55 protein-coding genes and 1 pseudogene are annotated in these 55,105 nt (G+C 37.1%); 24 read left to right on the forward strand and 32 right to left on the reverse strand.

Annotation, left to right across the window (positions count from 1 at the left end; all coding sequences use genetic code 11):
* Positions 1-223 (forward strand): hypothetical protein (locus LUD75_RS18590; RefSeq protein ID WP_232705939.1); only part of this gene is annotated, 223 nt, incomplete at its 5' end.
* A gap of 406 nt (positions 224-629) precedes the next feature.
* On the forward strand, positions 630-1,223 hold the full coding sequence (locus LUD75_RS18595) for a Crp/Fnr family transcriptional regulator (RefSeq protein WP_232707307.1): 594 nt from the start codon (positions 630-632) through the stop codon (positions 1,221-1,223).
* Positions 1,224-1,307: 84 nt separating this feature from the next.
* Here LUD75_RS18595 and LUD75_RS18600 read toward each other — a convergent pair whose 3' ends face one another.
* The 8 genes and pseudogenes from LUD75_RS18600 to LUD75_RS18635 form a co-directional block, all read right to left on the reverse strand.
* Positions 1,308-1,904 carry a Crp/Fnr family transcriptional regulator gene (locus tag LUD75_RS18600; protein ID WP_232707308.1) on the reverse strand — a complete coding sequence of 199 codons (597 nt, stop codon included), beginning with the start codon at positions 1,902-1,904 and terminating at the stop codon, positions 1,308-1,310.
* 648 nt (positions 1,905-2,552) lie between these two features.
* Complete coding sequence (locus tag LUD75_RS18605; protein WP_232707309.1) at positions 2,553-3,200, reverse strand: MarR family transcriptional regulator; 648 nt, start codon at positions 3,198-3,200, stop codon at positions 2,553-2,555.
* Positions 3,201-3,244: 44 nt separating this feature from the next.
* Positions 3,245-3,943, reverse strand: coding sequence for an SDR family oxidoreductase (locus LUD75_RS18610; protein ID WP_232707310.1), 699 nt, complete (start codon positions 3,941-3,943; stop codon positions 3,245-3,247).
* Positions 3,944-3,955: 12 nt separating this feature from the next.
* Positions 3,956-4,233, reverse strand: a pseudogene (locus tag LUD75_RS18615) (TIGR03643 family protein).
* Positions 4,234-4,235: 2 nt separating this feature from the next.
* Entirely contained in the window at positions 4,236-5,711 is a 1,476-nt protein-coding gene (locus LUD75_RS18620) for a cryptochrome/photolyase family protein (RefSeq protein ID WP_232707311.1), read from the reverse strand.
* An 18-nt stretch (positions 5,712-5,729) separates the two neighbouring features.
* The gene (locus LUD75_RS18625; RefSeq protein ID WP_232707312.1) at positions 5,730-5,873 is read right to left on the reverse strand and encodes a DUF2256 domain-containing protein; all 144 of its coding nucleotides are present in this window, start codon (positions 5,871-5,873) and stop codon (positions 5,730-5,732) included.
* A 1-nt stretch (position 5,874) separates the two neighbouring features.
* Positions 5,875-7,197: an AarF/UbiB family protein gene (locus tag LUD75_RS18630; RefSeq protein ID WP_232707313.1), complete on the reverse strand. Its 1,323-nt coding sequence runs from the start codon at positions 7,195-7,197 to the stop codon at positions 5,875-5,877.
* Positions 7,198-7,857: a TetR/AcrR family transcriptional regulator gene (locus LUD75_RS18635; protein ID WP_232707314.1), complete on the reverse strand. Its 660-nt coding sequence runs from the start codon at positions 7,855-7,857 to the stop codon at positions 7,198-7,200. It abuts the gene before it with no gap.
* An 804-nt stretch (positions 7,858-8,661) separates the two neighbouring features.
* Here LUD75_RS18635 and LUD75_RS18640 point away from each other — a divergent pair.
* A complete protein-coding gene (locus LUD75_RS18640) occupies positions 8,662-9,978 on the forward strand; it encodes an MFS transporter (RefSeq protein WP_232707315.1) in 1,317 nt (438 codons plus the stop codon).
* Positions 9,979-10,282: 304 nt separating this feature from the next.
* Positions 10,283-10,699 carry a pyridoxamine 5'-phosphate oxidase family protein gene (locus LUD75_RS18645; RefSeq protein WP_232707316.1) on the forward strand — a complete coding sequence of 139 codons (417 nt, stop codon included), beginning with the start codon at positions 10,283-10,285 and terminating at the stop codon, positions 10,697-10,699.
* Between the two features lie 164 nt (positions 10,700-10,863).
* On the opposite strand, the gene LUD75_RS18650 is transcribed toward LUD75_RS18645, so the two are convergent.
* A complete protein-coding gene (locus tag LUD75_RS18650) occupies positions 10,864-12,888 on the reverse strand; it encodes an ATP-binding protein (RefSeq protein ID WP_232707317.1) in 2,025 nt (674 codons plus the stop codon).
* Between the two features lie 468 nt (positions 12,889-13,356).
* Here LUD75_RS18650 and LUD75_RS18655 point away from each other — a divergent pair, with 468 nt between their 5' ends.
* The 5 genes from LUD75_RS18655 to LUD75_RS18675 all read left to right on the forward strand — a co-directional run bounded on the left by LUD75_RS18655 (position 13,357) and on the right by LUD75_RS18675 (position 19,086).
* Complete coding sequence (locus LUD75_RS18655; RefSeq protein WP_232707318.1) at positions 13,357-13,719, forward strand: response regulator; 363 nt, start codon at positions 13,357-13,359, stop codon at positions 13,717-13,719.
* A gap of 204 nt (positions 13,720-13,923) precedes the next feature.
* Positions 13,924-15,168 (forward strand): cation:proton antiporter, encoded by a 1,245-nt coding sequence (locus tag LUD75_RS18660; protein WP_232707319.1) that lies wholly within the window; start codon positions 13,924-13,926, stop codon positions 15,166-15,168.
* 265 nt (positions 15,169-15,433) lie between these two features.
* A complete protein-coding gene (fdhD, locus tag LUD75_RS18665) occupies positions 15,434-16,309 on the forward strand; it encodes a formate dehydrogenase accessory sulfurtransferase FdhD (RefSeq protein ID WP_232707320.1) in 876 nt (291 codons plus the stop codon).
* Complete coding sequence (locus tag LUD75_RS18670; RefSeq protein WP_232707321.1) at positions 16,306-16,656, forward strand: hypothetical protein; 351 nt, start codon at positions 16,306-16,308, stop codon at positions 16,654-16,656. Before fdhD ends, LUD75_RS18670 begins: the two co-directional genes overlap by 4 nt.
* A gap of 27 nt (positions 16,657-16,683) precedes the next feature.
* Positions 16,684-19,086 carry an FdhF/YdeP family oxidoreductase gene (locus tag LUD75_RS18675; RefSeq protein ID WP_232707322.1) on the forward strand — a complete coding sequence of 801 codons (2,403 nt, stop codon included), beginning with the start codon at positions 16,684-16,686 and terminating at the stop codon, positions 19,084-19,086.
* An 87-nt stretch (positions 19,087-19,173) separates the two neighbouring features.
* Here the strand turns inward: LUD75_RS18675 and LUD75_RS18680 are convergent, their stop codons facing one another.
* The 7 genes from LUD75_RS18680 to LUD75_RS18710 form a co-directional block, all read right to left on the reverse strand.
* Positions 19,174-19,767, reverse strand: coding sequence for an NTP transferase domain-containing protein (locus LUD75_RS18680; protein ID WP_232707323.1), 594 nt, complete (start codon positions 19,765-19,767; stop codon positions 19,174-19,176).
* Between the two features lie 213 nt (positions 19,768-19,980).
* On the reverse strand, positions 19,981-20,289 hold the full coding sequence (locus LUD75_RS18685; RefSeq protein ID WP_232707324.1) for a DUF4385 family protein: 309 nt from the start codon (positions 20,287-20,289) through the stop codon (positions 19,981-19,983).
* 466 nt (positions 20,290-20,755) lie between these two features.
* Positions 20,756-21,205, reverse strand: a complete 450-nt coding sequence (locus LUD75_RS18690; RefSeq protein WP_232707325.1) for a PA2169 family four-helix-bundle protein — start codon at positions 21,203-21,205, stop codon at positions 20,756-20,758.
* Positions 21,206-21,600: 395 nt separating this feature from the next.
* Positions 21,601-21,939, reverse strand: a complete 339-nt coding sequence (locus LUD75_RS18695; RefSeq protein ID WP_232707326.1) for a nuclear transport factor 2 family protein — start codon at positions 21,937-21,939, stop codon at positions 21,601-21,603.
* 187 nt (positions 21,940-22,126) lie between these two features.
* Positions 22,127-23,119 carry a hypothetical protein gene (locus LUD75_RS18700; protein ID WP_232707327.1) on the reverse strand — a complete coding sequence of 331 codons (993 nt, stop codon included), beginning with the start codon at positions 23,117-23,119 and terminating at the stop codon, positions 22,127-22,129.
* 144 nt (positions 23,120-23,263) lie between these two features.
* A complete protein-coding gene (locus LUD75_RS18705) occupies positions 23,264-23,776 on the reverse strand; it encodes an O-acetyl-ADP-ribose deacetylase (protein WP_232707328.1) in 513 nt (170 codons plus the stop codon).
* Between the two features lie 526 nt (positions 23,777-24,302).
* Complete coding sequence (locus LUD75_RS18710) at positions 24,303-25,355, reverse strand: hypothetical protein (protein ID WP_232707329.1); 1,053 nt, start codon at positions 25,353-25,355, stop codon at positions 24,303-24,305.
* A gap of 118 nt (positions 25,356-25,473) precedes the next feature.
* On the opposite strand from LUD75_RS18710, the gene LUD75_RS18715 reads away from it, so the two are divergent.
* Positions 25,474-26,862: a DASH family cryptochrome gene (locus LUD75_RS18715; protein ID WP_232707330.1), complete on the forward strand. Its 1,389-nt coding sequence runs from the start codon at positions 25,474-25,476 to the stop codon at positions 26,860-26,862.
* Between the two features lie 73 nt (positions 26,863-26,935).
* On the opposite strand, the gene LUD75_RS18720 is transcribed toward LUD75_RS18715, so the two are convergent.
* From LUD75_RS18720 to LUD75_RS18740, 5 genes are all read right to left on the reverse strand, one after another.
* Positions 26,936-27,160: a hypothetical protein gene (locus tag LUD75_RS18720; RefSeq protein ID WP_232707331.1), complete on the reverse strand. Its 225-nt coding sequence runs from the start codon at positions 27,158-27,160 to the stop codon at positions 26,936-26,938.
* 69 nt (positions 27,161-27,229) lie between these two features.
* Entirely contained in the window at positions 27,230-27,391 is a 162-nt protein-coding gene (locus LUD75_RS18725; protein WP_232707332.1) for a hypothetical protein, read from the reverse strand.
* Positions 27,392-27,574: 183 nt separating this feature from the next.
* Positions 27,575-28,654, reverse strand: coding sequence for a serine hydrolase (locus LUD75_RS18730; protein ID WP_232707333.1), 1,080 nt, complete (start codon positions 28,652-28,654; stop codon positions 27,575-27,577).
* Between the two features lie 485 nt (positions 28,655-29,139).
* The gene (locus LUD75_RS18735) at positions 29,140-29,715 is read right to left on the reverse strand and encodes an SDR family NAD(P)-dependent oxidoreductase (RefSeq protein WP_232707334.1); all 576 of its coding nucleotides are present in this window, start codon (positions 29,713-29,715) and stop codon (positions 29,140-29,142) included.
* Between the two features lie 29 nt (positions 29,716-29,744).
* Complete coding sequence (locus LUD75_RS18740; protein WP_232707335.1) at positions 29,745-30,752, reverse strand: DUF2268 domain-containing putative Zn-dependent protease; 1,008 nt, start codon at positions 30,750-30,752, stop codon at positions 29,745-29,747.
* 744 nt (positions 30,753-31,496) lie between these two features.
* Between LUD75_RS18740 and LUD75_RS18745 the strand changes: the two genes are divergently transcribed.
* On the forward strand, positions 31,497-31,862 hold the full coding sequence (locus tag LUD75_RS18745) for a JAB domain-containing protein (protein ID WP_232707336.1): 366 nt from the start codon (positions 31,497-31,499) through the stop codon (positions 31,860-31,862).
* Between the two features lie 67 nt (positions 31,863-31,929).
* On the opposite strand, the gene LUD75_RS18750 is transcribed toward LUD75_RS18745, so the two are convergent.
* Positions 31,930-32,310, reverse strand: a complete 381-nt coding sequence (locus LUD75_RS18750; protein WP_232707337.1) for a hypothetical protein — start codon at positions 32,308-32,310, stop codon at positions 31,930-31,932.
* Positions 32,311-32,575: 265 nt separating this feature from the next.
* Here LUD75_RS18750 and LUD75_RS18755 point away from each other — a divergent pair, with 265 nt between their 5' ends.
* The 10 genes from LUD75_RS18755 (at position 32,576) to LUD75_RS18800 (ending at position 43,362) form a co-directional block, all read left to right on the forward strand.
* Complete coding sequence (locus tag LUD75_RS18755; protein WP_232707338.1) at positions 32,576-33,193, forward strand: TetR/AcrR family transcriptional regulator; 618 nt, start codon at positions 32,576-32,578, stop codon at positions 33,191-33,193.
* Positions 33,194-33,250: 57 nt separating this feature from the next.
* Positions 33,251-34,585: a TolC family protein gene (locus LUD75_RS18760; RefSeq protein ID WP_232707339.1), complete on the forward strand. Its 1,335-nt coding sequence runs from the start codon at positions 33,251-33,253 to the stop codon at positions 34,583-34,585.
* Between the two features lie 13 nt (positions 34,586-34,598).
* Complete coding sequence (locus LUD75_RS18765) at positions 34,599-35,642, forward strand: efflux RND transporter periplasmic adaptor subunit (protein ID WP_232707340.1); 1,044 nt, start codon at positions 34,599-34,601, stop codon at positions 35,640-35,642.
* Between the two features lie 6 nt (positions 35,643-35,648).
* A complete protein-coding gene (locus LUD75_RS18770) occupies positions 35,649-38,711 on the forward strand; it encodes an efflux RND transporter permease subunit (RefSeq protein WP_232707341.1) in 3,063 nt (1,020 codons plus the stop codon).
* 53 nt (positions 38,712-38,764) lie between these two features.
* Positions 38,765-39,661, forward strand: a complete 897-nt coding sequence (locus LUD75_RS18775; RefSeq protein WP_232707342.1) for a 3-hydroxyacyl-CoA dehydrogenase — start codon at positions 38,765-38,767, stop codon at positions 39,659-39,661.
* A 65-nt stretch (positions 39,662-39,726) separates the two neighbouring features.
* A complete protein-coding gene (locus LUD75_RS18780; RefSeq protein WP_232707343.1) occupies positions 39,727-40,503 on the forward strand; it encodes an SDR family oxidoreductase in 777 nt (258 codons plus the stop codon).
* A gap of 163 nt (positions 40,504-40,666) precedes the next feature.
* Positions 40,667-41,455 (forward strand): AraC family transcriptional regulator, encoded by a 789-nt coding sequence (locus LUD75_RS18785; protein WP_232707344.1) that lies wholly within the window; start codon positions 40,667-40,669, stop codon positions 41,453-41,455.
* Complete coding sequence (locus tag LUD75_RS18790) at positions 41,388-41,573, forward strand: DUF2798 domain-containing protein (protein WP_232707345.1); 186 nt, start codon at positions 41,388-41,390, stop codon at positions 41,571-41,573. Before LUD75_RS18785 ends, LUD75_RS18790 begins: the two co-directional genes overlap by 68 nt.
* Positions 41,574-41,893: 320 nt before the next feature.
* On the forward strand, positions 41,894-42,391 hold the full coding sequence (locus LUD75_RS18795; RefSeq protein ID WP_232707346.1) for a nuclear transport factor 2 family protein: 498 nt from the start codon (positions 41,894-41,896) through the stop codon (positions 42,389-42,391).
* A gap of 611 nt (positions 42,392-43,002) precedes the next feature.
* On the forward strand, positions 43,003-43,362 hold the full coding sequence (locus LUD75_RS18800; protein ID WP_232707347.1) for a response regulator transcription factor: 360 nt from the start codon (positions 43,003-43,005) through the stop codon (positions 43,360-43,362).
* Positions 43,363-43,413: 51 nt separating this feature from the next.
* Here LUD75_RS18800 and dnaE read toward each other — a convergent pair whose 3' ends face one another.
* Positions 43,414-46,491, reverse strand: coding sequence for a DNA polymerase III subunit alpha (dnaE, locus tag LUD75_RS18805; RefSeq protein ID WP_232707348.1), 3,078 nt, complete (start codon positions 46,489-46,491; stop codon positions 43,414-43,416).
* 11 nt (positions 46,492-46,502) lie between these two features.
* Positions 46,503-47,645, reverse strand: a complete 1,143-nt coding sequence (gene dinB / locus LUD75_RS18810; protein WP_232707349.1) for a DNA polymerase IV — start codon at positions 47,643-47,645, stop codon at positions 46,503-46,505.
* A 61-nt stretch (positions 47,646-47,706) separates the two neighbouring features.
* On the opposite strand from dinB, the gene LUD75_RS18815 reads away from it, so the two are divergent.
* From LUD75_RS18815 to LUD75_RS18825, 3 genes are all read left to right on the forward strand, one after another.
* Positions 47,707-48,483, forward strand: a complete 777-nt coding sequence (locus LUD75_RS18815) for a LexA family transcriptional regulator (protein ID WP_232707350.1) — start codon at positions 47,707-47,709, stop codon at positions 48,481-48,483.
* Positions 48,484-48,598: 115 nt separating this feature from the next.
* On the forward strand, positions 48,599-49,210 hold the full coding sequence (locus tag LUD75_RS18820) for an alpha-ketoglutarate-dependent dioxygenase AlkB (protein WP_232707351.1): 612 nt from the start codon (positions 48,599-48,601) through the stop codon (positions 49,208-49,210).
* An 82-nt stretch (positions 49,211-49,292) separates the two neighbouring features.
* Positions 49,293-49,523, forward strand: coding sequence for a hypothetical protein (locus LUD75_RS18825; protein WP_232707352.1), 231 nt, complete (start codon positions 49,293-49,295; stop codon positions 49,521-49,523).
* Here the strand turns inward: LUD75_RS18825 and LUD75_RS18830 are convergent.
* The 8 genes from LUD75_RS18830 to LUD75_RS18865 all read right to left on the reverse strand — a co-directional run.
* The gene (locus LUD75_RS18830) at positions 49,520-49,801 is read right to left on the reverse strand and encodes a DUF421 domain-containing protein (RefSeq protein ID WP_232707353.1); all 282 of its coding nucleotides are present in this window, start codon (positions 49,799-49,801) and stop codon (positions 49,520-49,522) included. The two genes, LUD75_RS18825 and LUD75_RS18830, sit on opposite strands and share 4 nt — an antisense overlap.
* Complete coding sequence (locus LUD75_RS18835; protein ID WP_232707354.1) at positions 49,774-50,205, reverse strand: hypothetical protein; 432 nt, start codon at positions 50,203-50,205, stop codon at positions 49,774-49,776. The genes LUD75_RS18830 and LUD75_RS18835 overlap by 28 nt, the downstream gene beginning before the upstream one ends.
* 267 nt (positions 50,206-50,472) lie before the next feature.
* On the reverse strand, positions 50,473-51,270 hold the full coding sequence (locus LUD75_RS18840) for a hypothetical protein (RefSeq protein ID WP_232707355.1): 798 nt from the start codon (positions 51,268-51,270) through the stop codon (positions 50,473-50,475).
* A gap of 195 nt (positions 51,271-51,465) precedes the next feature.
* Positions 51,466-52,140, reverse strand: coding sequence for a family 16 glycoside hydrolase (locus LUD75_RS18845; protein WP_232707356.1), 675 nt, complete (start codon positions 52,138-52,140; stop codon positions 51,466-51,468).
* Positions 52,141-52,178: 38 nt separating this feature from the next.
* Entirely contained in the window at positions 52,179-52,709 is a 531-nt protein-coding gene (locus tag LUD75_RS18850) for a hypothetical protein (RefSeq protein ID WP_232707357.1), read from the reverse strand.
* Positions 52,710-52,942: 233 nt separating this feature from the next.
* Positions 52,943-53,230 carry a hypothetical protein gene (locus LUD75_RS18855; RefSeq protein ID WP_232707358.1) on the reverse strand — a complete coding sequence of 96 codons (288 nt, stop codon included), beginning with the start codon at positions 53,228-53,230 and terminating at the stop codon, positions 52,943-52,945.
* 68 nt (positions 53,231-53,298) lie between these two features.
* Complete coding sequence (locus LUD75_RS18860) at positions 53,299-54,168, reverse strand: helix-turn-helix transcriptional regulator (RefSeq protein WP_232707359.1); 870 nt, start codon at positions 54,166-54,168, stop codon at positions 53,299-53,301.
* Positions 54,169-54,288: 120 nt separating this feature from the next.
* Positions 54,289-55,105 (reverse strand): serine hydrolase domain-containing protein (locus LUD75_RS18865; RefSeq protein WP_232707360.1); only part of this gene is annotated, 817 nt, incomplete at its 5' end.

Here is a 55,105-nt window from a genome sequence, read left to right on the forward strand (position 1 = left end):
CGGTACAATTCTTTTTGTGAATGAAGCTTACAAACATTGTAAAGCCATCTATTTCGGAAATGAAACAGATGAGATCTTAAAGGCAAGTAACGTGAGCAAGAAAAATCACGAAGATCCCGCCATTGTCACTTCGCAAAACCAAAATTCTGATGACGCCTTTATAAAAGCCGTTGCGAACCACAGAGTCTGGGAATTGGAAACGCAAAGAAACAATCCAGCTTAACGTCTATTTACCTCGACAAATTATGAATCGTGAAAGTACAAGATATGAGAAAAGTAATTTTGGATATCTGAGCCAGTAATTAAATCTAATTAAAGAAGCATTTTTCTACCGATGAGTGGATATTATACCAAAAATTATTTAATTTTAGTAATCGATTAAATTTTCACCTTTACTTTATGTAAATACAAAACCCACCTTACAGTGGGTTTTGTATTTAATTACTTTATAAATGTCCCATGACAGTAGGAAATTTTAACTGTTTTTTTTATTCCCATCAACCAATATAATTGTTAAATGGTCTGAAATTAGTGTTTTCCTAAGTGTGTCTCACTTGTCCAATCAAGCAGCACTCATTCTTTACAAGATGTTGAATTACAATAAAATTTATATCTAATATATTGGGGAGATGATTAAAGAGCTACTAACAAAATCAGATCTTTCTGAAACAATAAAATATTCCAGTGGTGATATTATTTTTTCTGCTGGGGAAAGACCTTCCTATTTTTTTTACATCTTCAAGGGCAAAGCTAAAGTTATAAGCAGGGATGGTGACTCCAGAGAACTAATCCAAGAGGTTAGCACCGCCGAGGAAGGTCTTGCAGAATTTTCAGCATTTGCGAATGAACCTTACCCGGTGACAGCTGTCGCCCTTACTGACTGTTCAATCCTAAGAATACGCATTGATGACTTTTTAACTTTAGTCAGTACTAGTGAAGAGTTAAAACTCTATCTGTTAAATAAGATCTCCGATTCTCTTTATAATAAACTTATTCAAGCAGATATTCACTTCAAGCGGAGTGGATCTGAAAAAATAATTATGCTTTTAAATTATCTGAAGAGAAAACATGATGATAAAACTCCTTTTTCATTTAAAGTGTTATTAAGTCGTAAGAATATTGCAGATTTGACAGGATTAAGGATTGAGACGGTTATCAGGAACGTTAAGAAATTAGAAAAAGAAAAAGTACTAAGGATCATTAATCACAAAATATATTACTAATCTTTATACAGTCGTAAAACATTTCTTCCTATCATAATCACAATCCTGCTATGAAGCTATCTCCGTTTACATCAAAAAAGCAGCCTAGAAGTAAATTTTTCCGCTGATAATTTTCAATATCCCTTCTTTCTCAAACTTTTTAATATTTCTGATTACGGTTTCAGTTCGTAATCCAGTCATGGCAGCAATCTGATTACGTGTTAAAGGTACAGCGAATGAAAATGGACTTTGATCTGGGCTAAAGCTTTTGTGATAATCTAGGACACCCTTGATTCTAATGTTTGCGTATTTTGATGAATTATTCTCTAGCATAATATATTTTTGGTAGAGACGCTCTGCTAAAAATTTATTAACATTTCTTGAAATATCTACATTATCATCCAGCATTTGCAAAAAATTCATTTTGGATAATCGCAATACGCTTACCTTACCACAAGCAACTGCATTTACAGGATATGAATAATCGATAAATAGCAGCATTTCACAAACACTAAGTCCTTCATCCAATATTGCAAAAATGAGTTCTTTACCTTCTTCATTGTAATGGTTCAATTTTATTTTGCCTTTGATAATTTGGTAATAATATTTTGGAGTGTCATTTTCATTAAAAATAACGTCGCCTTGTTTATAATTTTTTATGGTAGCGCCGTATTTTCTAAGCAGTTCTTCTGGTATCAGCATATTTATTTAATCATAGTTCGTTCAATTATAGGCTGAAGTTGACTCCAATAATAATTACAGATGCTGTACAACTCTACTACCAGCAGAGGCCACATCATTATTTACGAGATGATATTAAATTTCTTTTGAATAAGAATTACATATTCATATTGTAGTACAAGAGTAATCTACAACTCAATCATAATTCAGCTTTACAAAATTCATAAATAATGTTTAAGAGTTTTATGATTCAAGTCATCTGACCGATTAAAGATTAAAATATAATCATAGTAATTTATATTGAGCAGATGGTATATTTGAGTTAATGTAGATTTAATATTTCTAAGATGATTATTTGCTAGAATAATTGTTAATTGATCATTTAAGTTATAAATAATAATGCTTTACAAAAACGCAGGATATAAGGTTAGTAACTCCTTAAATGCAGAAAATAGATATGAAGTTTTATCTAACATTATTGATTTAGCACTTGAGATTAAATCTTAGCTGTCTGATCAAAATTTTTCTCATAAAAAACATATCATAATATTTTTGTCTCCTTTAATGACCTATTCGAAATTAAATTTGCTCGTTCAAGATTTATCTTATCTTATTGTAAATAGAAAAAAAATGATTTATTTGACCAAGTGAATTATTAAAGTTTTAAATTTATCCAAAAGCCTTTACAATCTTCTCAATATCTGTGCTTTTGTAATCGGTATACATATGAAAATGAAATTCATTAAGTTTTTTTAAAATCCTTAAAAGTTCATTCTTCTCATCTTTGGTAAGTCTTCTGGATAAAAGTTTTGATGTTTGGTTGACTTTTGCTACAGATCGATGAAATGTTTCCTCACCTTTTTTCGTCAAATTGAGTCTTTTGCTGCGCTTATCGTCTAAGTCATTTTTCTCTTCTAGAAATCCTGCTTCCAAAAGTCTTTTGATGATTTGAGTTCCTGTCTGTTTTTCATGGCCGTTTCTTTCAATTAACTGAATTTTTGTCAAAAAAGGTTCATCTTTCAATCTGTACAGATAAGTGAATTCTTCATTAGCTAAATCAGGAAATTCTCCCAAACCTTTTCTGATGAGGAGTCTTGAATAGCGTCCAAGCAAGATAACCTGCTTGCAGATTTCATTTTCTGTGTAGGAAACCTGATGATTTTCGTTCTTAAAAAGCTTTGTAGGGCTTTCATCAGCATATTTTTTATCATTCATCCAAACACGAAAGTCTTCAATACCAGAATTCGGTTTGAAGGCATTAGAATTTTCAAATTCTTTTACGTGATGAAGCAAATCAATGATAAAATCGGTTTTCATAGCTTTAAGTATGTGACAAAGATAAATATTTAGTCTGTTTTAAGTCACAGTTTCATACTGCCCATTCCACCGTCGATCCCGATGATTTGTCCGGTAATCCACGATGCGCTATCAGATAATAAAAATTCTGTCATTCTTGCCATCTCTTCCGCATTTCCTACTCTTAGCAAAGGATGTCTGTTTCCGGAAGCTTCCCGTTTTTCTGGCGTTGATAAAAGTTGTGAAGCCAAATTTGTATCTGTCAGAGATGGCGCAATGCAATTTACTCTTATTTTCTGAGTAGAAAGTTCTGCCGCCAGACTCTTGGTTAATCCTTCCACTGCACTTTTGCTTGCAGAAATCGAAGCGTGAAAAGGCATTCCCAATTTTGCAGCCACCGAACTAAACAATACAACAGAAGCACTTTCCGACTTCTTCAAATTAGGCAATAGATTCTGAATTGTTTTTACTGCACCTAAAACATTGGTTTCAAAATCATTCTTAAAATCATCAACAGAAAACCGGTTAAATGGTTTTAAATTAATACTTCCCGGCGCATAAACCAACCCGTCAATCACATCAGGAAAAGTGATCTCGTCTAGATTTCCGGAAATAATATCCATTGGATGAAATTCAATATTTAAATTTTCAACTTCATTATTTTGAGTTCTCGAAATACCAATGACGGAGTTGTTTTCCGACAATATTTTTGCAGCAGCAAATCCAATTCCCTGTCCGCACCCGATGATGACTATGTTTTTCATTTTATTCTGTTGTTATCGTTTTGAAATTTTATTATGACTGATTGTCCGCTGGAACACTTAAATCGTTCAATTTCGGGATTTCTTTTCTTCAGATGCTTTTGGCTTACTCCGGAATTCACTCTCTTTCTCCAATTCCGAAAACTTGATGGTTTTAATTCTCTTCTCATTACGTCAATCACTTCAGATTCGGTAATTCCAAACTGAAATTCTATTGCTTCAAACGGCGTTCTATCTTCCCAAGCCATTTCAATGATACGATCAGTATGTATTAAATTAAATTCTTTCAACATTATTATAAATTTTTAATTGTCAGTTTTGCAATTTTAAAATGTTCAGTTTTTACCTCGTCCGTCATTTTATCCAAAGTCCGCAACATCATTCCCAATCTCGGATTTGCATTGAAAAATTCTCTATTATCATTCAAAAAATTCCACAAAAGGGCATCCCATTTTTCCGTCCAGTCGCCGCGCGAGTAATCGCTCATTTTTTTGATATAATTGCTCCCGCTGATGTATGGTTTTGTACTCATTTTTCCGCCATCCGAAAAGCTGCTCATCCCGTAAACATTCGGAACCATTACCCAGTCGTAAGAATCAATGAACATCTCCATAAACCATTGGAAAACGTCATCCGGATTGAATTTCAGAAGATTCATAAAGTTGGCGAAAATCATTAACCGTTCAATATGATGCGCATAACCGGTTCCTAAAAGTTTCAAAATAGTACTGTCAATTGGTTTAATTCCTGTTTCTCCGATATAAAAAGATTCGGTTAGCGGATTTTGGTGTTTCCAATAATTTTTATTTCGCTGATAAGTTCCCTGATACAAATAAATGCCTCTCACAAATTCTCTCCAACCTAAAATCTGACGCACAAATCCTTCCAAAGAATTGATGGGAATGTTATATTCATTCGCATATTCAATAGCTTCTTTCAAAACGTTTTCCGCAGTTAAAAGTCCAATATTTAACAATGGCGAAAGCACGCTGTGATGAAGAAAATGCTCACGCTCAACAATGCTGTCTTCATAAATTCCAAAATCCGCAAATCGCATTTCCAGAAACTGATTAAACCAATTCTCAGCTTCTTCAAAAGTAGTAGGATAGAGCTGGTACGAAGTCAGTTTTCCGTAGTTTTTACTGAAATTTTTCTCAACATATTTTTTCGCTTCCTCATAATATGTATTATTCTCCGGATAATAAATTGACGGTGCTTTTTTATTTTTCGGATATTTTTTACGGTTTTCTGTATCAAAAGTCCATTTTCCACCCATCGGCTTTCCGGCTTTCATCAGGATGTTTCGGGAAATTCTCTGTTGCTTGTAAAAATCGGTTTGATGATAAGATTTTTTATCTTGAAAATATTCTTTTAAATCTTCTCGGGTATTGATGAATAAAGGACTTTCAAGAATTTCCAATTCCAATGTGGTTTCTCTGATTCTCTTTTCCAGCCAATTGTCGCAAACATCGGTAATTAGTATTTTTTCAAACTTTTCTTTCGTTAAATGTTTAATTAAAGTCCGAATGCCAGAAAGTGGGGAAGTGCTTTCAATATATTTAACGGTAAATTTTGCTTTACTTAAGTAATCCTCATAAAACTTCATACTAGCTCTGTGAAGCGCAATTTTTTGTTTATGAAATTTGTATTGTTTGAAAAGCAGAAATTCTTCCACCAAAAAAACCGGCTGGCTTTTATCAAGATAATCCGTGTCTTTAAAAAGCTGATGCGGAAATATTAATTGTGCTGTGACTGATTTTTTCGATGACATATTTTTCAAATTTTTGAATTAATCTGAAGATTTCGCATTTTTATTTCTTCTGCATTTGTCGCTGCAATATTTTACGTCGTCCCAATTTTTCTGCCACTTTTTTCGCCAGTTGAAAGGTAAATCGCAAACTTCGCAAATCTTTGATGGCAAATTCGCAGGCATGTTAGTGAATGAAATTTTTATATTGATTAATGATAATATTTTTTGCTTTCAGATCGTGCATCATGTTATACAACCCGAAAAAAGTACGGTTCAGATAGATGAAATGTTTCGAACCTCGATTGGTATTCATTCCTTTCATATCGCTGAGTTTCGCGTATCGCTGCCCGAGATCTGCAATTTCTTGAAAGAAGGTTTCATCAGAAAAATCAAAGATTTCAGCGTTAAAAGGTCTTGTGAATAATTCCAAAAGTTCATAAAATAATTTGGTAAAAAATTCTTTTTCCTTTTTAGAATCATCGTGACGCAAAATCTCAAGCTCATACAGTTTTCCGTTAAAGATCTGAGGATTATTCAGATTTTCTCTTTTTGCCAATTCAAAATAAGGCTTGTAAAAATCGCTTGGAATTTCTTTGATACATCCAAAATCTATCACGAGTAATTTTTTATCGTCAGAAACCAGGAAATTTCCCGGATGAGGATCTGCGTGAACCTGTTTCAGAACGTGCATTTGGTACATGTAAAAATCCCAAAGTGTTTGCCCGATTTTATTCAAATCCCCCTGAGAATTGTCATGTTTTGTAAATTCTGAAAAATGTTTACCCGTCATCCAGTCCATTGTGATGATTCGTTCGCACGAGAATTCTGGATAATATTTTGGAAAATTAAGATTCGGAAGATGGCTACATTTTGCAGAAATTTCCTGGCTTCTTTTTAGCTCGAGATCATAATCTGTTTCTTCAAACAATTTATTTTCCACTTCCTGAAAATAAGATTCCGAACCTTCTTTTTTGATCTTGAACATCTTCATCGCGATCGGTTTTACCATTTTCAAGTCGCTGGAAATACTTTCTCTAACTCCCGGATACTGGATTTTTACTGCAAAGTTCTGGTCACCTTTTTTCGCTTTATGAACCTGTCCAATGCTTGCAGCGTTCACAGATTCGGTTGTGAACTCGTCGAAAATCTCTTCCGGATTTTTCCCAAAATATTTTCTGAAAGTCTTCTTCACCAAAGCTCCGGAAAGTGGTGGAACCGAAAATTGTGACAAAGAAAATTTCTCAACATAAGCTTGTGGAAGAATATTTTTCTCCATACTTAGCATTTGTGCAACTTTCAAAGCAGAACCTTTCAGTTTTTTCAAAGAATCGTAGATGTCAGAAGCATTATCTTCATTTAAAGTCTTTCGCGCTTCATCTTCATTTTTGTCTTGTGTGATTTTGTTTCCGTAATATTTGATATAATTAACGCCGACTTTTGCACCGGCTTTCAGCAAACTGCCTGTTCTTTCTAATTTTCCCGTCGGTATCGTATTGAGTGTTTTCATTTAATTTTTTTTAAATTTTTCTTTGAATAAAAACTTTCCTAGATCTAAAACTTTTCGCAATGGCTCATTATCCATCAGTTCAAATCCAGTGTCGATTGTTTTTTCGATGAATATGTCTGTCTTTTCAAATGCTGGCGAAGTATCTTTTTTCCAAAATTCAACAGCAGAAACCAAATGCAGCCAAAGCGCTTCTTCTCTTGCTTTTTCGTGAAAATTTTTAACATCATCTTTCGATTTTTCAATCATTTCCCAATCGTTGAAATCCAATGTTTTGATGAAATTCCTGTGCGTTTCTTTGAGTTTACTTGAGATTTTCGCAGAATGCAATTTGTTATTTCCTAAAATCATCAAAACCAATGATCTGTTCATTGTCATATTTTCAAAAAAGATGAAATAAACATTCAGCAATTTTTCCTTCGAAGTTACTTCGTCCGAGTTATTGACTTCCAAAGCTAACTCTACAGACTTATCAAAAAGGTTGACCAGCATTGATTTTTCAATCTGTTCAAAGCTTGAAAAGTAATCGTAAAAGTCTTTTTCTTCGAACGCATTGTCTTTTGCGAAGCGGTAAATATTCTTTGGTCTTTCGCCGTGATTCAAAATGTAATCACCGTATAATTCAAATATTTTGTCTTCCGTAATTATATTTTTTGCTTCCATTATTGATTTTATTTATTAGCAAATTTAGTACATTATTTTACTATTTATTTAAAAGAAGTATAAATTTATACTATCATATTAATTCAAAATATAACTAATGCTTATAATAAAGGCTCAATCTACTCTGCCTACTGATTTTGGAATATCTGCCATCAAGCAGTTTTTGACTGTACGTTTTTATTCGGAGTGCATTATGGGAGAAGTTATTCATTCGAGGGAATGTAAATACGGGTAACAATTGGATACCGCAATAAAATTTTGTCGGATGACGGTGGAATGACTATTTATCTCAGATTAGATGGCAGGAATTTTAGAATTATCCAAAAATTTAAGTCTTATGTTGATCAGAGAGAATGTTTTGATGCGTAGATACTAAGTTGTAAACATGGAAAGCTGCTCAATAAAGATTTCTCTGGAAATTAAATCAAATCCTGTCAATGCGTCATATATTTTCGACAGAGAGAAATTATTTCGGTCATATTTTAGAAAGGATTTAAATATAGATTTAAATTTATAGAAAAACTTTTTGCTGTGGCGGTTATTTCACAACGCTTGAAGTATAGCAGCTGGTAAGGACGACGCCCATCTTTTCGAGCAGTTGTACAAATCCTTTTATTGTAGTCAATGGTTTTTAAGCTCGTGGCTAGCGATAGAGAGGAACATCCTTACGTCTGTTAATTTCTTTTTTATATTGCTATTGTACAATATTATTAACAAATAATCATTTTATGAAATAGTTTCAAACCACCAATTTTTGCTTTATATAAATTCAGTAGCTTTAACATCTTTGTAATAAAATAATTTATGATTTTTCCTGCGCTGAACGAAAGCCGCAGCGTGCGGTATTTTACATTCTTCTATCTTTATGTAATGCAGGGAATCCCTGCTGGATTTGCCACTACTGCCATCTGCAATTTTCTTGCATCAAAGGGCTTAGAACTGCAGTTGATAGGTACATTTGCTGCTATTATCGGAATCCCCTGGATTTTACAGGTTTTGTGGGGACCTATTATAGACAGGTACCAATATTCGGTAATAGGTCACAGAAAGCATTGGCTGGTCTTTACGCAAGTCATAGCTTGTATTGCATCCTTGCTGTTACTTTTTATTAGTGATCCTGTTAGTGAATTGAATCTATTAACGCTTGTTTTTTTTGTGCATAGTGTTTTTGCTTCTGTACAGGACGCCAGTGCCGATGCAATCGCAATAGAAGTTTCTCCCAAAGATCAGCGGGGCAAGGTCAATGCATTTATGCGTGGTGGATTTCTCGTAGGTTATGCAGTTGGCGCAGCGCTTTTATCCTGGGTAATGCATCAATATGGGTTTCGGGCGGCTGTGATTCTTCAGACCTTTATACTTTTTGTTTTTACCATCATCACATTTCTACTGAAATTTGATAGGAAAGATCCGATTCTACCGCATTTTGGAAAATCCCATTCCTCAGTAAGTGCCTATAATTTTAACCAAGCTTCAAATCCTACATTGCAATTCTTATTTAGTGAATTGTACAAGAGTATGACAGCGCGTAAAAATTTAGTTATATTCAGTATTATTTTGAGCGTTTACTTTATCATCAGCTTTTTTATTAGTGGCTACACTTATTACATCATTCATTTTTTAAATTGGCCGGACAAAGATGTCTCGATTTTACAAGGCACTTGGGGTAGTGTTCTTACATTGTCTGTTATTTTACTTGGCGGAGTGCTTTCCGATCGGATTGGTTCGTTGAAACTGATGAGTATCGTCATGGCAGGAATCGGAATTTACCTGGTAGTGATCTGCAGTGCACCCAACTATTGGACGATAAAAAGTGTCACTAAGTCAGGACTTATTTTATGGAACTTTGTGGATCCTCTATTTAGCGTTGCCGCGTTTCCATTATTAATGAATATGTGCAGGGACAGGATACAAGGATCCCAGTTCACAGCCTATATGGCTCTTATTAATTTTAGCGGCATTTTAGGGACATATACTGTAGGATGGGCGCAAATACTTGCAGAAATTTACTGGTTTGGTTTAATTTGTGGGGTACTCATTACTTTAGCTGCCATATATATGAGGTTGACATATAAAAATTCTGGCACAAAGAACGTTGCTATTAATGATAACTTAAATCGTTAGTACGGGCAATTGATTTTTTACAATTGTATATAACTCCGACATGCACATATACAAACTAAATGATGAGCTATTTTGTATTCTTAGTTCACAATACTAATTAAATATTTTTTTTTGAATATTTGATTTATAGTTAGATAACAACAAGTCAAATTTTTAAATCATATACCGTTTTTTTATTTGCAATATGTAAATCTGTGATTATCGGTACATATTTTGGTTTCTTCTCCCTATAAAATCAATTAAATGATTAGTTAATAAACTATATCTGATTTAAAAAATCAATCCAAAAATAAAATAAAACAGTATGAAAAAGGCATCATTAAAAACCATCGCAGAAAAAATGAAAAATCTGGATTTCTGCATGATGGTCACTCAGGACGGCAGGCAGATCTCACATTCTAGGCCTATGAGTAATAATGGAAAAGTTGACTATGACGGAGACTCTTGGTTCTTCACTTACGAAGACAGCGATAAAGTTAATCAGATCAAGAAAAATTCCAATATAAATCTGATTTACCAGACTGACGATATGTTGTTCATCGAATGTACAGGTAAGGGCGAAATTGTGAAAGACAAGGATATCCTGAGGGATAAGTGGATGGATGATTTAGATCAATGGTTTCCTGAAGGAATCGATACACCAGGGATTTGTTTAATTAAAGTAACTGCTGACAATGTCAAGTTTTGGCATAAGGAAGTAGAAGGTGAATACAAAGCCTAATTTGGCAAAAAGATCATCCAAGTTATCTTAACGTACTTTTAATTGTAATTATAAAAAAAGTCCAGCTACTTTAAAATGCCCTCAAAAAGTTAGATACTTTTTAAGGGCATTTTTATTTTATGGGAGATTCAAAATAAACATACATCTTCATTTGAGGCAAACAATTAATTCTGAAATATAGGCAAGGAAAACCAAAATTCACTTCCTTGACCCTCACTGCTTTCCACTCCAATTTCGCCTTGATGTCTTTCGATAATCTCTTTACATATGTATAAGCCTATTCCAAAGCCTTTTTTACCTCTCATAGCTTCACTTTCCACTCTGAAAAAGCGTTCAAATATATAAGGCTGATCAGCCATTGGAATACCCATCCCTTGATCTTTAACACAAACTTTAGCCATTCCGTTCACAGTAATGCAACTCACCTCTATAGTTGTTCCCGATGGCGAATATTTGACTGCATTATTGATAAAATTGATCAATACCTGCTCGATCTTCTCCTTGTCTGCATCCAGTAAAGTAATGTCTGTTGGTGAAAATAGCACTTTATGGCTATTGATAATAACTGCTGAATTTTCCTCTGCGATCTTAAAAAGAGATGCTATGTCAAACCGGGCTATATTTAGTTGTATTTTTCCTTCGCCCAGACGCGCTACGTCTAGAAAGCCATTGATCATTCCTTCCATTCTTTTAACTTGTGTATATACTTTGCCCATAGTGTTGACCAACATCTTGTCGTCATTTTTTTCAGCAATTCTCTGATGTAGATTTGTATAGGCCTTTATAGCTGTCAATGGAGTTCGCAGCTCATGACTTACCATTCCGATGAAATCACTTCTACGCTGTTCTTCCAGTTTCCTTTCGGTAATGTCTGCAGTAGTTCCTGCAAAAAAATAAATCTTTGGATTTTCAGGATCTTTGTAAGCATAGAAGGTAGCACAAAACCACCGCAGCTTTTTATCATGGTATCTTACGATAGGATATTCAAGTTCCGAAGATTCGTTTTGTAAAAGGGAAGCTTCTGCTACAGCGATCACTTTATCGCGATGGGATTCGGCAATTTGGCCCAGTACGTCCTCATAAGAAATTTGTTCATCTTCGTAGAAGCCAAATAATTCTTTCATTCTTGCAGAAGCGAAAAATTCCTTTGTTTGTAAGTCCATACGCCAAGTTCCAAGATCTGCAGAGGAAATGGCTGCACGCAGGCTCATTTCTCTCTCTTTCAGTTTCTCCTGAAGAAAATAACTTTCCGTGATGTCAGCAAAGCTTCCGATAGCCCCTGTGATATTTTCCTGAGAATCTTTAATAGGTACAGCATTCATTCGCAAATAAATTGAATTCAGGTACTGGTCACTAACTAATAATTCATTATTGATCGTGGTTGCACCCTTATTCAGGGCCATTGTGACAGGATGTTCTTCCGGAGGAAGCGGAGAGCCGTCAAGCCTGCGGTTATTAAATTCCGGAGAAACATTGGTCAGTGTCAGCATCTTTTTTTCATCTATCTTGAAAATTTCTCGATTACGCCTATTGGTATAGGTGATGTTTCCTTCCCCATCTGTAATGACTATCCCTTCAACAACTAGATCCAAAATGGTCTGAAGCCTTTCCTTACTTTCTGTAAGCGCCGTGTTGACCTTTTTAAGACTTTCTTCGGCTTCTCTTAACTTACTGTTGGTTTCTGTAAGCTGTTGATTGATTGTATATAACTCCCTGTTATTTCTTCTTAGTGATAATTTATCAATGACCTGGTGTGCAAGTGTGCGCAGAGCTTTCTGTTGAATCTGTGTCAGAACCCTTGGCTTTTGATCAATTACACAAAGCGATCCCAAAGCGTAACCATCTTTATCCAAAAGTGGCATTCCTGCATAAAATCGAATATCAGGACTACCGGTGACAAGTGGATTGTCTTGAAAACGCTGATCAAATTGAGCATCTTCGACCTGCATTAATTTTTCCGGATCTTGTATGGCATGCGAACAGAATGAATGACATCGGTCTGTTTGGTGGACATCAAGTCCATAATGAGACTTGAACCATTGCCGATCTTTATCGACGAAGCTGATCAGGGCGATAGGTGAATCACAAATAGCAGCAGCTATCTCTGTGAGGTCATCGTAATCTGCTTCTTCATCTGTATCTAAAATACTATATGAACGAAGTGCTTCCAGCCTTTTCTGTTCATTCAAAAAATTCATTTGTGCCATAAAAAGGGGTGATCTAATAAGTAATAATTATAAGGGTTGCAAATGTAACAATTTCATCGGTCTCTATTTCTTCATATATATTCAATACAATCAAAATGATTTTAATTCGTGAAAAAATTCAACTTAATGTTATTTTCTAGTTTTTTTTGAATTACAAATATTTAACATAAAAATATGTTGTTTTATATATGCTGACTTTGAAAATAGTGATTTGTAATGTTAAATAAAATGTGCCAAAACACCTAACAAAAACTACACCAGCATTGTATTGATCAACCGGGATGTAAATGTGGTGCTACTTGTTGTAAAAGTTTTTAATTGTTTAAAATGGCAGTCGATCTGATTATTAACCTGAGATCAGAAATTTTTATATGTTCGATAATAATACAAATTATTCTAAAAATGATGAACTTCTTCAAAGTATTGGTTTTAAATTTGAAGGGATGAGGAATGAGAAAATTTTTTTTAGTCGAAGATGATCAGGCAATCAGAGAGGTAGTTGAACTTGTACTATCCTCCGAAAATTATGAAGTTGAATCATTTTCAACGGTCAGTGACTTTACAAAAAGGGATTTCAATACAAATCCCGATCTTTATATTTTCGATGTCATGTTACCTGACGGATCTGGAATAGACCTTTGTAAGGAGATAAAAAGTGATATGCAGAATAAAGATATTCCTATCATCATTATGAGTGCTCACGCTACGCTAGACCAGCTATGGATCAATTGTCAGCCTGACGATTTTATTCCAAAACCTTTTGATATTGACACCATGCTTTTAAAAGTAAAAGAGATCATTGAAAGCAAATAGAAGATTTCCATTATATTTACTTCATTGTAATGGAAAAAATATCAAGGTGTTATCTTCTCATTGATTCAGAAGACTAACAACGTTTTTGCAGCTGTGGCGGGATATTTGATAAGTTGTGAGGCATCGTATTATGGTAAACTTTGACTTACTTAATGGAATCCTATTTCCATAATCCGTAATCACTAAATAAAAATTTTATCTCAAATGGATCAATACTTGATAATATTGGTGATCCTTGGGATCGCCATTTTCAGTGTCGCTTGGATGCCTGGAATCACAAAAAAAACAGGAGTTTCTTATTCAATTTTTTATGTGGTAGTAGGAGTTTTAATATATACTGCACTGCCTGACTTTTTACCTAATCCAATGCCTGAAAAGAATCCAGACTGGATTTTGCATCTCACGGAGCTGATCGTTATTATTTCACTAATGGGTACAGGAATAAAGATCGACCGAAAGTTTTCTTTCAAAAGATGGTCCTCACCATTAAAACTGGTAAGCTTAACCATGTTTTTGTGCATCATTGCAGCATCAGCACTTGGCTATTACTTTTTAGGTTTGAGTCTTGCATCTGCGGTGCTTCTCGGTGCTGTTCTTGCGCCGACCGATCCTGTTCTGGCCTCTGATGTTCAGGTTGGACCTCCTAATGACGATATGAAATCAGAGGCCAAATTTTCGCTTACCGCTGAAGCTGGATTGAATGATGGCGTCGCATTTCCTTTTACTTGGCTCGCCATTTTGATAGGACTTGTTCTCGGTGGAAAGCAAGGGAGTTTTTTTGAATGGTTTGCAATTGACGTCATATACAAAATAACAGCTGGAATCATTTTAGGATTTCTTTGTGGAAAGGGTCTAGGGATATTACTATTCAAAGTTTCTAAAAAATATGAGGCTTTAAATACCAGAGACGGTCTGGTGGCTTTGGCGGCGACCCTATTTGTTTATGGTATTACGGAGATAATTCATGCTTATGGATTTATTGCTGTTTTTATTTGTGCAATTACTCTACGTCATTTTGAAAAAGATAGTCGATACCATGATAAACTTCACTCTTTTACAGATCAGATAGAACGTTTATTGTTATGTTTGCTGCTGCTAATGTTTGGAGGCGCAATAGCTCTAGGTATATTGGATCCCATCACCTGGGAAATGGTTGCATTTACATTTATTTTCCTTTTTATGGTCAGGCCCCTATCTGGATGGCTGGCACTTTCTTCATCTAAAATGAAAACCAAAGAAAAAATTGCCGTAGGATTTTTCGGGATCCGGGGGATGGGTTCCATTTATTACCTCGCATTTGCTTTTGGCGAGTTCAATTTTCCTTATCAGGAAAAGCTCTGGGCAATCGTTTCGCTAACTATTCTGTTTTCAATAGTTATTCATGGTCTTACCGCAACCTCCTTTATGAAACATCTCACAGAAGATGTATCGGGGTTGGATAAAAAATAGTGATTGAAATATATAAGTTACAAAAGATGTTTTTAAAAAAATCACGCTGTAAATTAAAGTTGATCAATAAACGCCGGCTGGATGTCTTAAAAAAAAAAGTTTGCCATTGCATATGAGCCTATCATATTTTATATAGGAAATATCTTTTGTATCACTGCCGAAAAAATATTTTGGGTATCGGAATCAAAGAATGCTTGTAATATACAATACTGCAAGACCATCATTTTAAGGTAATATTTTATATCTTTACTGTAATCAATAATATATGAGTACCCAACCGTTAGCTAACAAAGCATCAAGGCAGATAGATATCTTCAAGGTCAGCGGAAATATCAGTAATCCTCATTCAGATGATGTATCGGTTGAAGAACCTTTGGAGATAAAGGTTCTATATCGGGATGGTGAAACAGAGGTCATTAAGAATATCTCGGTCACTATGAGAACGCCCGGAAATGATGCAGAACTTGCTTTGGGCTTCTTGTTTACCGAAGGTATCATTTCCAGTCAGGATCAAATTAAAAACATAGAAAATCGGCTTTCAAACTGTGCAACCTCTTCTCAAAATGTGATCACTGTTGAGTTTGAAGATCATTTTACACCTAACTTAATGAATGCCGACCGAAACTTTTATACCACCTCTAGTTGTGGCGTCTGCGGAAAGGGTTCTATTGAAGCAATCAGAACAGTGAGCGTTTTTGAACAGATTAAAAAGGAATGTACAAAAATCGAACTAGGTGTGCTTTATCAGCTGTCTGACAGACTAAGATCTTTTCAGAACAATTTTACGGCTACAGGTGGCATTCATGCATCTGGAATGTTTGATACGGCTGGCAATCTTCTTGCTATTCGTGAGGACGTTGGAAGGCATAATGCATTAGATAAATTGATTGGCTATGCACTTTCCGCAAACCTTTTACCCCTCAAGAATAATATTTTGCTTCTAAGCGGGAGAGCAAGTTTTGAGCTGATTCAGAAAGCTGCGATGGCTGGAATAACAGCTGTTGCAGCAATTGGCGCGCCATCAAGCCTGGCCGTTGATCTGGCAAAAGAATTTGATATGACCCTCATTGGTTTTCTTCGGGATAATCGGTTTAATATCTACCATTTGGGAACTCATTTTAAAATAGAGAATCTATCATGAAAATTAGAATTAAAGATAATTCAGTGCGATTTCGCCTTACCCGGTCAGAAGTAGATCTGCTGGGAAGAACAGGTTCAGTTTCCTGCACCACAGAATTTATAGGGTATCATTTGGTGTACACCATCGAAAGTTCTGCGGATACTGAACTTTATGTATCATTTATCGAGAACAAAATAGTTTTAAAAATGCCTGAGGAAATGGTGATGGAATTGGTCACTACAGATAGAGTGGGATTCGATGGGCAATCAGGTTTGGTAAAGGTGTTGGTAGAAAAAGATTTTGTATGCATCGATAATTCAATCGAGGATCAGAGCGATAATTATCCCAACCCCAATCTGGAATGTTGATTTAATTCTTTATCAAAAAATTAGAATATGAAAGACAAGCCATCATCTGACCAAAATAAATTGGAAATTCATAAATTACCTTCACCTCATTCACCATATGCTCTTGGGGACTTAAAACTTAAAGATCCTAAAAACTGGGCTGCGGGTGCACCGGCAGTAATCCACTCAATGGAGCAGCTGGTAAGGAACGCATCCGTTGCGCGTGGTGGGAGAGCACTTTTCAGTATGAATCAGTTTGACGGGTTTGACTGTCCGAGTTGCGCTTGGCCCGATCCGGATGATGACCGGTCGAGCCTCGGAGAATATTGTGAAAGCGGAGCCAAGGCATTGGCCGAAGAGGCTACTTCCAAAAAAATAGGGGCTACTTTTTTCAGGGAAAATTCGGTCTTCGATCTGGCAAAACTTACGGATTTTGAGATCAGTCAGTTAGGCAGGATATCTAGGCCTATGTATCTTCCGGAAGGTGCCTCTCATTATCAGCCGATAAGCTTCGACGATGCTTTTACAAAGATTGCAGAAAAACTGAATGCACTTGACTCGCCGGATGAAGCTATTTTTTACACTTCCGGGCGAACTTCCAACGAGGCAACCTGGGTTTACCAGCTGTTTGGCCGTGAGTTTGGAACCAACAACTTTCCAGACTGTTCCAACATGTGCCACGAAACCTCAGGATATGCGCTTTCGAGGAGCATTGGCTTCGGGAAAGGCACTGTAAAGCTAGAAGATTTTTATAATACTGATCTGATTGTGATCATCGGACAAAATCCGGGTACGAATTCGCCGCGAATGCTATCGGCATTGACCAAGGGAAAGAAAAACGGTGCAAAGATCATTGCCATCAACCCGCTTCCCGAAGCTGGACTGAAGGGATTTAAGGATCCTCAGAATGTACGTGCTATACTGGATAAGCCCTTCGAATTATCTGATCTCTATCTTCCTGTAAAGATCAATGGTGATATGGCACTTCTGAAAGCACTGCAGATCTTATTACTGGAGGAAGAAGAGAAAAATCCGGGCAAAGTGCTCGATCACGATTTTATCGCAAATAAAACTGGTGGATTTGATGAACTTGCCAGAGAACTAAAATTATATGACCTCTCATTTTTATCGGAGGAGTGTGGCATTTCGTTGGAAGATCTAAGAGAAGCTGCAACGATGATCGCTGTCAAGAAGAGAATGATCGTTTGTTGGGGAATGGGAATCACACAACAGAAAAATGGGGTGGAAATGATCTACAATATTGTAAATATTCTTCTGATGAAGGGCAGTATCGGAATTCCTGGTGGAGGTGCATGTCCTGTTCGCGGTCACAGCAATGTCCAGGGAAACAGAACATTGCTGATCAATCATCATCCGACGACAGAGCAACTGGACAAGCTGGAGAATTATTATGGTTTCAAAGTTCCGAGAAAAGGCGGCTATGATGTGGTGAATGCGCTCAAAGCAATGCACGAGGGAAAAGTAAAATTTATGTTCTGCATGGGTGGCAATTTTCTTTCTGCTGCACCGGACACCACATTTACCGCTGAAGCTATGCGAAAACTGGAAATGTCTGTAATGGTTTCCGTTAAGCTAAACAGAAATCACCTGATCCACGGCAAAGAAGCGCTGATATTGCCTGTGATCTCACGAAGTGAAAAAGACATTGTCAACGGTCAGTTGCAGCACGTCAGTACAGAAAATTCCATGGGTGTTGTAGAATGGTCGAGAGGTGTATTGGAGCCAATTTCCGAACATCTGATCAATGAAACGCACGTAGCTTGCAGGATGGCAAAAGCGGTGCTTGGCTCGCGCTCAGTGATCGATTGGGATCGATTTATCAGTAGCTATGATGAGGTTCGGAATGATATCGAACAGTGTATTCCCGGATTTGAGAACTACAATGAAAGAGTGGTCCAGAAAGGCGGTTTTTATCTTCCGAATGATCCTAGGGATGGTAAGTTTACAAGTGAAAAGTATAGGGGAAAGGCGTCGTTTAATGTGACGGATGTTCCCGATAATTCGTTGGCAGATGACGAATATCTTATGGGAACTACCAGAACGCACGATCAGTTCAATACAGTGGTGTACGGACTGGACGATCGTTATCGAGGTATTTTTAATGAGAGGCGGGTAATCATGATGAATGAAAATGATATCAGGGAAGCCGGCCTTAATGAAGGAGACAAGGTCGACCTGTTCAATTATGATGATAATATTGAAAGGATAGCACCCCTCTTTGTGGTTGTAAAATACCCCATTCCAAAGAAAAGTACAATGACCTACTTTCCGGAAACTAACGTATTGGTATCAATTAACAACGTGGTAAATGGTGCCAATATGCCGGCATCCAAATATGTGCGTATCAAAATTCGCAGGCATAATCCTAATGTTTTTAACAGAATAGAGGATCATATTATCCCAGCAACAGGTACAAACAGTCGATTATGAACTGAGATGGAAGTTTATTGATTATTAAATGAATAAAAAAATAAGCCTATCTACAAAATACAGCCAACTACATATTTAAAGCTCAGATTATTGTCTTTTAAGGATCTCTGATACTTTCAACAGTTCTTCGGGCGTGTTGACATTCAAAAGCGTATCAGGTTTTAAAGGGTGGATAATCATAATGTCGTTGTTAATTAAAGTCTTGCGAAGCGACGTATTTCCAGTTACGAGACAGCCATTAAGAATAGGGTAGCTTTTAGGCTCCCAAATGGTGATCAACGGTTCAGGCAAATGGTCAGAAGGATTGCGATAAGCTGTTGCGATTTTACCAGTATTTCTGGATTTTATAAGATATTCAAGCGAATCATTGTCAAGAAGTGGAAGGTCACAGGCAACCACGATCCATGCTGCATCTGGATTGGTTTTAAAAGCAGAAAGCAGTCCGGCCAATGGACCGATATCGGAAAAAGTATCGCTTAAAAACAGGTAGTCCGGATCCAGATCTGACGAGTGATCCTGTCTGCAGGAAATATAAACTTCATCACAAAAAGGAGCTAATAGATCGGCCACGTAATAACGCTGCTCTTTTCCGTGCCAGTTGATCTTCTCTTTTGGCTTTCCCATTCTGATACTTTTTCCTCCTGCCAGCACCAGACCATTGAGGACGGGAAGTTTATTCACTTTTGAGATCATCTTTAGATTTGCTGATTCTTATGGCAAATATAAATAACTATTAAATCACCCCAATTTTTTTTTTACTGGTTTTTAAGCATGTATACTTTTGATTTGCTTCCGCCATTTTCCATTGTTAAGAAGATATTTAATGCCAAAGCTTTCTCAGGTCACGTACGCCTCTTTCCAAAAGTTTATATTCTCTTTTGGAATCGTATTTTTTTAACCTTTGTAAATAAAATACCGACTTGCTCGTAAAGCCCATCTGAAGATATTTCCTTGCCATATCTGCACCGACAACATTATCTTGGTCGAGGTAATTGATAAAAGGTTCGAAATTTTCGCCGAGCTTTCCGCATTCTTAAAAAGCCAGTATCTCCCAATCTCGGATTTGTATGGCTCGCAGATCAATACACCGTGTTCACCTTTGCCAACCTTGTACTTTTGGGGGTGCTTGCGGTAATCTATGTCGGGCTTCCAGAAACAATATTCCGCTTTGAAATTTAGGTAGCTTGGTTTGTTATTGCTCATCATAAGCAGTCTGGCAAACAAAGTGCCTTAGCTGTATTTATTTTCAGAAAAAAGACCAGTTGTCATTAGTTCTTAATTCTTTAATCAACCTGATTTAGAATGGTATAGCTGTTTGTTAGAGAAAAATTAACCTTATTTAATTTACTATCGCGAACAGTATTTGCATATAGAGTATGTTTTGAAAGGCAATCTGTCAAGTGGAAAATCACCACGAATGATAGACTGACGATTATTATGATCGGCTCATAGAATATCTTTGCTGACCTATATGAAAGAATAGGGGTAAATTTACTGTTTTCAGAAAGCGTAAAATAAATGGTCATCAGAAGTTTTAAGAGGTACGATAATTTTTTTTTCTCTCAATATTAAAATAAATCTGGTGAAAAATAACTACAAAAACAAAAAGAAGCTTACAGAAAAAATTCTGGTAAGCTTCTTTTAATGTTAAGATAGTGGAATGTAATTGTTATTTTAACTTTTCCAAGATGTTAAATTTTGCATATGATGCCTTAAGTTGGAGAAGTTGGCTTGTTACCAGAACCGTACTTTCAACACAAAGATCACCACTGTCAATTGCATTTTGATACGCATCGATTGCAGCTTTCTCCCCGAATATTACATTTTCTAGTGTTGATTCGTCTTTATCGTTTGCAAACGTATTTTTCACATCAATCCAAGCTCTGTGGAATGAGCCTGAAACACTTGTTGTATCATCAGGATTACCGCCTTTGCTCGTTATAAGGTCTATGAGATCTTGCTTCATGTCCCACCCCTCTGCAACCATATCATCATATGCCGGTCGCAGGTCAGAATAGCTTTCCCATACTTTGTCTGCAACTTTTGCAAATCCTGCTATTCTGTCATTAGTGATATTTAGCAAATCGTTCAGTACTGAAATTGTTTTGTCGTTGTTCATAATAAATAAGATTTAGTGTCCCAACAATTTTACAAGAACAATGCCTGTAGAGGCTTATGCATGTGATTTGTGAAAATATTATGCTTTTGAATTGATTTAATTAATTATAATCCTGTGAACTCAAATATTGCGTCCATATGATTGTTTAGAAATAGTTAAAAAAAATAATAGACTTTGATTTAAGAGCGCTGGATTCACATAAAATAAACATTCATCGCTTCTATGAGTTGGAAAATGTGTTACGAAATATTTGTTCCAAATTACAGTGCAGTACTATCAGCAGTTGAAATTTAATACTTTTTAATTAAAACCCGTAATGCTTCTGAAATGTGGCTTTTTGATTTGATTATATGACATTCTTTTTCCGGAAAAGTATGTTAAAATTCGTCTGATCATTATTTTTTAATCACGAATGCCTTTAATTCTGCCATCTTTCCATTTTCAAACCTCCATATATCGCAATAGTCATATTCAATCCATTGGTCAGAATTATCAAAAATTTTTATATTTCCGACAGCTGTCACATATTCGCCTTCCGAAACCAAATTTTCAACGCTAAAAATGGGTGGTTTTCTGTAAGTGTCATTGATATACCGGCTGACTTGTTCTTTTCCTGATATTATTCTGTCGCCGAGAAAGTTCCATTGGGTATTGTCAGACAGGTAGCTTAAAAAGATTTCGTGTTCACCATTGGATATAGCTTTATTAGCATTCTCCAGGATTAATTTATTCATAGGATAGTGGTTTATGCAGATTTCGGTTTTTAGTTCTGCCACTTCAAAGCGTATGCCGAGTAATATATCTTGTAGTAATTTGCTAAAAGTAAAATCTTGCAAGTCTCCTGCTTTAATCCTATACCTGTGACAAGTTATTCGACATCGTCATTATAGAATCATAATATTTCAGTTTCATTTCGCTTCTTTAATCGTCATAACCTTGTCGCTTTTCAATTTCCTGTGCGGTATCGCTTTCGATCTGTAACATCAAGTCAAGAAGGGCAGTGCTGTATCTATCATCTTCGATCCTCAATTCTTTCAGATCCAATTCTTTTCTGCCGGCTCCCCGTGCTGGTAAGATGTCCCAATATTTAATATCGTTGATTTGATCAGGTGATAAAAATACAGTGTCCCACTTATTAGAAACAAAAATTTGGTTCATTGCGGGCACTTTATAATATCCAATCTCATCAACCTCTAATTTCGAGCTTATAATTGAGGGTGTCTGATACAACTCTCGTTTATACAAAGCCCTTTGAGAGGTCCTCAGATCATCGGTTTTCTCTGCAATATATGGATGGCGTAAGTCGTAATCTACAATCTGAAAGGGTTTCTGTTTAATGCCGAGTTTAAATTTAGCTATTGGGGTGTGTTCAGTGATAAACTCCGATAATTTTTTTTCAAAGGATTTTGCAACTTCTCTGAATGGCGTGGATATGGCTATCTCGTCGGTCAAGTCAATAAATATTCCTGCGGCAGCAAGTCCGCTGTCTTTGTTGCGAACTGATCCATAAACAGACAGACTGATCCTTGCCTGATTGAATAGCCATTTGCTGCTGTGGACGACAGATCCTGACAGATTTTCCTTACCTGAATATGAATGATTATAGAGATTTTCCGATTTCACTGGCGTTCCTAAAACCTTTTCAAGTTGTTCCATGTACGGTACATGTTGTTTTTGCCAAAATCTAGATTTGATCGGTGATAGTTCATATTGAACCTGTAATACAGGCCTGTCTTCAAATGGAGCTCGCACCTCAGCTTCGATGGCCGCCAAACCAAAAATCTTTAAACAACTGCACCTGATATTTGGCCAGCCACCGTACGGTTTGAACTGTTCAATGTTCTCAAGAAGTGGTCGGACCTCATTCAAAGTTTTTCCCCACTCAATTTTAAGACGGTCGATCTGGAAATACATATTATTATTTATCATTTGTGGTGTGTCTATCTAATATTCAGAGTTGGTTACCCTGGGCAGCGGTTGTGTATCGATTAAAGTACAGATTCTACAATTAACTTCAATTAAAAATTTACTGCTAAACCTTTAGGGGTTGTGGACGCATTATTTCCTTTGAAATTCTTCTTGCATTATCTGTTCGCTTTCACGATCAAAAGTAACGAATATAACTTCTAAGCATGAGTGATTCGCCAGAAAATCTCTGACAGTTTTGATAGCTGTTGCAGCTGCCATTTTTTTCGGATACCCATAAATACCTGTACTAATACTTGGAAATGCTATCGATTTGCAGTTATTCTCTATAGCAAGCCTTAAAGAGTTTAGGTAACAGTTCTGAAGCTTTACTTTTTCATCTTTACATCCGCCTTGCCATACTGGTCCGACAGTGTGGATGACATATTTTGCAGGCAGTCGGCCTGCAGTGGTTATTACGGCATCGCCTGTTTTACAGCCACCTTGCCTAGCAATTATTCTTTTGCAATCTTCAATAATTTCCGGACCGCCTACTCTATGAATGGCACCGTCAACACCTCCTCCTCCAAGCAGTGAAGAATTAGCAGCGTTGACAATAGCGTCAGCCCTCACCATGGTGATGTCATCTCTTATAATTGTTATCATTTTTTAAAAATCAATTTTTACAGCAATCTCCTTGTTAACTTCGTAATTGATCATTTCATCAAATATTAGTAATTAAAATATTAATATTGATTTCAAAAACCATTCTTTAAAAATAGAATCCCTGATATTCGAATAATTCCTTCCTTTAATCAGACCCATATAATAGATTAAATAATAAATTACTATTTATTAACAGTATTTTAAATATTTCTTAACATTTGGCAAGCTAATTGTGTATTATGATACTCATACAATTTTATGTATTTTGTTGCGTAAGATTTAAAGAAAACTTATATCGGTTTCTTTTTTTTTATAGATATTTGAATCTTAGTTAAGATGGTAAGTTTTATTTGGTAACATATTTATAGTATTTTTCAGTCAAAACGGATCTGTAATGCTAAAACCGCCTTAAAATATGATTTAGGCAATGTAAAGACTTTTTGCTAACACTCAAAAAAAACTACTTAATTAATCATTATACTTAGAAGCCATAACGATGTGGCATTGATGCTAGCATTATTACTCATTAATGCTTTACAATAATCTTTCTGATCATTCCACTGCCTGTACCGCTCGTAATTTGATGTGCTGTTCCGTTTTTCCAAAAAACAGCTTCGGATCCTCCGCTCTGAGTCTGCTGATATCCTGCGACATAAATATCATTATCCGAAACATCAAGGCTCAATGCAGCAGAACCATCGGAGCCCAATGTAGCTGGCGAACCGTTTTTCCAGTATTTTGAAACCAGTGACTGGCTGTTAGGTAAGTTACCAGTTCCCGCTATGTACACATCATTATCTTTTACCGCAATGCTTGTACCTCCCGCATAAGAAGTTCCATCTTGAATAAGCGTAGGGGTTGCCATATTTTTAGAGTACCGGGTTTGTAATTGTCCTGAAGTGTTGTAAACAACAGACCACATCATATAGACATCGCTTCCCGCGACCGTAATATCCTGATCATCGGCTGTGGTCGTCTGGTCCGACAGATCAGTTCGCTGACCGTTTTTCCAAAAGCAGATAACAGGCGTCAGCCAATTCTGCATCCTGCGTTCTCCAATGACATATACATCGTTTCCAGTTACTGCAATACCTGTGGCAATAACGTTCTGCGCTTCATCAATAAGATCTACTGCTATCCCGTTTTTCCAATATTTTGCTGCATAGGTCGTTTCGCCCGGCTTCATTTCCTGTCCGGCAATATATACATCATTTCCGCTGATAAAAATATCATTGGCATAAGCATCCCTTGATCCATCTGTCAGATCTGTGGAAACACCATTTTTCCAGTATTTGGCAACGTATTTACCCTCGGAATTTATTTCGTATCCTACATTGTGTACATCATTTCCAATAATTACCATACCTGTAACATCCGAACTACCTGCTCCTTTACCTAACAAGACAGCGGTTCCGTTTTTCCAGTATTTGGCTTTGTAACCCTCGCGGCCCGCTGCATAGACTATAGATTCGCCAGGATTTGAAGTGTCATCGTTATCATCGCTGCTGCTGCACTGTATTGACGTAACTCCTGCAAGCAATATAATGGAGGACGTATAAAATAGAGATCTGATGTTCATAGTAAGATATTTGTTGATCTCTTGTCAAAAAGTACGCCGCATGAGACCTAAAAAGTAAAAAATTGAATCAATTAAAGATCAAAAGGCTTTGAATTTGTTAGCATTAAAAAAAACGGCTATGAAAACAGGATTGGTTTGGTTTAAAAATGATCTAAGGCTTCTTGATAATGAAGCGCTGACAAGAGCAGTTCAGGAATGTGATGAACTTATTTTCTGCTATTCAATCGAAAAAAGCAATTTCAAAAAACTGGATTTAGGATTTAAAAAATGTGACATCAATCGGTTTAAATTTATAGAACAGTCCGTTTTGGATTTGAAGAATAATCTTGAAAAATCGGGTGGTCATTTGCTGATAGGCTCAGATTCTGCTGCTCTGCTATTGCCGGAATTGGTCAAGAAATATGGTATTTCAGATATTTATGCGGAGGAAGAATATGCGAGCGAAGAACTAAATCTGATTGAGAGCATTCAAAAGATCTTGCCTAAAGTGAATTTTCATTTCTATTGGGGAAAAACGCTTTATCATAGGGACGATATTCCTTTTTCGATTTCAAAGATTCCTTTGTCAAGTAAAGCCTACAGAATTCCTGCGGCAGAAGAGTCGGAACCAAGAAAAACGTTCAAAGCACCGACAGAATTAAAAGGCGTGAAAAAGGTCAAGAGTACCAAATTCCCGTCATATAAAATGTTTCATTTTACAAAAAAAGAATATGATGATGCAAAGCCGCTTTTAGATGGCGGAGAGACCAACGCACTAGAACGACTTCAGTATTATACCTTTAAATCTGAACTTTTGACAGGGTACCGATGGTCGAGAAACCAGTCACAGGGATTGGATTACAGTTCGAAATTCTCCCCTTACTTAGCTTTAGGCTGCATATCTCCGAGGGAAATTTTTGAGAAAGTTAAAGAGTACGAAAACAAAATAAACAAAAACCAAAGCACATGGTGGCTTGTCTTTGAATTGGTCTGGCGAGACTATTTCACTTTCAAAGGAATGAAATTCGGTGATGAGATCTTCAAAACGAAAGGATATAAAAATAAAGAAATACCCTTTGAAAATAATCAGGTAAATTTCGAGAAATGGTGTGAGGGGAGAACGGGAATTCCGTTTGTAGATGCGCATATGAGACAGTTGAACGAAACAGGGTATATGAGCAATCGCGGCCGTGTCAATTGCGCCAGCTACTTCGTGCACGATCTGAATATTGACTGGACGTGGGGAGCTGCGTATTTTGAAAGCAAACTGATAGACTACGACGTGAGTTCAAACTGGATGAACTGGCATATGCAGGCATTTGAGATTTATTACACCAATCCCGTCCATCAGTCAAACAAGTATAAAGCGCAGGATTTTATACGGGAATGGATTCCGGAGTTAAAAGACTGCAATGATCTTGAAGTTTTGATTCCGTGGGAATATGATATTCCGGATTATCCCAAACCGATCGAGATTTTTCCAAAATGGGAGAGAGCGATTAATCTAATTAAAAAACTAAAAATTTAAAAACCATATTTTAAATGCTTCGGTTTTTGAAAGATTAAATAATATATCAAGCTCAACCAGTCTCTTAATAGAACTATCTATTCACTCGTTCTGGGTATTCAACTAATTTTCCGTTTGTTTTTTCAAAAATATCATTGGTAGTATCGAGTTTGAATTTCTGGTTTAATGTATTAAGAAGAGCATTGGCGAAAATATTTATTTGTTGGAGAATAAATGTTGCAAGTTTCTTTTGATGTTCTCCGAAATAATCTGCTGCTTCATCAGAATTTTTAAATGACGTTATATCTTTCTCCTGCATAAAGTCAGCGTCACAAATAATAAAAAACAATGATGCAAAAGAGAATTAGGAAATAGCGAATTGGCAGTTTCAGCTTTGGGTGTATGGGTTAAACTTTCTGGACGGAAAGTGAGCGGTAGTACCAGGTCTGTTTTCTTTTGGCTTTCTAAACATTTTATCTGTGACAGGATAGTTGTCTGCAAAAAATGGTTTTACTAGTTCTTCCGGGCCCTTCAAATCTGAATCCTTCATAGTTATGTCTTCTTCTTTCTTTTCCTGTTGACAGTAAAAAAAGAATATTGAAAATAATAGCAATACAATTGAAGCTTTCTCATAATAATAATTATTGTATTTAATAAAATATCTCACTTGAAAAAAATTCTGGTTTTTGCATAAGTGGTGAAAAACTTCATTCCTGAAGCATTTGGAAAACAACTATTTTGAATTTGATTTTTTTTTGTCAAAGTAGGGTAGAATATAGTCAGTCAGTATATTGAAAGGTAGTTTTGATTTTGAAGAATTGTAACTATTACCGGTGAATGACACAACCAGATTCAAATCTCTGACGATCATAATGTATTGTCCGCCATTCCCGGAGGCGAAGACAATATTGTAACTAAATGTTTTTGTTTTCACTTCTTCATTATACCAAGTGTACCCGTAATACGTTGACTGTGGAATAGCATTTTTATTTTTGGAAATCCCAACGTTTGAAAAACCCTCGATTTTATGACGTCTTTTTGTCATCTGCTTTATCCATTTTTGCGAAATGATTCTTTCTCCATTGTAAATGCCATCGTTTAATATCAGTTGCCCAATTTTATTCATATCACTTGTGGAAATATAAAAAGAACCCGCTGATGTTTCGTGTCCTATCGGGTCTTTTGTCCATTTGTATCTGGTAATACCTAGCGGTCTAAGAAGGAATCTATCTGCAAAATCTGTAACAGTCATTTGGGTAGAATGTGCAATTACACCACCTAATAGCATTGCATTTACTGAAGTGTAATCCCATTGGGTTCCAGGCTTATTCTTTAAAGGCAGCTCCAGACAGAATTTTAACCAGTCCTGCTTAGTTTCCATTTCACTTTCACAATCTTTATTTCCATTCCATTCTTCACAATCAAAACCAGATTTCATTTCTAGCAGATGTTCAATTGTCATGCTGTCTTTTAGAGTATCCCAATCACCATAAGGCTTATATTCCGGGAAATAAGAATATACTTTTTCGTGTACATTTTTAATATATCCTTTGTCAATGGCAATTCCTATTAATATGCCTGCCACAGACTTAAAAGCAGAACGAGCGTCGTGGAGAGCGTCTTTCTGAAATCCATTAAAATACATTTCATAAACTGTTTTACCATTTTGGGTAGCTACAATTCCTTCCAGGTTTGGGTATGAGCCATTTTCTACAACAATGGAAATACTGTCTAATTTATTTTTGGCTATTTTTTGCGCATTGATGTTTTTATGAAAAATTATCAATAGAATCAGCGTTACGAATAGTTTCATTATTTTTTTACTTATGAATTTTTCAGAGCTTTTCGGCTATTTATAATCAAAGCTTAATGATATTGCTAACTACAAATGTATTGTTACTTTTTATTTCCTAATTGTAAAAATGTAATCTCAAACAAAAAAGGCGTAATAGTAATATTATACTTGTCGAATTTTTAAAATCAGCAATCAGTTATTTGGCTTCTACAGTATCAGTTTATAAAGATTTTCTAAAACATTTTCTCCTAAAAGTAGTTCTTTTAGAAATGGATTACTTTATATTTTCACTATCAAAACTTTACCACTTATCATTTCAACCTCGTCTTTTTAATTTATTTACTTGATGAATTCGGCTGTTTCTACATTCTATCATAAATTTGTGGTGGTAATCGCTTCAAAATAATTCCGATAAGTTTCCAACGTTTGGTTATATAAACGATTTTCCTTTTCTTTTTTATTGCATCAAAAATTTGGTTCGTTGCTTTGTCTACTGATGCAACCTAGAATAGTCCTTTTCCCTTAGCCATTGCTGTAGCAACAAATCCAGGCCTTACATCGGTAACAAAAATTTGAGATTTAATTTTATTTGCTTTTTGTCGTAGTCCTTCTAAATAGTTTATTTGATAAGCTTTTGTCGCATTGTAAGAGGGTGTAATTCTATTACCACGAAGTCCGCCGACAGAACTGATTGCAACTAAATGTCCGTTCTTTTGGTTTTCAAAATAATTGAAAGCCCAATTCGCAACACAAGTAAAACCTATTACGTTCGTTTCAATTGTCCGTTTTTCAATTTCATAGTTAAGTTCTTCATTTTGGTCGCCTATTCCAGAACATATTATTAGTAGGTCAAGCCCTCCAAGTTGACTTGTCAGGATTTCTAATTTTTCAACTATTTTGTTGATGTCTGTTATATCAAAAGTCTGGGCGTAAAATAGGTTTGGATTTTCAGATCTTAATTCGTCCAGTAATTCTGTTCGTCTGCCAGTAATTCCAACATTATAGTCTTCGTCTGCCAGTCTCCTGGCTAGTCCCTTCCCAAGTCCTGATGTTGCACCGATAATTATTGCTTTCTGCATTCTAATTATTTGTGGTTATTCTTCCCCGGTTATAGGTTGTCAATATAATTCTGATATCCACTTTTCAATAAGACTTCTTTAGCTGTTAGGGTATAAAGATCCTTCCAGGAATCTTTTCCATTTTTCTCTACATACTTTGTGATTATTCTAAACCCCAACCAATAATTCAGGGTCTTTGGTGCTTCGGGAAATAATTTAATTTTATCGTTACGTAGAAGCGGATTATTACCGGAGGTATCCGAAAAGAAACCTTTTACTTTATTGAATATTTCTTTCTCATTTTTAATATACCAATTCCATTGCTGTTGATTCATGTTTTCCACCGCCTCATGTTGCGTGATCTTTCTGTCGAAGAAAACGTAGGTAAAATAGCAGGCAAAGCCCTCATCTATGGTCTGGCTTAATGCTGATTCTCTTTCCGGATCATCATTTCTGAATTTTTCATAAACGAGGTGATTGAATTCATGCGGCAATCCTTTCGTGAGGGTATACTCAACATCAACTCCGGGATTATTGAGTTCAAGAGCAAACTGTTCTGCATTGCAACCTCCAAAACCGATACCTGTGATTGGTGTAAAAAGTAAACTTAATTTCGCCTTCGGTTGGTAAGGAACCAGCATACTGAATTTACTTAGGTTTTTCTTGATCAGTTTGTTCAAATTGATGTCTGTTATTAGTTTTGTTTTTGTGATCAGATCTTGTTTGTTTTCGGAAATTAATATTCTGTTCCATTTGACCATCCCAGTGGGATTGTTAAATTTTTTCCCATTCTCATCACCGAAGATCACACCGTAGCAGCTGTCCCATAATTTTTGATGAGCCCTGTATACATTTTGTTCTATCATCGTTGAGTCAAAAATCGGTGAACGATGAGCTAAAATTTGATATTTGAATAAGTTTTTGACGGTGATATTTTCAATTTGAATAGAGTCAGCTATCTGTTCAATTTTTTTATAATCAAAATCACTTTTCATAGAAGTTTTGGTTGAACAAGAAATGATTGTGAGGATGACAAATAATAAAGAAATATATTTCATAAGAATTTTTTAAAATGACTTTAAAAATAGAGGATCTTTAACTAACGACAACTGATTGCATTGTTTTGTTACATATAAAAATGCTACGATATTATCAGCAAACCTTATCGATATTTATTTTCATTTAGCCTAATAGCAAAAGATCAGTTGGAAACATAAAAACAACCTTTTAAACCACTGGATTTCTACATTGGTTTTAAATTCTAAGGTTGAAAATTCTTAATTTATTCAGAAAACTTTCATCATAATTTATGTACTTGAATTTATATATGAGCAAATTTCAACCTTCGACATTGGCTTTGAGGATACATGATTTTCTATAGCAAATATATTCTGTTGCCCCTGCGGAAAAAAATCTTTTTGGGTATCCGAGATCAGGGATCCCAGAACCTCCGCAAAAAAATTTCAGGCTTACATCAATGTTCTTTCTTATTGTTTTCAAGGTATTGATTGCGGTTTTCCTTGTTCCTGCCTGAATGGTAATCTGCATAGAAAAAGTCAGAAACCTCACAAGATGCAATTGCAGTTCATTGAAATTTTGATCCTTATTATTCTTTAGATATAAATTAGCTTATCTGATCTTATGATCAATCAATTGATAAAATTTATTTATAGACCAGTTCTTCCGATGGAATGATAAAGTAAAGAATAGAAAAAGGTCAAAGTTTCCTTCAATCTGCAATCACAGGTTTTTGATGGCAAGTGCGGGAAAAAGAGGTCTCCGCCGTACTCAGAGCAGAAAATATGAAATATAATATAGTGAACGAAATTAAATTGAGCTACTCAAGAAAGGGAAATTGTGAAAGGTCTATTACATCATCGATGAATGCGGTAGATGTTTTTAGGGCACACTTCGATGCGGAGGAAATGGACTATAGGGAATCTTTCTTTGCACTGTATCTGAATCAGGCAGATAAGGTACTTGGAATTAAGAAAATATCCGAATGTGGGATTTCTTCGACTTTGGTGGATGTCCGCATTATTATGCAGACGGCTCTGAGCCTGAATGCCAACAGAAAATATTGCCATTATTATGGTTATCATGATTGTTTTCATTATTTAAAATTTTATAATGATCTTTTACTAATTTATGTACAGGAATATTTATAAAGCTGGGAGTCAACTTTATACGGGGCGTTTTGACTTGATTTTACCAATTAATCAAGTCGCAAAAAATTTAGCCTTGAGAATGTCTTGGCGGCTCCCAAACCGTACTGGTAAAACCTTTGTAGCAAAAGTTTTCGTTACAGGAAGGTATTTTGTGGGATGTGCTCAATCTGAAACTGTCATCTTTAATTTCAAAACTGAATCTGGGATTGATAGTGAAAACCAATGCAAGGGGAGAAGAATGAATAATGAAAGGCAATTTCGTGTCTTTACCATAATCTCCGTCTTTAACAGGATGATCATAATGGGTCTTTAGAAATGCTATGAGAGACATTTCGGAATTCAAAGCTTTATGCTCACAATAATGCTCGATTAGATCAGGGATTTTCAAAAGCTGATACAATTCGGTTGTAGAAACCAAATACAGAGATAGCAGCAATATTGAAATCAATTTTTTACCTTATCAAAATTATAAATTCTTTCGTTAAGAATGATTTTAAATTAATAAACGGATTAATAGAAATATATTGTGTAAAAGTATCTGAGAAGAATTTTTTAATGCAAGTGATTTCACCTGCTCGTGCAAATTTTTCAGACTTGACTATCCAACGTGAGGAATCGCCTTGACTTTAGATTAGTTTTAAAAATATTATAAAAAAATACAAAAATGAACAACGTTCAAAAAATAATCATATATTTGCAGAATAATTTCAATTATGAGTATAAGTGAGAGAAAACAAAAAGAAAAGGAGGCATTGCGAATGCTGATTTTGAATGGCGCAAAAAAACTGTTTGTTGAAAAAGGTATAGAATATACCACGATCAGGAACATTGCTGATGCAATTGATTACAGCGTAGGAACGGTTTACGTTTATTTCAAAGATAAAAATGCGATCTTTCATGATTTGCATTCAATAGGTTTTCAGGAATTAAGGGGTTATTTTAAAGACCTTGATAGTATTGACGATCCGATGAAAAGACTCAGAAAGATGGGTATGATGTATATGAAATTTGCTCTCGAAAACTCTGAAATGTACGATCTTATGTTCAATCTCCGTGCTCCTATGGACTATCTTGAAGACCAGAAAAGTGCATTATGGTCAGAAGGTGCTCAAACTTTCGCCTATGTTAGAAAAACAGTAAATGAATGTATTGGTATTGGGCACTTCAAAGGTCACAAAGAAGAACCGCTATCTTTTATTATCTGGAGTTTGGTACATGGAATGTGCAGTCTTCAAATTCGTGACCGAATAAATGGAGTTAAATTTACAAACCCTGAAACAATTCTTACTGAAGGGTATGAAGAATATCTGAAAATATTGGAAAAACTGTAAGGTTTTTTTTTAATCAAAATTATGAACAGTGTTCAAATTATAAACAATGTATTTATTATGAAAAATTTATCATTTGTGGTTTTGTTTTGCATCGGGTTTATAGGCTATTCGCAAAACCATCTCGACCGGTACATCGAAATAGGTCTGGAAAATAATGAAGTCATCAAACAGAAGAACTTTGACATCAACAAAAGTCTTTATGCCCTGAAAGAAGCGCAGTCATTGTTTTCACCCAATGTCTCTTTTGTTTCCAATTATACCATCGCAGACGGCGGAAGAACCATTGACATTCCGATCGGCGACATGCTCAATCCAGTTTACAGCACATTAAATCAGATCACGAATTCCAACGCTTTTCCGCAACTGCAGAATCAGTCGGTATTGATCAATCCAAACAATTTCTACGATGTCAAGATTCACACGACGATGCCTCTGTTGAATTATGAGATCATCTACAATAAAAAGATCAAGGCCCAACAAACCACGTTGCAGAAGATCGAACTTCAAATTTATCAGCGTGAATTGGTCAAGGAAATAAAGATCGCCTACTACAAATTTCTGCAATCTGTGGAAGGTATCAGGATCTACGAAAATGCATTGTCCATTGTCAAAGAAAACCAAAGGGTCAACAGATCACTTTTCAAAAATGATAAGATCAATCGGACAGCCGTACTCAGAAGTGATAATGAGGTTGTAAGAATAGAGGCAAATCTTGAAACGGCAAAAAACACAAGTAAAAATGCCCAATCGTATTTCAATTTCCTTTTAAATCAAAAACTGGATTCAGAAATCGCAATCGATGAAAATATGGCATTGCCAGCTGAACTCATTGCAGAAAATACTTCCAATAGAGAAGAGTTGAAGCAATTGGGTCAGGCAAAGGAGATCAACGAAAACGTTCATCAATTAACGAGATCCAATTGGTTTCCGAAATTAAGCGGATTTGCAGATCTGGGATTGCAGGATTTTGATTTTAGGGTGGATAAATCGTCACGCTACTATTTTGCAGGTCTGAGTCTTGAATGGAATATTTTCTCAGGCAATAAAAATAAATACAAGCTGAAGCAGGTGGATGAGGACAGCAAGAAGATCAATTCACAGATTGACAATGTCAAGCAGCAGTTGCTGTTGCAGTACGAAGTTTCCCGAAACAATCTCAGATCCGCTTTGGAGCAGTACGAATCGGACAATAAACAGAAAGAAACTGCCAGAAAATACAATGGGGACGTGACCAAACTCTACAAAGAAGGAATGGCAATCTACATCGAACTGTTGGATGCACAGAATCAGGTGGTCAATACTCAGCTGAACGCCAATATCTCCCTTTACAATTCCTGGATCGCCTTTGCCGAGCTGGAAAGGGCCAATGCTTCATTCAACATTAAAAAATAAAATACGAACTATTATGAATAAAACAATCACAATACCATTATTTTCTCTTTTCCTCATTATTTCCTGCAAGGATGAGAAGAAAGAAGTGAAACCCTTTGAGACAGCAGACGTTATCGCTGTAAAAACCGCAGCAGTGAATTCACTTGCGCTAGGTTCCGATATCAATGCATCCGGTCTGGTAACGACTGAAAATGAAACGACCTATTCCTTCAAGATCGGTGGAGTGGTGAGCGGAGTTTATGTGGAAGAGGGCCAGTTTTTCAGAAAAGGTCAGCTGTTGGCAACTCTTGATGAGACCGAGATTCGTGCAGGACTTAATCAGTCCGATTTAAACGTTCAGAAGAACGAGCGTGATTACAAACGCGCCACCAACTTATACAAAGACAGTGTCTATACTTTGGAGCAGGTTCAGAACACCAGGACAGGTCTGGACATTGCCCGCAGACAGAAAGATGCGGTTGCTTTCAATGCAAGATATGCGAAAATCTATGCTACGGCAGATGGATTCGTTTCCCAAAAGGTAGTGAATAAAGGCGAAATTGTAGGTCCGGGTTCTCCGGTTCTGATGATCAATGAAACTTCCCACAACAACAATTATTTACTGAAAGTCGGTTTGACAGATACTGAATGGGCATCCACAAAGATCGGGCAAAAAGCAGTGGTTACACTCGACGGTTATCCTGGAAAGAAATTCGATGCTTTTGTGTTCAGAAAATCACAGGCAGCCGATATGGCGCTCGGTTCTTTTCAGGTTGAGTTAAAACTGATGATGAATGAAAGCAAACCAGCTGTGGGAATGTTCGGAAAGGCGGAAATAAAGACCGGACAGTCTGAAGATTTCAATGTAATCCCTTACAACTCCCTGCTTGAAGCGGATGGGAACAAGGCCTTTGTCTATGTCATAGAAAATAAGAAGGTTAAGAAAAGACCCATCACGATCGCCAGATTCGAAAATGATAAAGTGTTTGTAAAAGACGGGCTTCAGAAAGACGATCAGATCGTGATCTCCAACAGTGCTTACCTCAATGAGCAGTCAGCCATTAAAATCATTAAATAGAATCCGATGAAGATAACAAATTTTGCCGTTAAAAACTATCAGTTTACCCTGATCATCTTTCTTCTTGTTGCTGTTGTCGGACTGTTAACACTTTTCACGATGCCACGGTCGGAAGATCCGGCGACACATCCTCCCCAATATCTTATTACGGTCATCTATCCCGGGACGAGTCCCAAAGATATGGAAGAACAGGTCGTAAAGCCTATTGAAAACAAAATTTACGGATTGGAGAATATCGATAAAATTCTTACGACCGTAGAGGATGGAGTGGCTGCATTTCAGGTTAAATTCAAATATGGCGTTGATGTAGACAACAAATACCAGGAAATCTCAACAGAGATCAATGCGTTGAAAAACGGTGAATTGCCGAAAGATATCTATCAGATCAAAACAGAAAAAATCTCATCTTCCGATGTGAAAATTCTTCAGGTTGCTTTGGTTTCTGAAAATGCATCCGAGAAAAAACTGCACGATGAAGCGGATAATCTGAAGACCAAACTGGAGAAGATCACCAATCTTAAAAATGTCATCTATTCCGGGATTCCCGAGCAGGAAATCAGGGTAGATCTGAAACTGGATAAATTGGCTCAGTTGAGGATCCCTCTGAATATTGTGATGGGAAGTTTACAAAGCGAGGCTGCCGATATTCCCGGCGGAAGCATCGATATGGATACCAAAGTTTTCAATGTGAAGACCAGTGGTAAATTTAAAAATGAGGAGGATGTTGCGAATACGGTCATCTACAATGCCAACGGAAAGATCGTCTATATGAAAGACGTTGCCGAAGTGGGTTACAAATCCCAGACCGTGGATCATATCACTAGAATCAATGGTCACCGCTGCGTTCTTGTCAGTGCCGGAATGAAGGATAATGTGAATATCACCGATGTCCAGAAACAATTTGAGCCCATTCTTGAGCAATTTTCAAAAGACCTTCCTGAAAATATCAAACTGGTTAAAAACTTCGACCAGGCGAATATGGTATCGCAGCGACTGGGACATTTGGGTATTGACTTTGGATTGGCTATCATATTGGTTATTATCACCTTATTACCTTTAGGTACGCGCGCCTCAGTGATAGTAATGATCTCCATTCCTTTATCATTGGCACTGGGATTAATTGCAATGAACGCACTTGGATTTTCATTGAATCAATTAAGCATTGTCGGATTGGTCGTGGCTTTGGGACTGCTGGTGGATGACAGTATCGTGGTCGTTGAAAATATTGAACGGTGGTTGCGTGAAGGGCATTCTAAAAAAGATGCGGTGCTTAAAGGGACCAAACAGATCGGTTTGGCGGTTGTAGGATGTACTGCAACATTGATCATTGCATTTCTACCTTTGGCCTTCCTTCCTGATATTGCAGGTGAATTTATACGAAGCCTTCCCGTAGCGGTAATGACGAGTGTTTTAGCTTCAATGCTGGTTGCGCTGACATTGGTTCCTTTCCTGGGCAGTAAATTCCTTAAGACCCACGATCACGAAGGCGGAAATATTTTCCTGCAGTATCTTCAGAAATTTCTGACCAACAGTTATAAAGGAATTATGCCCAAAGCTTTGAAATATCCTAAGATAACAATCGGGATTTCACTGGGATTAAGTGTTTTGGCCTTTGCCTTATTCAGTTTTACAGGGTTTAAACTTTTCCCGACCTCGGAAAAACCGATGTTCTTAATCAATATCAAACCGCCGCTTCAATCCAATATTACGGAAAGTGACCGTGTAGCAAGGATCGTTGAATCTGAACTGAAAAAACACAAGGAAATCGCCTATTACACTTCAAATGTAGGTAAAGGAAATCCACAGATCTATTACAATGTCCATCCTCAGGACAGGAAACCGGATTTTGCTCAGATCTTCGTTCAGCTGGACGACGAGGCGAAACCTGAGACCAAAACAGCATTGATCGAAACATTAAGGGAGAAATTCAAGACAATGCCTTATGCCAAAATTGAGGTCAAGGACTTTGAGCAGGGTACACCCATCGAAGCAAATATCGTGGTCCGTCTGTTTGGTGAAGACCCAGCTGTTTTGAGACAACTATCTTCCCAGGTAGAAAATATTTTGAGAAAGCAGGAAGGAACAGTGTATATCAATAATGAGCTGAATACCTACAAGACCGATGTGAAAGTTAGAATCAATAAAGAAAAAGCAAGAACACTCGGAGTATTGACCAGCGAAGTCGATAAAGTGATCCGTCTTGCTGTTGCAGGTCTTCCTGTTGGTGATTATATCGATGACCGTGGCGATGCCAGAACAGTGACTTTAACGTTACCGAGAGAAAAATTCTCCAATCTGGATGCTTTGAAAAATCTTTATGTCAACAATGTACAGGGCGCACCCATTGCACTTAATGAGATTGCAACCGTGACATTTGAAACTTCTCCGACGGCGATCAACCATTTCAACAAGTCCAGGTTTGCCAAAGTGTCTGCGATGTCTGCCAAAGGATACTATGCCAATGATCTGTTAGTGGATATTATTCCACAGTTGGATAAGCTCAAAATGCCAAAAGGCTATTATTACAAACTGTCCGGCGAGAAAGAATCAGAAGGTGATGCTTTGGGAGGCAACTTTATTTCGGTCATTATTTTAAGCACCTTCCTATTTATAGCGGTTTTATTGCTTCAGTTCAAAACTTTCAAGGGGATTATTATTGTACTGTCAATTATACCTTTAGGTATCTTGGGAGGTGTCGTTTTGTTATTGATTAACGGTGATCCTATGTCTCTTGTTGCCATCATCGGTTTTATCGGACTATCGGGAATTCAGGTTAAAAATTCGCTGTTACTGGTTGATTTCACGAATCAGCTCCGACTGGAAGGGAAGTCAATAGACGAAGCTATTGCAATCGCCGGAGAGACCCGTTTTCTGCCTGTCGTACTAACATCCATCACAGCGATTTGTGGTTTAATTCCTTTAGCCTTAAACTCCAATCCATTGATCGCTCCATTAGCCATTGTATTGATCGGCGGGCTGATCAGTTCTACAATACTTTCGAGAATTGTGACCCCGGTAATGTACAAGCTGATTCCACCAAGTCTGGAAATTGAAAAAGAGGAAGAGTAATTCAAAATAATCATTTCGGCTTACTATTAATATTTACAAATTAAATTACAATTATGAAAATTAAAAATTTCACAGTATTTGGTTCTGGGGTTTTAGGAGCTCAGATTGCCTTCCATACCGCTTTCCACGGTTATAATGTCACTTTATTTGATATCAATGAAGAATTAGTGGAGAACACAAAACTGAAATTTGAACAGTTCAAAGAGTTCTACCAAAAAGATCTCAACGTCTCAATTTCTGATTTGGAGCCAGTAATATCAAGAATATCTCTAACGACGGATTTAAAGATGTCAGTAAAAGACGCAGACTTGGCTATTGAAGCCATACCGGAGAACATTCAGATCAAGAAAGATTTTTACAGAAAACTAAGTGCTGTCGCACCTGCAAAGACCATCTTTTGTACAAACTCCTCAACATTGTTGCCCAGCCAGTTTGCTGAAGAAACAGGAAGACCTGAAAAATTCCTGGCACTGCACTTCGCAAATTATCTCTGGAAAAATAATGTGGCAGAAATAATGGCTCATTCTGATACAGATGCAAAAGTTTTTGAAACGGTTGTTCATTTTGCGAAAACTATAAAAATGCTGACTATACCCATTTATAAAGAGCAGCCCGGATACGTGATGAACTCTTTATTAGTTCCGTGGCTAATGGCAGGACTGGATCTGTACAGAAATGGTATTGCAGACGCAGAAGCTATTGATAAAACTTGGATGAAAACGATGGGAGCTGATCTCGGACCAATGGCAATGGGAGATCTTGTTGGTATGGGTACGGCATTTAATGTGACCAGATCTTTTTTTGAGTTGACAGGTGAAAAGATATGGGAGGACAGAATGAATTTTGTCAAAGAAAATTTTATAGATAAAAACAAACTCGGGATCAGTACTGAAGAGGGTTTTTATAAATATCCAAATCCGTCGTATCAAGATCCTGAATTTCTGAAATAGTGTGTTAACTATTAGCATATGACCAGAACCACTTAATACACAATAATTAACTTAAAAAAAACATTTTGAAAGAATACATATTAATCACCGGAGCATCATCCGGGATAGGCTATCATATGGCTATACAGCTTGCCGAAAAGAAACAGAACCTGATCCTGGTGGCAAGAAGCGAAGACAAACTGAAAAAATTGCAGGAAGAATTAATTGGCTTGTACAAAATTTCTGTTCACTATATCGTTAAAGATCTATCAGTGGTCGATAATGCAATTGCGCTTTACGGTGAAATTCTGGAAAGAGATCTTTTGGTAACAGGATTGGTCAACAACGCAGGATTTGCAACCTACGGTGAATTTACCGAGACCTCCCTGGATGACGAATTGAAAATGATCGACCTTAATATCTCAAGTCTGGTTACACTTAATAAATTATTTGTTAAGGATATGGTCGATAGAAGATCAGGAAGGATTATGAATATCTCTTCGTTGATGGCATTTTTACCATTTCCCTATTATTCCGTTTATTCAGCTACAAAGAGTTTCGTTTTGGCATTCACAGAAACACTAGCATCTGAATTGGAAGGAACAGGTGTTGTGGTGACTGCTCTTTGTCCAGGACCTATCGATACAGGTTTTTACAATGAAGAAATGCTTAAGGCCAATATGATGAAAAGCAATAAGCCGCTTCATCCGGAGGTTGTTGCAGAAGAAGGTGTGAAACTTCTTTTAAATGGAAAGGGCAAAAAGATCGTTGGTTCTATGAACTGGTTTTTGTCCAATCTACCTCGTGTAACGCCGGATTTTCTAATGATGAAGATTAAGAAGAATCTTGCAAAGCAGGCCTGACAAAGATTACAATTATTTCGATTAGAGAACAAGTGAATCCCAAATGAATTACGGTAATGTATTTTTGTGTTAGACTCTGGTCTTTTTGAGTTAGTGATTCAAACCCGTAATAATTAATTTTGTTTTCATCACATCTTGATCGAGTTATATTAAACCCCATTTTATGCAACATTTCAAATCACTCAGCGAATTGGCTCTTGCCAATGGTATGGAACCGCCGGAACATCCTTTATTAGCATTGATACGGATCAAAGATGATATGGTTGTCAATCATCCGGAATTTACAACTGATTGCTACATGATAGGTCTTAAAAAAGTAAAAGAAGGTTATATGCTCTATGGAAGGACAAAGCTTGACCACCAAAAAGGATCCATGGTTTTCACGAAACCCCGGCAGGTGATAGAAATGAAAAATCTTAAATTTGAAGAAGACGGATACATCCTTTTTTTCCATGAAGATTTTTTGAATGGAAGCTTATTGTTTAAGGAGATCCATAAATATCATTTTTTTGAATATGAAGCTGACGAAGCACTTCATTTGGCACCCAGAGAAGAGAAGATCATTTGGAATATCTTCTATGGACTTGAAACAGAATATTACAACAATGAAGATGAATTCAGTCGTGATATAATTATAGCAGGAATTAATAGCATGTTGCGCTATGCGGATAGGTTTTATAAAAGGCAGTTCATCAATCGTAGACAGATCTCCGGCAAAACGGTTACCGAATTTAACAGGGTATTGAAACAATACATTGATAACGGTCATCTTCAGGAAGGTCTCCCCAATGTTAGCTACATGGCGACTCAACTGAATATTTCACGGAGATATCTGACCTCTCTCTTGAAGGTTGAGACCGGTAAAACAGCTCAGGAACTTGATCATGGGGACGATCACAACAGGATTAATTACTTATATTTTGATATCCATCAATTTCGGATGGGCTCATAACCTTCTAAAGGTGTGGCTAAAATCATGGTTGATATCCTATCTTATTTCAATACCGATCATTCTTTTGATATCGCCAATTATAGATAAACTGGTAAAGAATTTATTTCCAGTCAAATAATGACTATCTTTTACAAAAAAGGCTTTATATTGAAGGTTCAGGAAATTATTGCTGAAATAAATTAGCTATTTGTAAGCCTTTGGAATTTTTCCCAAGGCTTCTTGTACTGATTTTTTATCATAGAAGCATAGTATGTCATCTTTGCCAGAGATCAACGATACAACTTGCTGCACCTTGAACGGCTTATTACCGTTCAATCAAAAAAGATTATAAGAACGATCTGTGGAAATAGATTACGCATCATATTTTTCGAGTGAGGGTAAAAAATTCCAAATCATACCTGATCAAAGTATAAAAACATAATAATAAAAATTAACTAAATGAGAAAGAACTTATTTGCTTTTGCATTTTTCGTAACCTTTATTTCCAATATCGCCAACGCACAGGATGCGGTTGTCGCCACAGAGAATCCGGAAGCATTATTTACAAGTAAAGATCCATTATTGCATAAGAACAAGCAGGCTGCTTATCATATTGTAAAAGATCTTCTGGAAGCCAATCATTGGGAAGTTGCAGGACAATATCTTACTGAAAGATACATCCAGCACAATCCCAATGCCGCAAACGGAAGAGCGGCGGTGGTAGATTTCTTCACAAAGACCTTAAAAGTTAAACCGTCAGCCATACCCGAAAAAATGAAATCAAAAGTAGTGTCTGTCGTTGCAGAGGGAGATCTCGTGACGGTCGCTTTTGTGAGAGAAGAGCAAAATCCATCAGACCATTCAAAAACCTACACTACAACCTGGTTTGATCAGTGGCGATTTGTGGACGGAAAAGCCGATGAGCACTGGGATGGGGCAGTCCTTATTAAGCGTTAGCACTATCCTGAAAAAATGGTAATGCAATCTTCAATAAAGATATATTCCAGAATGGTAATGTCTTTATCTGAAATGTCCTGTCCAAGTCAAAGTCGAGGAGAATTTGATGGTCAAGGTCAAAACCGTTCAACATAAGGATCCGTTTTCAGAGGGATGATTTAATGACTTTCTAAATATTATCGGTGAAAGACGTTTTTTTGACTTGAAAAATTGCTAAAAGACTGTAAATGATCAAATCCCAGATGTTAGACAAATTCGGTAGCAGTTAGATTGCTGGTCAATCGAATATTTTGTGCCTTTTTAAAAAATGTTCTCGTGAATATAAAATTGTATGGTCTGTTCTGTGATTGCTCTAAGCAAACCGTTGAGGTATTTTGTCCACCATTTAATTTTCACTGAGCTTGTCATTTAAAAAGTGAAGTATCTCTGCTGGAAGCTGCTTATGAAATTTTACCAATAGTTGGGTTCTGTGATTGCGTTTGCAGCAATGGGATCTTCTAAACCATCAGAATTACAGTCAGACATTACAACAATTTGTAAGATTGAATAACAGATGCTTAATTTATCAAAAATAAAATTCAAGTTGGTTCTTTTATTGCTTTTAATCAAGTATGAGAAAGATATTTTTAGTAGAAGATGATTATGGAATCCGTGAAACTTTAGAGATCTTATTGACAGATGAAGGCTATAATGTACAGTCATTTGCCAGTGTAGCAGAATTTCAAAATAGACAAAAAACAGTCATTCCTGACCTATATCTCTTTGATGTCATGTTACCGGATGGTTCAGGCATTGATCTTTGCAGGCAAATAAAAACGGATAAAGAAAACGTTCATATTCCAGTTATCATGATGAGCGCACATGCAAATCTCCAAGATCTAAATTTCGAATGTACGCCTGATGATTTTGTCCCTAAACCTTTCGATATTGAAAATCTGCTATTGCGTGTAAAAGAAGCGATAATTAAATGACAATGATTAATTCTTGATTGACATCGCTTATCGAGATTTATGAGTTGTCTGCTATTTAATTAATTTTTTTCTTGGTAGCCCGATTTCGTGTTCTTGAGGATACGGTTTACGAGAGGTCATACTCACATCTTCTCTCAAACTTCTTTCCATTTCACGGGCTTTGTCCCTATCCATTGAGTATCTGGGATCTGCAACCAATGGCATCTTCGCCATCTTTGTGATGGTGACCGTCGGAAAATGATAATCTACTTCAACCATTCCTAACAACAGATAGATTCCTCCTTCCTTGAAAGGAAACTTCCTAAGGCTGTCAGGAAAATGGGCCGTGTCAAAATACTGTCCATCGGCATCTATCCAGGTCCCGAAAAACATATCATCCTTTTTACCAGGTTGATTCTTCTTTTTGATGGGAACATGTTTTCTTGAAATAAGGTAAGCCAACATTTTAACCTGTTTCTTATGATACTTCAGAAGATCCTTGACCATCACGTCGCCTCTGTATTTTGTTTTCAGGAGGTCAAAGATAGAATGGGAGACGGGAAAACCCAGTATTTCAATCTCGTCAAATGCATCTTCAAATTTGTCCCTGTGTATCATTGGGAGCTGATAATCTTTCTGAGGTTCTTCAAATAAAGAGATGATTTTGGTATTGTATAGCCCTTTGCTGAAAAGGAATCTTGCTTCGATCAGCAGTTCATGTTTCTGTTTTCCTGTAAACCTGAAGGATCCGACAAAGATTAGTATTTGCACGGTTTCTATACCCATATTGACCCTTCTGACAAAGTCCTCAAGCGACTTGTAGTCCCCATTGATTTTTCTTTCTTCAGGAATAAACTGCTTTACTGCTGCCTCCAGCTTTTCAATGTGCATAAGACCCAAGTATACGTCGGTCCCATAGACCGTTGTTTGAAATTCGCTAAGATTTACACATGGGTTATGAATGGTTGCTCCGGACATTTTAGCTTCGTGAACATAGACTTCCATTCTGTAGAACCCGCCGCCGTTGTTGATAGCAGAGACCATAAACTCAATGGGGTAGTAGGCTTTCAGATAAAGACTTTGGTAACTTTCTACGGCGTAGGATGCGGAATGCGCCTTGCAGAATGAATACCCTGCAAAGGATTCGATCTGACGGTATACCTCCTGGGACAATTGTTCAGGATGCCCTTTCTTTTTGCAGGATTCAAAGAAATCATCCTGTAATTTCTGCAAAGCTGACAATGAACGGCCTTTGCCGCTCATCGCCCTTCTAAGGACATCACCATTTTCTGCAGAGACCCCGCCAAAGTGCAACGCGATCTTGATCACATCCTCCTGATACACCATAATGCCGTAAGTTTCACCCAATTCCTTTTCAAAGACCTCGTGAAAATATTCAAACTGGTCGGGATGGTTATGCCGGAAGATGTATTCCCGCATCATCCCGCTCTGTGCTACACCAGGGCGGATGATCGATGAGGCTGCAACCAATACCTTATAGTTATCACATTTCAGTCTTCTCAATAAGCCCCGCATGGCTGGGGATTCAATATAAAAACAGCCGATGGTCTTTCCGATGCTGAGGAACTCGTTACACTTAGCCTCATTCTTTGAAATTCTTGTATCTTCTATGTCTACAGTAATCCCTCTTTTTTCTTCGATCAGTTTGACCGTATCTTTGATTGTTCCCAATCCTCTTTGTGAGAGAATATCAAATTTTTCCAGTCCGATGTCTTCTGCCGTGTGCATATCGAATTGTACGATCGGGAATTCCTTAGGCGGAAATTCTAAAGCTGAGTAATTCGTGATCGGCTCCTCGGAGATCAGTATACCACATGAATGCATGCTTCTCTGATTAGGGAAACCGATCAACAATTTCTCATATTTATAGATCTCCTGTACAATGAAGTTCTGATCATGCTGGTCTCTTGGTCTTTTGGAAAGCAGATCGAGTTCCTCTTTGGGAAGTCCGAACACTTTTCCCAGCTCCCTGAACCTGGATCTGCTCTTAAATTCAACATTGGTACCACAGAAGGCAACATGTTCTTTCCCATATTTAGTGAAGATGTATTCAAGGATGGTATCGCGGTTCTTCCAACTCCAATCGATATCAAAATCGGGCGGGGTCTTCCTGTTGAGATTGAGAAATCTCTCAAAATAAAGGTCAAGTTCCAGTGGGCATATGTCCGTGATCCCGATGCAGTAACTGACAATCGAATTGGCACCGCTGCCACGGCCGACATGCATAAATCCCATTCGGTTACTGTATTGGATAATATCCCAGGTGATCAGAAAGTAACCGCAGAAGTTCAGCTGGTCAATAACTGCCAGTTCCTTATCGACTCTTGCCCTTGCTGCTTCGTTATCCATAGAATAGCGCCTGCCCAATCCTTCGTAAGCAAGCTTTTTAAGCAATATGAGATCACTTTCCTTAACGTCGGTAAAGTGCTTTTTATTCTTGGGTGTTTTAAAATCAAAATCGAAGCTGCATTGGTTGACAATTGATTTGGTATTCTCAATGATCTCAGGATAACGTGAAAACTTTTCCAGTAGTTTTCTTTTCGCAATAGTGGTCTCATTGTCCTTGCAGTGGTCACCCTCCGTCAGTTTGCTGAGCAAAGTATTTCCTGCTATCGCCCTCAAAACCTTGTGCAGTTCAAATTCCTCATCCGTTCTAAAGGTCACAGGATGGAGAATGACCATTTTATAAATTAATTTTTTTAATTCAGGTCTCATTAAAAGGTTTAACTCATCCTGTCTTATTCCTATAAATTCATGTTCAAGCAGATTTTCAGGAATATTATGTAATGGATAAATCACAAAATTATGTTCCAGTTCGGGATTAGTTTTAGGTATCTCAATTCCTTCACAATTATAATTAGTCAAAAGCCTGTTCACCTCTGCGATGCCTTTTGGGTTTTTGGCAAGACAGATATAGTATTGTTCATTTTCAATCCTAATATCCATACCGACAATCGGTTTGATCCCTTTTTCCTGACAGAGTTTGTAAAACTGATAGATACCGGTCACTGTATTGATATCAGTGAGTGTCATAACCTTTAATTGATGGTCAACGGCCAGCTGGACCAGATCTTCAACAGAAATAGTCCCAAAACGCAGGCTGTGATAAGTATGGCAATTGAGAAACATAAGTTGTTTATTTATTTTAGAAGGCCGGATGCCCTTCCCACACTGGAAGTTCCGAACCTGTTTTTGATCTTGTCCATAGTCTGATACAGTGAAATGAGTTCTTCTGTATCTTCAAAAAGGTTCATCTGATGGAGCCCATGAACCAGTCCTGTGAACCTGACGCCAATCAGGCGAATCCTCATTCTTCTCTTGTAAACCTTATCGAAGAGCTCCAGAACATACCGCAGCAAGGTGTGGTCTGCAGAGGTATATGGAATTCTGCATTGTTTGGTCTCTGTATCGAAATTGGAGTATCTGATCTTGACCGTTACTGTCGAGGTAAGCCATTTTTCCTGCCTCAACTGGAAAGCAAGCTTTTCTACCATCCCCGAAAGGATGCTCTTGATATTCTGAATATCGATCGTATCATGGGAAAAGGTGTCCTCGGTGGAGATCGACTTTCTTTCTGAGTAGGGGATAACAGGTGTTTCATCTATGCCATGGGCTTTCTCCCAAAGTACAGATCCATTCTTTCCGATCAGTTGTTGTAACACATCGACCGGCATTTCAGAAAGGGTCTTGATGGTCTTGACACCCAATCTTGAAAAAAGGTTGAATGTCTCAGGTCCAACCATTGGAATCTTTTTTATAGATAGCGGATCTAAAAAATTTTGGATATTGGACTTTTTAACTTCAAACCTTCCTGTAGGTTTCGATTCACCGGTGCCGATCTTGGAGACCGTCTTATTATTAGACAAAGCAAAACTTATCGGCAAGCCGCTGTTTTTCTGAACAGCATCAGCAATTTCCTTCGTCCACTGATAGCAACCGTAGAACCTGTCCATCCCGGAGAGGTCGAGGTAAAATTCATCGATGCTTGCTTTTTCCAAGACCGGTACTTTTTCCTGGATCACCTCTGTTACTAAATGGGACATATTGGAATAGTGTTCCATATCACCTTTGATCACTTTAGCTTCCGGACATAATCTCATTGCCATTTTGATAGGCATTGCGCTTCTAACGCCAAAATATCTCGCTTCATAGGAGCAGGATGCTACCACACCACGGTCTCCACCTCCTATGATCACAGGCTTTTTCTCCAGTTCGGAGTTCCTCAGCCGTTCACAGGAGACAAAGAAAGTATCTAAGTCCATATGTGCAATTGCTCTTTCCATTGTACAAACTTAGTTACGTTTTGAAACAAATTTTGTATTTTTGTTGTCTAAAATTGTAACAATGTCAAAATTCTCTGATAACATCGTGTTCCTGAGAGGTAAGAAAAATATGACTCAGCAAGAGCTGGCAGATCTGTTGATTCTTACCCGATCCAGATATGTCGCCTATGAATATGGAAGAACAGAACCTCCGATTGAAATATTGCTTAGAATTTCAAAATTTTATAACATCAGCATCGACCTTTTGTTAACTGTAGATGTTAGAAAATTTTCAGTCGATGAGATTATGGAACTTCCCGATAATAGAATTGTTCTTCCTATTAGAGTTGATCAGGATGGAAACGATCAGATTGAGATTATTCCACAAAAAACTTCTATGGGCTACTTAAACGGCTATGGAGATCCGGAATACATAGAAAGTCTGGAGACCATATCGCTACCATTCTTAAAAGGAGGTAAGTTCAGGGCATTTCCCGCTGACGGAGATTCAATGCCACCCTATAAGAATGGAACCTACATCGTAGGAAAATATGTCGAAAATCTTTCGGACCTGAAAACAGACAGAACTTATGTTTTCATCACAACGAATGACGGGATCAGTTACAAAAGGTTTCAGTTTCACGAAGTAGATGGTATTTGGGTTAAGGCTGACAATCAATTTTATGAGCCTTATAAAATTCCATTGCCTGAAATTAAAGAAATCTGGGAGTTTGCATGCAGTATTAATACAAAGGAATACGAACCTGATGAATTTTCAGAACATCATATTCAAAATTTTATCACAGAGATTAAAACTGATATAAAGCAGATCAAAGAAAAAATTGGAAATAAGAATTAAATTTATTTTGAATAGCTTATTTAAAACTTCATTAATCAGAACTTCCCTGAAGGGAAGTAAAAAAAACTTCTGTTACAGAGTTTTTAAATACATAAATAAAAAGTAATTGTAGACTATGACTCAGTTAAGTTTATTTGAAGCAGAAGAATTTTATGAATTTCCAAAAGACCTTTTGGAATACAAGGAGCATTTCCTGAGCGGGGAAGAGGCAGATCAATTAAAAGAGCATCTGCTTCAAACAGTGCCATGGGAACAGCGCTCTCAGAAAATGTATGATAAGATGGTTATAACACCACGGTTAACTGCTTGGTATGGTGATTCAAAATCGTACGACTCAGCAGACAATAATATTACTAAACGTAATGAATGGACTCCAGAACTTATTTCTTTAAAAGAAAGAATTGAAAAAGAGTTCGGCTATCAGTTTAATGGTGTACTGCTTAATTTATATCGCGATAATAACGATTCTGTTGCTTGGCACAGAGATAAGGAAAGTAGATATGGGAAACGACCTGTTATTGCTTCTATTAGCCTGGGGCAAACACGGAATTTTGATTTCAGAAAAAAAGACCATCATCAGAGCAAATACAGCCTGCCGCTTCCAAACGGTTCATTGCTCATTATGAAAGGTGATCTTCAGGAAAATTGGGAACACCGGATCGCAAAATCTACACATCCAATGAAACCTAGGATAAACCTTACATTTAGATTGCTTAAAGACCTGTAATTTCATTTTATTTCGACTGAAGCAATTCCGGAAATCACCATAATAAATAGTAGCAGCAGTCATTAAATTCAAAACAAATCATATGTCTATTTCATATTACGATTTTAATAATCTTTCCAAGGAATCTCAAATTGAGCTTGCGATTTCTGAAGGACGAATAATTGATGAAACAACCAAAAACAATCTAAGATTTGTGGTATATAAGCTATCCTCATTTTCCGTGGAGATTGTTCACGATACCATTGACAATAAGATTGCCGGGCTTAGCGCCTTTCAAAACAATCATATTGAAAATAGCGAGGCTGCGGATTAAGTTAGCCGTGTCGTATTTATCGCATTTACCCATTCTTCATGATCACATCTTTGACATCGATATCTGCCAGAATTAAGTTCTGAGGTTTCTCCGCAGTAGGTACAAGCATAGATGTCTTTTTTCTTAATGTCGAAATTTTTTTTCTGATAAGCCTTCGGAAGTACAGGTAAGCCATATGAGACTTCACTATCCGGATAGTAATAAAAGCTAATATTTCCTGTGGTCTCAAGGATAGCTGTTTTGACTTGTCCTAAATGTTCAATTGATTCCTGGCGCATTTCTGAAAAGAATTCATCTTTTGCAAAGGTGTGGTCTTCCTGATGCCGAGTACAAATCTTCCGTCTTCAATAACGTACAGAGGCTCCCCCTCAATGAAATTTTCAAACTTTTCACTTTTCATTGCAAAATAGGTGATCATCCTGTAAAAGATGATTATCGAGACAAACACAACAAGTGATGGAATAATGGCCACATCCTTGCTAAACATGGGGTCTCCCGCAGCAGAACCGAGTGCGATGATGATGGCGACCTCAAACAATGACAGCTGACGGACACCTTTTTTGCCGGACAGACGAAGGATAAGCAGGACCATGCTGAACATGATCAGAGTCCTGATCACAATTTCCACCGCAAAGCTGAAATCGAGTTCACCTAAAAAAATTTTGTTCCAGTCCCAATCCATAGTTTTTTATTAATCTGTTCCACATCAATCTTTAACTGCAAGATTCCCGTCATAGGTTAAACCAGCAGATTTTCTGATCTTGATAATTGTCAATACCCATAATTGTCAGTTCTCAAATTTTAGTTGATCACCTTATAACTTAACGACTAATAAATTGTAATAAAGTTGCAGAGGAGTTATTAAAACTTATTTAAAAGATATACCACATAGTTTTTATTGAAGAAAAGCGGCACAAAGCCGCTTTTCTTCATCAGTAAATTTTTAGTTCTATTCCTTAAATCCTGAAACTTTGAAATTACTTACCATTACCGCAGAATCATAAGCATATCGCCACGGTGCCGATATATAAAAATTTTTAGCCACCGTAGGACTGAAGAGAACTTCATCAGCTAGATTTACATCATCTATATATACCGCCATCCGTTCCCCGTTAACCGACAGGACGATATGTAGCGGACGATTGACCCATGGCTGAAGATCAAAGGTTGTATTTATAAGTTTTTTCGGCGCAATGCTACCTATATAAACTTTATCGGTATCGTAGTAGTGCAGTTGCACATAAGTCCCGATATTACTATCATAGTGGTGGACACTGTTATCGTTTGCAAAACCAAACGACAATGGCGCAATTTCTTTGACCTCTTCTGCTTTTGCGATAATGTCAAAAGATAAGGTAAACCGACGGGGATAGTTTAGCGGAATTAAAAATTTGTAGATCTCTCTATTCCCTATCTCCAGCCATTTCTCTTTCTGGCCTTCTACCATTCTAATAATAGCCGCTCCATTTGTCTTGAAGCTTGTAGCAGTGGTACCTGGTTGAAATGCCGAAAAATCTTCTGCGAATATCAGCGAATCCCCAGCCACTGCAGTGCTATTACGATTCTCTGATCTATACGCGGCTTTCCCTTCTTCTGAAGTGGTATTTTTGTCAATTTTTTTTTCTTTAAACTTTGTAGTTTTATCTTCGCCATTTTGAAATATATCACTGAGTTGGGCATGCATCTCAATTCCTGAGAGCAATAGTACAAGGAAAAGTAGTTCTGTAATTTTTTTATCTGTTTTCATGATGCAATATATTTTTGTTTACTTACGGAGGTTAACTGTAACGATTTTACCATCTTCCTTTGCCGCTAAAACACCTCCATTCTTTCTTGATGGTCAGCAGAAAAGCTCTTTTATGGATAGAAGTCTGTCTGATTGACGTAAGTATTGTATCCGGTTTCGGTATAAATTTTTGTATAAAGTATTTGTCCGCTTCTTCTATTTTGAGTGGCTGATTTTCAGATTTCGGAAATAGCCTTCTGTTCCTACATCGACAAATAAGCCGACTGCACCCATCGCATCGGGTCCTTGTTTAAGGTCATTCACGATAAGGGAGGGATATTTATTCTTGTTTAAAAAAAGTTTTGCCTTGCTGCCTTTGATCTCAATTTTCATTGAGATCCATTCATTCAGACCCATGTCAGCATAGGTCTCATATTTCTCAGGATTCTCTTTTCTCAGACGTTCATATTTATAATCAGGATAAGAAAAGTATTGAATGGAGTGATTTCGTCTTACCTGATCTTCAGCTCTGCCATTTGTCGGACGTATATATATCGATTCAAATTTGGAATTGGTTTCATTGATCCTGAATGCCAATCCGATAAACCCGCGGTCTGTTGGAGAAGCGGTAGGGAGAAGCAGGCTTAGAACTTCCACCTCGATAATGCCATTTTTAAAATCAGAGTTCTGTATCCTTACAAAGGTAGGTTCGTCCGCTTCTTTCACGGTAGGATCTTTTACGACCCTTAAGATACTTTCACCTTGTGAATTATCGATTTGCATTTTGACCTTATTGGGCAGAAGATTGCTACTATCTAAATTTATTTTTTGGCTGTAAGCACTTTCTGCTGCAAAAAGAAAGAGAAACCAGATTATTCTTATATTTTTCATATTATTTAGTATAGGTTTGAGAGCTGCATTTATAGACCTCATTTTTTAAAAAGTCCCGCATTTAATTCCGAACCTATCGAACCCTCCGCCAATTGCAGGTAATTGCGTTTGCTCTGATCTTTTTCAAAGATAACAGTTCCTGAGGTTTTTACGTTTTTCATTTCCAGAAAATCCGTTGACGTGGCATCACTGTCGCTTAGCGGACCGCTTCCATATCCTGCCAGTTTATTGTAATTGACAAAAATGCAATCAGAAGCTCTATACCTGCGTTGACTTCCCTTTTCCCTTATCCATATGGTACTTGTATTGGCGATGATGTTATGATGAAAGTCAAAATCATCTCCATTGGTTCCCTGTGTGGTCCAGACCCCGCAGAAGTAGCCGCCATAGACCAATGAATGTCTCATCGCACTGCGGCTGCCCTTGTTTCCATCGTTTTTCCAAAAGACAACAGGAATTTTACAGTTGAAAAAAACGCAATGGTCGATCACCAGTCCGTATCCATTGGCTATAACGCCGACGTGTAATGGCAGTACATCTACATTCCCGGCAAACAGGCACTGGCTCACCAGCAGGTCATCCAGTTTTTTCCCATCACGCCATATAGGGTAGGAGCGGCGTAAATTATTGGCATCTATGTAAGTATAATCCGGACTTCCTGTAAACCGTAAGCCTTCAATGGTTACATGGCTTACCTCAGGTTGTATGCCCCTTGCTTCTTCTCCGCCTATGCCGTGTTCAAGGGGTACAGCTGTTATGATGACCGGCATTTTATTAGGTGTCCAGTCTGCATCATCCGGCATTACTTCGGCGCGGATGACAGACGGTTGGTAACGCTGTATTTATCATTGTTAAATAAAACGGTTTGAGTTAAAATATGAATGCCTTCTGAAAGAATGATCGTTGTTTCTCCCTTTTCTTTGTTCAGGTTAACACGTCTGGCAGCCTCTGAGAGATTCTTTAACGGTTGGGTCTTTGTTCCGGAATTGGTATCATTGCCGATTCTTGGATCAACATACAATTGCTCTGCCTTGATCCAAAGCAGGTTCATGAAGAAGAATAAAAGACCGAGTGTTGCAGATTTTATCATATTCTTTTTTTTCTGTAAAAGTAGAAAGATACATCTCCTGCAAAAAGGTCATTTTATATTTAAAGTTGTCATTTTATACTCTTCCGGTATTGCTGGGGCGTGATGTGGGTCATTTTTTTGAAGAAACGGTTGAAATTGGAAGGGTCAGAGAATCCCAGTTCATAGGAGATCTCTTTTGCGGATTTATTCTGATGCAGCTGTTTTTTTATTTCTGAAACTAGCTTGTGATGGATCATCTGCTGCGCTGACAATCCGCTGAACTGCCTGCAGATCTTATTGAGGAATCCTGGACTGATGTTAAGCATTCTGGTGTAGGCGTCAACGGTCTGGTCCTGTAGGAATCTTTTTTCCAGCAGCGACCGGAATCTGTAGAAATCCGTATGGACATACGTGTCGGGCTGGACATGGTATGCACCTGCATAATAGCGGTTGAGTACGATAAGCAGCTGGTATAAAATTGACCTGATCATATGATTGCTGTCATTCTGGATCTGTCCGAACTCGTGTTCTATTTCCTGCACAAGTTGCAGGCATTTCCCGAATGATGTTTCATCGATCTGCATTTCAGCGGGATGCGAATACTGATGAAAGTACTGGAACCTGTACAGAAAAAGTTCATCCGAAAAAAAGAGATGGAGAAAATCTTTATCAAAAAACAGCGTGTAGCCTTTTACCTGCTGTTCAATTTCCCAACGGCGAACCTGCCCTGGACTGGTAAAAATGATGGTCTGCGGTCGAATTGAGACTTTATTCTCGTTGAGTGTCAATGTTCCGGAGCCTTCTGTGATGAAGATAATTTCGTAAAAACTGAGTTGATGCAGTGAACTGTTTAATACGTAATTTTTCAGCGTTTCAATACGGCCGATATCCAATAAGAGCTCTGATCCATATTTAAAGGGTAGAAAATGATAAGTTTTAATTGGAGGGATCGATGCCATCTTTTATAATTGATTTACCATAAAACGGATATGTTAAAAATAATGATTTTTTCAGATGTTCACAACAACGTTTAGATATGGTACTTCTATAAATTAGATAAAGCTTGAGTAACAATTTGATTATTTTTTATCCTTCAAATAAGCACTTGCATTGGTGTTGTTAGGATTGAGTTCGAGTGATTTTTTATAATTGACTATGGCTTCTTTGCGATTTCCCATCGCTTCTAAAGTTTCTGCATAACTATCATAAACATTCGCACTGCTTGGAAATAAAAAAGTATTCAATTGAAAGACCTGTAATGCGTCGTTTTTTTTATTTTGTTCTAAAAGTTGATAGCCCCAAGAATTTAATTCATCTTCTGAAAGTTTAAAATCTTTGTTGTTTTTTGTAATTTTCTTATAAATAGTAAATGCGTTCTGAAATTTATTCTCAATAAGTTTCTGACGTAGTTCTTTTAGATTTTTACTCAATCCAAAACCATTTTTAACTTTCATATCCGGGAAATAGTAGCCGGCAATTTCGTCAATGAACCATTCAGGATTGGATCCTTGAAGATTGGTTAATACCACAATTGAAAGATCATCCTTTGGATATACGAATAATGCCGAACGCATTCCGCCAACGGGCGTTGCTGCAGGATGATCTTCTCTCTCAACCGTTGGCCATCCCAGCGCATATCCATTGGTCAATTTGTTGAATCCATCGATGTGTCCGTCGTTAAGCTTTGCGGAAGTGAAAAGCTCCTGGACACTGTTTTTACTGTGTAAAAGCTTCCCGTTTTGCAATGCGAGAAGCCATTTGCTTAGATCTTCCGAAGTGGAAATAATGCCTGTCGCAGTTCTGAAGAATACGGGGAATGTAGCAAAAGCATTGTGCAGTTTTCCGTCATTGATCCATTTTCCGTCTGTATTGATAATTGTGGAATATGATCCAGCG

Origin of the sequence: Epilithonimonas sp. JDS (assembly GCF_021261315.1) — a bacterium.
Classification (GTDB): Bacteria; Bacteroidota; Bacteroidia; order Flavobacteriales; family Weeksellaceae; genus Epilithonimonas.

Coding starts and splice junctions, on each gene's coding strand:
- LUD75_RS18595 (WP_232707307.1), top strand. CDS start 630: ATGATTAAAGAGCTACTAACAAAATCAGATCTTTCTGAAACAATAAAA.
- LUD75_RS18600 (WP_232707308.1), bottom strand. CDS start 1,904: ATGCTGATACCAGAAGAACTGCTTAGAAAATACGGCGCTACCATAAAA.
- LUD75_RS18605 (WP_232707309.1), bottom strand. CDS start 3,200: ATGAAAACCGATTTTATCATTGATTTGCTTCATCACGTAAAAGAATTT.
- LUD75_RS18610 (WP_232707310.1), bottom strand. CDS start 3,943: ATGAAAAACATAGTCATCATCGGGTGCGGACAGGGAATTGGATTTGCT.
- LUD75_RS18620 (WP_232707311.1), bottom strand. CDS start 5,711: ATGTCATCGAAAAAATCAGTCACAGCACAATTAATATTTCCGCATCAG.
- LUD75_RS18625 (WP_232707312.1), bottom strand. CDS start 5,873: ATGCCTGCGAATTTGCCATCAAAGATTTGCGAAGTTTGCGATTTACCT.
- LUD75_RS18630 (WP_232707313.1), bottom strand. CDS start 7,197: ATGAAAACACTCAATACGATACCGACGGGAAAATTAGAAAGAACAGGC.
- LUD75_RS18635 (WP_232707314.1), bottom strand. CDS start 7,857: ATGGAAGCAAAAAATATAATTACGGAAGACAAAATATTTGAATTATAC.
- LUD75_RS18640 (WP_232707315.1), top strand. CDS start 8,662: ATGATTTTTCCTGCGCTGAACGAAAGCCGCAGCGTGCGGTATTTTACA.
- LUD75_RS18645 (WP_232707316.1), top strand. CDS start 10,283: ATGAAAAAGGCATCATTAAAAACCATCGCAGAAAAAATGAAAAATCTG.
- LUD75_RS18655 (WP_232707318.1), top strand. CDS start 13,357: ATGAGAAAATTTTTTTTAGTCGAAGATGATCAGGCAATCAGAGAGGTA.
- LUD75_RS18660 (WP_232707319.1), top strand. CDS start 13,924: ATGGATCAATACTTGATAATATTGGTGATCCTTGGGATCGCCATTTTC.
- fdhD (WP_232707320.1), top strand. CDS start 15,434: ATGAGTACCCAACCGTTAGCTAACAAAGCATCAAGGCAGATAGATATC.
- LUD75_RS18670 (WP_232707321.1), top strand. CDS start 16,306: ATGAAAATTAGAATTAAAGATAATTCAGTGCGATTTCGCCTTACCCGG.
- LUD75_RS18675 (WP_232707322.1), top strand. CDS start 16,684: ATGAAAGACAAGCCATCATCTGACCAAAATAAATTGGAAATTCATAAA.
- LUD75_RS18685 (WP_232707324.1), bottom strand. CDS start 20,289: ATGAGCAATAACAAACCAAGCTACCTAAATTTCAAAGCGGAATATTGT.
- LUD75_RS18690 (WP_232707325.1), bottom strand. CDS start 21,205: ATGAACAACGACAAAACAATTTCAGTACTGAACGATTTGCTAAATATC.
- LUD75_RS18695 (WP_232707326.1), bottom strand. CDS start 21,939: ATGAATAAATTAATCCTGGAGAATGCTAATAAAGCTATATCCAATGGT.
- LUD75_RS18700 (WP_232707327.1), bottom strand. CDS start 23,119: ATGTATTTCCAGATCGACCGTCTTAAAATTGAGTGGGGAAAAACTTTG.
- LUD75_RS18705 (WP_232707328.1), bottom strand. CDS start 23,776: ATGATAACAATTATAAGAGATGACATCACCATGGTGAGGGCTGACGCT.
- LUD75_RS18710 (WP_232707329.1), bottom strand. CDS start 25,355: ATGAACATCAGATCTCTATTTTATACGTCCTCCATTATATTGCTTGCA.
- LUD75_RS18715 (WP_232707330.1), top strand. CDS start 25,474: ATGAAAACAGGATTGGTTTGGTTTAAAAATGATCTAAGGCTTCTTGAT.
- LUD75_RS18720 (WP_232707331.1), bottom strand. CDS start 27,160: ATGCAGGAGAAAGATATAACGTCATTTAAAAATTCTGATGAAGCAGCA.
- LUD75_RS18725 (WP_232707332.1), bottom strand. CDS start 27,391: ATGAAGGATTCAGATTTGAAGGGCCCGGAAGAACTAGTAAAACCATTT.
- LUD75_RS18730 (WP_232707333.1), bottom strand. CDS start 28,654: ATGAAACTATTCGTAACGCTGATTCTATTGATAATTTTTCATAAAAAC.
- LUD75_RS18735 (WP_232707334.1), bottom strand. CDS start 29,715: ATGCAGAAAGCAATAATTATCGGTGCAACATCAGGACTTGGGAAGGGA.
- LUD75_RS18740 (WP_232707335.1), bottom strand. CDS start 30,752: ATGAAATATATTTCTTTATTATTTGTCATCCTCACAATCATTTCTTGT.
- LUD75_RS18745 (WP_232707336.1), top strand. CDS start 31,497: ATGAAATATAATATAGTGAACGAAATTAAATTGAGCTACTCAAGAAAG.
- LUD75_RS18755 (WP_232707338.1), top strand. CDS start 32,576: ATGAGTATAAGTGAGAGAAAACAAAAAGAAAAGGAGGCATTGCGAATG.
- LUD75_RS18760 (WP_232707339.1), top strand. CDS start 33,251: ATGAAAAATTTATCATTTGTGGTTTTGTTTTGCATCGGGTTTATAGGC.
- LUD75_RS18765 (WP_232707340.1), top strand. CDS start 34,599: ATGAATAAAACAATCACAATACCATTATTTTCTCTTTTCCTCATTATT.
- LUD75_RS18770 (WP_232707341.1), top strand. CDS start 35,649: ATGAAGATAACAAATTTTGCCGTTAAAAACTATCAGTTTACCCTGATC.
- LUD75_RS18775 (WP_232707342.1), top strand. CDS start 38,765: ATGAAAATTAAAAATTTCACAGTATTTGGTTCTGGGGTTTTAGGAGCT.
- LUD75_RS18785 (WP_232707344.1), top strand. CDS start 40,667: ATGCAACATTTCAAATCACTCAGCGAATTGGCTCTTGCCAATGGTATG.
- LUD75_RS18790 (WP_232707345.1), top strand. CDS start 41,388: ATGGGGACGATCACAACAGGATTAATTACTTATATTTTGATATCCATC.
- LUD75_RS18795 (WP_232707346.1), top strand. CDS start 41,894: ATGAGAAAGAACTTATTTGCTTTTGCATTTTTCGTAACCTTTATTTCC.
- LUD75_RS18800 (WP_232707347.1), top strand. CDS start 43,003: ATGAGAAAGATATTTTTAGTAGAAGATGATTATGGAATCCGTGAAACT.
- dnaE (WP_232707348.1), bottom strand. CDS start 46,491: ATGTTTCTCAATTGCCATACTTATCACAGCCTGCGTTTTGGGACTATT.
- dinB (WP_232707349.1), bottom strand. CDS start 47,645: ATGGAAAGAGCAATTGCACATATGGACTTAGATACTTTCTTTGTCTCC.
- LUD75_RS18815 (WP_232707350.1), top strand. CDS start 47,707: ATGTCAAAATTCTCTGATAACATCGTGTTCCTGAGAGGTAAGAAAAAT.
- LUD75_RS18820 (WP_232707351.1), top strand. CDS start 48,599: ATGACTCAGTTAAGTTTATTTGAAGCAGAAGAATTTTATGAATTTCCA.
- LUD75_RS18825 (WP_232707352.1), top strand. CDS start 49,293: ATGTCTATTTCATATTACGATTTTAATAATCTTTCCAAGGAATCTCAA.
- LUD75_RS18830 (WP_232707353.1), bottom strand. CDS start 49,801: ATGCGCCAGGAATCAATTGAACATTTAGGACAAGTCAAAACAGCTATC.
- LUD75_RS18835 (WP_232707354.1), bottom strand. CDS start 50,205: ATGGATTGGGACTGGAACAAAATTTTTTTAGGTGAACTCGATTTCAGC.
- LUD75_RS18840 (WP_232707355.1), bottom strand. CDS start 51,270: ATGAAAACAGATAAAAAAATTACAGAACTACTTTTCCTTGTACTATTG.
- LUD75_RS18845 (WP_232707356.1), bottom strand. CDS start 52,140: ATGAAAAATATAAGAATAATCTGGTTTCTCTTTCTTTTTGCAGCAGAA.
- LUD75_RS18855 (WP_232707358.1), bottom strand. CDS start 53,230: ATGATAAAATCTGCAACACTCGGTCTTTTATTCTTCTTCATGAACCTG.
- LUD75_RS18860 (WP_232707359.1), bottom strand. CDS start 54,168: ATGGCATCGATCCCTCCAATTAAAACTTATCATTTTCTACCCTTTAAA.